Source organism: Spartinivicinus ruber, from assembly GCF_011009015.1.
Classification (GTDB): Bacteria; Pseudomonadota; Gammaproteobacteria; order Pseudomonadales; family Zooshikellaceae; genus Spartinivicinus; species Spartinivicinus ruber.
Genome location: NZ_CP048878.1, coordinates 5,560,969 through 5,618,639, shown reverse-complemented (window position 1 = coordinate 5,618,639; position 57,671 = coordinate 5,560,969). Strand labels below are relative to the sequence as shown.

At 39.5% G+C, this 57,671-nt stretch carries 34 protein-coding genes (1 of these 34 running past the window's edge); 18 read left to right on the top strand and 16 right to left on the bottom strand.

The genetic code is table 11. The annotated features are described in order from the left end of the window. The 3 genes from G4Y78_RS25305 to G4Y78_RS25295 form a co-directional block, all read left to right on the top strand. A protein-coding gene (locus G4Y78_RS25305) for an HD-GYP domain-containing protein (RefSeq protein WP_163835662.1) crosses the window boundary here: on the top strand, positions 1 to 414 show its end. The gene continues 717 nt to the left of window position 1, outside the view; the window shows 414 of its 1,131 coding nt (coding positions 718-1,131); the start codon falls outside the window, past its left edge; it ends in the stop codon at positions 412 to 414. A 27-nt stretch (positions 415 to 441) separates the two neighbouring features. Next, on the top strand, positions 442 to 2,970 hold the full coding sequence (gene amt / locus G4Y78_RS25300; RefSeq protein ID WP_163835660.1) for an ammonium transporter: 2,529 nt from the start codon (positions 442 to 444) through the stop codon (positions 2,968 to 2,970). A gap of 502 nt (positions 2,971 to 3,472) precedes the next feature. Beyond that, on the top strand, positions 3,473 to 5,485 hold the full coding sequence (locus tag G4Y78_RS25295; RefSeq protein ID WP_163835659.1) for a leukocidin family pore-forming toxin: 2,013 nt from the start codon (positions 3,473 to 3,475) through the stop codon (positions 5,483 to 5,485). Between the two features lie 101 nt (positions 5,486 to 5,586). On the opposite strand, the gene G4Y78_RS25290 is transcribed toward G4Y78_RS25295, so the two are convergent. Next, on the bottom strand, positions 5,587 to 5,922 hold the full coding sequence (locus G4Y78_RS25290) for a PBPRA1643 family SWIM/SEC-C metal-binding motif protein (protein ID WP_163835656.1): 336 nt from the start codon (positions 5,920 to 5,922) through the stop codon (positions 5,587 to 5,589). Between the two features lie 95 nt (positions 5,923 to 6,017). After that, positions 6,018 to 8,864, bottom strand: a complete 2,847-nt coding sequence (gene uvrA, locus G4Y78_RS25285) for an excinuclease ABC subunit UvrA (RefSeq protein ID WP_163835654.1) — start codon at positions 8,862 to 8,864, stop codon at positions 6,018 to 6,020. Between the two features lie 338 nt (positions 8,865 to 9,202). Here uvrA and G4Y78_RS25280 point away from each other — a divergent pair, with 338 nt between their 5' ends. The 3 genes from G4Y78_RS25280 (at position 9,203) to G4Y78_RS25270 (ending at position 12,158) form a co-directional block, all read left to right on the top strand. Then, on the top strand, positions 9,203 to 10,555 hold the full coding sequence (locus tag G4Y78_RS25280) for an MFS transporter (protein ID WP_222937778.1): 1,353 nt from the start codon (positions 9,203 to 9,205) through the stop codon (positions 10,553 to 10,555). A 21-nt stretch (positions 10,556 to 10,576) separates the two neighbouring features. Next, on the top strand, positions 10,577 to 11,194 hold the full coding sequence (gene ssb, locus G4Y78_RS25275) for a single-stranded DNA-binding protein (RefSeq protein ID WP_163835650.1): 618 nt from the start codon (positions 10,577 to 10,579) through the stop codon (positions 11,192 to 11,194). A 241-nt stretch (positions 11,195 to 11,435) separates the two neighbouring features. Beyond that, complete coding sequence (locus G4Y78_RS25270) at positions 11,436 to 12,158, top strand: sterol desaturase family protein (protein ID WP_163835649.1); 723 nt, start codon at positions 11,436 to 11,438, stop codon at positions 12,156 to 12,158. Positions 12,159 to 12,729: 571 nt separating this feature from the next. On the opposite strand, the gene G4Y78_RS25265 is transcribed toward G4Y78_RS25270, so the two are convergent. Continuing rightward, positions 12,730 to 14,466 carry a carbamoyltransferase C-terminal domain-containing protein gene (locus G4Y78_RS25265; RefSeq protein ID WP_163835647.1) on the bottom strand — a complete coding sequence of 579 codons (1,737 nt, stop codon included), beginning with the start codon at positions 14,464 to 14,466 and terminating at the stop codon, positions 12,730 to 12,732. Between the two features lie 301 nt (positions 14,467 to 14,767). Continuing rightward, on the bottom strand, positions 14,768 to 15,649 hold the full coding sequence (locus G4Y78_RS25260) for a LysR family transcriptional regulator (RefSeq protein WP_163835645.1): 882 nt from the start codon (positions 15,647 to 15,649) through the stop codon (positions 14,768 to 14,770). A 110-nt stretch (positions 15,650 to 15,759) separates the two neighbouring features. Here G4Y78_RS25260 and G4Y78_RS25255 point away from each other — a divergent pair, with 110 nt between their 5' ends. Continuing rightward, positions 15,760 to 17,118, top strand: a complete 1,359-nt coding sequence (locus G4Y78_RS25255; protein ID WP_163835644.1) for an MATE family efflux transporter — start codon at positions 15,760 to 15,762, stop codon at positions 17,116 to 17,118. A 153-nt stretch (positions 17,119 to 17,271) separates the two neighbouring features. On the opposite strand, the gene G4Y78_RS25250 is transcribed toward G4Y78_RS25255, so the two are convergent. After that, positions 17,272 to 20,691, bottom strand: coding sequence for an ATP-binding protein (locus tag G4Y78_RS25250; RefSeq protein WP_163835642.1), 3,420 nt, complete (start codon positions 20,689 to 20,691; stop codon positions 17,272 to 17,274). Positions 20,692 to 21,858: 1,167 nt separating this feature from the next. Here G4Y78_RS25250 and G4Y78_RS25245 point away from each other — a divergent pair. From G4Y78_RS25245 to G4Y78_RS25225, 5 genes are all read left to right on the top strand, one after another. Beyond that, positions 21,859 to 22,545 (top strand): response regulator transcription factor, encoded by a 687-nt coding sequence (locus G4Y78_RS25245; protein ID WP_163835641.1) that lies wholly within the window; start codon positions 21,859 to 21,861, stop codon positions 22,543 to 22,545. Beyond that, entirely contained in the window at positions 22,542 to 23,816 is a 1,275-nt protein-coding gene (locus G4Y78_RS25240; RefSeq protein ID WP_163835640.1) for a sensor histidine kinase, read from the top strand. Before G4Y78_RS25245 ends, G4Y78_RS25240 begins: the two co-directional genes overlap by 4 nt. A gap of 331 nt (positions 23,817 to 24,147) precedes the next feature. After that, the gene (locus G4Y78_RS25235; RefSeq protein ID WP_163835639.1) at positions 24,148 to 25,374 is read left to right on the top strand and encodes an efflux RND transporter periplasmic adaptor subunit; all 1,227 of its coding nucleotides are present in this window, start codon (positions 24,148 to 24,150) and stop codon (positions 25,372 to 25,374) included. A 22-nt stretch (positions 25,375 to 25,396) separates the two neighbouring features. Beyond that, on the top strand, positions 25,397 to 28,540 hold the full coding sequence (locus tag G4Y78_RS25230; RefSeq protein ID WP_163835638.1) for an efflux RND transporter permease subunit: 3,144 nt from the start codon (positions 25,397 to 25,399) through the stop codon (positions 28,538 to 28,540). Next, complete coding sequence (locus G4Y78_RS25225) at positions 28,537 to 29,955, top strand: efflux transporter outer membrane subunit (RefSeq protein WP_163835637.1); 1,419 nt, start codon at positions 28,537 to 28,539, stop codon at positions 29,953 to 29,955. The genes G4Y78_RS25230 and G4Y78_RS25225 overlap by 4 nt, the downstream gene beginning before the upstream one ends. Positions 29,956 to 30,070: 115 nt before the next feature. Here the strand turns inward: G4Y78_RS25225 and G4Y78_RS25220 are convergent, their stop codons facing one another. Beyond that, the gene (locus G4Y78_RS25220; protein ID WP_163835636.1) at positions 30,071 to 30,862 is read right to left on the bottom strand and encodes a substrate-binding periplasmic protein; all 792 of its coding nucleotides are present in this window, start codon (positions 30,860 to 30,862) and stop codon (positions 30,071 to 30,073) included. 265 nt (positions 30,863 to 31,127) lie between these two features. Between G4Y78_RS25220 and G4Y78_RS25215 the strand changes: the two genes are divergently transcribed. Together G4Y78_RS25215 and G4Y78_RS25210 are read left to right on the top strand one after the other, a co-directional pair. Continuing rightward, on the top strand, positions 31,128 to 32,228 hold the full coding sequence (locus G4Y78_RS25215; protein ID WP_163835635.1) for a TRAP transporter substrate-binding protein: 1,101 nt from the start codon (positions 31,128 to 31,130) through the stop codon (positions 32,226 to 32,228). Positions 32,229 to 33,190: 962 nt separating this feature from the next. Next, positions 33,191 to 39,760, top strand: coding sequence for an AvrE-family type 3 secretion system effector (locus G4Y78_RS25210; RefSeq protein ID WP_163835634.1), 6,570 nt, complete (start codon positions 33,191 to 33,193; stop codon positions 39,758 to 39,760). A gap of 69 nt (positions 39,761 to 39,829) precedes the next feature. On the opposite strand, the gene G4Y78_RS25205 is transcribed toward G4Y78_RS25210, so the two are convergent. The 4 genes from G4Y78_RS25205 to G4Y78_RS25190 form a co-directional block, all read right to left on the bottom strand. Next, entirely contained in the window at positions 39,830 to 40,216 is a 387-nt protein-coding gene (locus tag G4Y78_RS25205; RefSeq protein ID WP_163835633.1) for a DUF2493 domain-containing protein, read from the bottom strand. Positions 40,217 to 40,274: 58 nt separating this feature from the next. Further along, the gene (locus tag G4Y78_RS25200) at positions 40,275 to 43,145 is read right to left on the bottom strand and encodes an FAD-binding and (Fe-S)-binding domain-containing protein (protein ID WP_163835632.1); all 2,871 of its coding nucleotides are present in this window, start codon (positions 43,143 to 43,145) and stop codon (positions 40,275 to 40,277) included. Positions 43,146 to 43,175: 30 nt separating this feature from the next. Further along, positions 43,176 to 44,315: an FMN-dependent L-lactate dehydrogenase LldD gene (gene lldD / locus G4Y78_RS25195; protein WP_163835631.1), complete on the bottom strand. Its 1,140-nt coding sequence runs from the start codon at positions 44,313 to 44,315 to the stop codon at positions 43,176 to 43,178. A gap of 89 nt (positions 44,316 to 44,404) precedes the next feature. Next, positions 44,405 to 46,099: an L-lactate permease gene (locus tag G4Y78_RS25190; protein WP_163835630.1), complete on the bottom strand. Its 1,695-nt coding sequence runs from the start codon at positions 46,097 to 46,099 to the stop codon at positions 44,405 to 44,407. A gap of 157 nt (positions 46,100 to 46,256) precedes the next feature. Here G4Y78_RS25190 and G4Y78_RS25185 point away from each other — a divergent pair, with 157 nt between their 5' ends. Then, complete coding sequence (locus G4Y78_RS25185) at positions 46,257 to 47,156, top strand: LysR family transcriptional regulator (protein ID WP_163835629.1); 900 nt, start codon at positions 46,257 to 46,259, stop codon at positions 47,154 to 47,156. 406 nt (positions 47,157 to 47,562) lie between these two features. Here G4Y78_RS25185 and G4Y78_RS25180 read toward each other — a convergent pair whose 3' ends face one another. The 4 genes from G4Y78_RS25180 to G4Y78_RS25165 all read right to left on the bottom strand — a co-directional run bounded on the left by G4Y78_RS25180 (position 47,563) and on the right by G4Y78_RS25165 (position 51,987). After that, on the bottom strand, positions 47,563 to 48,321 hold the full coding sequence (locus G4Y78_RS25180; RefSeq protein WP_163835628.1) for a hypothetical protein: 759 nt from the start codon (positions 48,319 to 48,321) through the stop codon (positions 47,563 to 47,565). A gap of 287 nt (positions 48,322 to 48,608) precedes the next feature. After that, a complete protein-coding gene (locus G4Y78_RS25175) occupies positions 48,609 to 49,181 on the bottom strand; it encodes a DUF922 domain-containing Zn-dependent protease (RefSeq protein WP_163835627.1) in 573 nt (190 codons plus the stop codon). 40 nt (positions 49,182 to 49,221) lie between these two features. Beyond that, complete coding sequence (locus G4Y78_RS25170; protein ID WP_163835626.1) at positions 49,222 to 50,103, bottom strand: hypothetical protein; 882 nt, start codon at positions 50,101 to 50,103, stop codon at positions 49,222 to 49,224. Between the two features lie 645 nt (positions 50,104 to 50,748). Next, positions 50,749 to 51,987 carry an anthrax toxin-like adenylyl cyclase domain-containing protein gene (locus tag G4Y78_RS25165; RefSeq protein ID WP_163835625.1) on the bottom strand — a complete coding sequence of 413 codons (1,239 nt, stop codon included), beginning with the start codon at positions 51,985 to 51,987 and terminating at the stop codon, positions 50,749 to 50,751. 299 nt (positions 51,988 to 52,286) lie between these two features. On the opposite strand from G4Y78_RS25165, the gene G4Y78_RS25160 reads away from it, so the two are divergent. Both G4Y78_RS25160 and G4Y78_RS25155 read left to right on the top strand, forming a co-directional pair. Beyond that, positions 52,287 to 52,577: a putative quinol monooxygenase gene (locus G4Y78_RS25160; protein ID WP_163835624.1), complete on the top strand. Its 291-nt coding sequence runs from the start codon at positions 52,287 to 52,289 to the stop codon at positions 52,575 to 52,577. Positions 52,578 to 52,916: 339 nt separating this feature from the next. Then, a complete protein-coding gene (locus G4Y78_RS25155; RefSeq protein ID WP_163835623.1) occupies positions 52,917 to 53,300 on the top strand; it encodes a type 2 periplasmic-binding domain-containing protein in 384 nt (127 codons plus the stop codon). Here G4Y78_RS25155 and G4Y78_RS25150 read toward each other — a convergent pair. Together G4Y78_RS25150 and G4Y78_RS25145 are read right to left on the bottom strand one after the other, a co-directional pair. Next, positions 53,236 to 54,171 carry an IS1595 family transposase gene (locus G4Y78_RS25150; protein WP_163830705.1) on the bottom strand — a complete coding sequence of 312 codons (936 nt, stop codon included), beginning with the start codon at positions 54,169 to 54,171 and terminating at the stop codon, positions 53,236 to 53,238. The genes G4Y78_RS25155 and G4Y78_RS25150 overlap by 65 nt on opposite strands. Positions 54,172 to 54,592: 421 nt before the next feature. Then, a complete protein-coding gene (locus G4Y78_RS25145; protein ID WP_163835622.1) occupies positions 54,593 to 54,949 on the bottom strand; it encodes a hypothetical protein in 357 nt (118 codons plus the stop codon). 382 nt (positions 54,950 to 55,331) lie between these two features. Between G4Y78_RS25145 and katG the strand changes: the two genes are divergently transcribed. Continuing rightward, a complete protein-coding gene (gene katG, locus G4Y78_RS25140; RefSeq protein WP_163835621.1) occupies positions 55,332 to 57,515 on the top strand; it encodes a catalase/peroxidase HPI in 2,184 nt (727 codons plus the stop codon). Positions 57,516 to 57,671 lie beyond the last annotated feature (156 nt).

Sequence of the window (57,671 nt, the reverse complement as noted above, 5' to 3'; positions counted from 1 at the left end):
TCTATTTTAAATGCGCCAAGACCGTTGACTGTTGAAGAGTTTGAAACTATGAAAACTCATCCGCAAATAGGCTATCAAACCCTTGAAGATGCCAGCCACTTTGTACAGGAAGTAGGATTATTAAACATGGCTAAGGAAATTGCCCATTATCATCACGAACATTGGGATGGGAAGGGATATCCCGATGGGTTAACAGGCAACAATATCCCCTTACCAGCGAGAATTGTTGCTGTAGCTGATGTGTTTGATGCTTTAAGGGCTCAACGTCCTTATAAACCGGCCTGGCCATTTAATAAAGCATTAATTGAAATTAGTGATGAAAGTGGTTCTCATTTTGATCCTATAGTAGTAAGCGCTTTTATGGAGGTGGCAGCTGCTGTTGATGCAAGGCAAGTTTATGAAACTTTTGATTAAGCTTTATTTCATTCAATAATTATACTGATGCCCCAACTCACGGTTATTGATCAAGTCTGGGTTATTATTTGTGCTGCACTTATTTTTGTTATGCAGCTAGGTTTTACTGCACTTGAAGCAGGTATTACCCGATCAAAAAATACCATTAATGTTGCTATGAAGAATGCAACTGACCTAGTAATCTCAGTTGCTGCTTTTTGGTTGGTTGGATACAGCCTGATGTATGGAAATAGCTATTATGGATTGGTAGGGCTTGATACTTATTTATTATATGAGTATGGCAATTCCAGTGAAATTATATTTTTTTTCTTTCAAGCCATGTTTTGCGCTACTGCTGTCACCTTGATGTCTGGCGCCGTGGCTGAACGTCTTCGATATCGTGGTTTTATTATTATTGCCATGATTATTTCATTAATTATTTATCCCATTTTTGGTCATTGGGCATGGCATACCTATGATCAAAAACAAGGCTGGCTAGCAGCAATGGGATTTTATGATTATGCAGGCTCAACAGTTGTTCATAGCCTGGGTGGTTGGGTTGCATTAGCTGCGGTAATAGTGATTGGGCCAAGACAGCAGCGTTTTAACAAGAACGGTGAAGTGAATCAGTTTTCTTCGCATAATCTGGCCATTTCATTGTTAGGTACATTATTGTTGTGGTTTGGTTGGTTTGGTTTTAATGGTGGTAGCAACTTAGCTTTTAATGAGCAAGCAGTCATTTCCGTAGCCAATACATTGTTAGGTGGTACGGCAGGAGGCATTGCTGTTTTATCGTGCTTATTGAAAAGTAAGAATGCAAAGGTACACCCTACTTTATTACTAAATGGATGTTTGGCTGGCTTGGTTTCCGTTACTGCAGGTGCCAATGTTTTATCAAGCTGGGGAGCTTTTTTGATGGGGCTGGTTGGTGGCTATATAATGATGTGGTGTAGTCACTTACTCGTGCGCAAGCAGATTGATGATGCCGTAGATGCTATAGCTGTTCATTTGGGGGCTGGTTGCTGGGGAACCATAGGCTTGGTCTTAATCAGTCCTTTTCAGCCTGCATTGGCTCATTGGCAGTTTATGGAGCAATTTATTATTCAATGCACAGGTGTCATTGCCTGTGGAGTATGGGCATTTGGTGTCGCATACCTTGCTTTGCATGTTATTAGTCGGTTTACTCCATTGAGGGTGACACCTGCGGCTGAACGTATGGGGTTAAATATTTCTGAGCATGATGCACCTACTGAGTTATACGATTTTTTGGAGTTTTTACACCAGCAGACAGTGCATGAAGATTTATCATTAAGAGCTAATATTGACCCATTTTCAGAGGTTGGCATTATTGCAGAAAAATATAATCAAGTACTAGACAAGCTACAGCAAACTGTAGCACAAAGTAATACCATATTGCAGACAGTTGCTGATCCTATAATCGCATTTAAACCCTCTGATTTAACAGTTGTGTCTATTAATAAAGCAACTGAACGATTGTTTGGTTTTAGTATGAAAAAAATACTTAATAAGCCTGTTACTCATTTAGTTTCGTCAGAAAAATTAAATAATTTGCTGATGCAAAAGGCAATTGCTATGCATGAGGAAATTGAAGGTAAGCGTGCAGACGGCAAAAATCTATTATTGGAAGTTAGTCTGGCGAAAACTGCACTTAATAAAGGAAATTATTATACCCTTATTTTAAAAGATATTTCAGAGCGTAAGGAGCAAGAACTAAAGATATTGGAAGCAAAGCAGCAAGCAGAAAGTGCATTAGATAAATTACAGTGTATGCAAGATCATTTAGTGCAAACTGAAAAACTAGCAGCGTTAGGCCAATTGGTGGCAGGAATTGCCCATGAAGTTAATACACCATTAGGCATTGCAGTTACCATAGCAAGCCATATTAATGGAAAAATAAATCAAATTCTTAGTGATTATAATAGTGAAGAGCTAACAGAAGAAGCCTTTAATGATGAGTTGAATAAAATTCAAGAGTCAGTGAGACTGTTGTTAAAAAATGCCAATAGAGCTTCACACTTGATTCGTAGTTTTAAAACCGTTGCTGTTGATCAAACGAATGCTGAACGTAGAGCTTTTAAACTAAAGTCATATCTAGAAGATATACTTGATAGTTTAAGGCCTAGTTTTAAGAAAACTAATATAATTATAGAAATAAATTGTGATGATACTATTGAGTTAGATAGTTACCCTGGCCTATTTGCACAGATAATTACCAATTTAATAATGAACTCGTTAACTCATGGCTTTGATCCAGGACAACAGGGTAAAATAGTATTAGATATTAGTAAAAAAGGAGCAAGTCATATAGAATTATTATATAAAGATGATGGTAAAGGAATTAGTTTAGAGATAAGGTCACATATTTTTGAACCATTTTATACAACCCGAAGAGGGGAAGGTGGTAGTGGGTTAGGTATGCATATAGTGCATAATTTAGTTGTTGGCCCTTTAGGCGGTTTTATCAAAGTAATGGAATCAGATGAAACATCATCTAGCAATCAGGGGGCTTCCTTCTTAATAACCTTACCACTTTTCGCACCTATATCAAAAATCTAAATTTTTTTAGATAGTTTTTTTGTAAGACAATTGTCTGCAGGTTTGTTTTTTGTGTAGATTTTATTGAAAAAATGCTACATTTATTTTGTGGCTGCCATGTTTTTTAGGTATTAATGTAAAGTTTATAGTAATACAGTAATATTAAATAAATATTTTCTTAAAAATTAAGATGTTAAGTTGTACATCATGCTATTTGTAAAAGAACTTGATCTCTATTGAAATAATGTGTACTTATATGAATAGTTGATAAAGGTGAGGGGTTATTAATAAGGTATTTTTATGCAGTAATTTCGACTGACTTGTCGGTATCTAACCACCTATTCAAATAGTGTTAACAGGCTCTATCAATAGATTATCTTAATGTAGGGAAAATAAATAATAAAAATACAGCAACTAAAGATGTTGGTGTTGATAAATATTTTCTTTAAAAAAATAGTCAGTCATGGATCGTGTCAGCATTATATCGTCTTCTAAGGACTTAATATAATAAAAGGTGTAAACCATGAAAAATAACAAAGTTAGTCCGTCCAAAAAATGGTTAACGAGTCTAGCATTAGTAACAAGTTTGCCTGTGGCATTAATAGGCTATTCTAGTGATTTGCCAGGGTATTTAATTTTCAAAAAACAAGTGGGACTAATTTCTTATCCTAGCGAAATTGTTAGTCAATTAATGACTGATAAAAGTTGGTTGCAGAAGCCGGTTTATAAGGCAGGTGATTTGTCACACGTGAGCTTAGTTATTATTAATTTAGCAGAGTATAATAATGATGAAGCAATTAAATTGGCAAAACAGGCTTTTCGGCAAGGTAAGATGCTTATTTTAGACAGCACGCAAGCAACTAATTCTAAGCAAGTAAAAAAAATAACTGCAAAAATTATTGGGGTAGGCTTAGCTGATCCAATTATTGCAGTTAGGAAAAATAATAATTCAGCAGAATATAAGTCGCTATCGGTAAGTAATGCACTTAAAGGACAAGAGCGTCTAACGCGATTAATGAAAGAAACAGAGGCAGTAATTAAACAGTGGGATAGTACTGTACTTAATTCCTCTAGCTCTTCCCGTTCGTCAAGGGTTCATCGCTCAACTGCTTTTTCCTCTTCCTCATCGACACCTTATCGACCTGAGGTTTCAATTCCTTTGGAATTTAGACATATTGGCTTTAAGTGTCGTGTTGGTAAAGAGTTTGATGGCAATGGCTGGTCAAACAGTGCTAACTGGAGTGGTACAATTGAGGATGCTTGTAATGGCGAAGCTAGCGTCTCGTTATTTTATAATTTAGATTTTATTCGCTCGGTACCTTTTAACGGTGGTGGTGACCAGAATGCTGATAATGCGAAATATATTCGCATTACTCTTAACCCCGGTGGTGGCGAAAGTGGTGGCTCAGCCAGTGGTGGGGCAGGGTGGCATCTTGTTGATAAACCTTCCCACAAACATACCTGGTTTGAAAGTTGGACAAACCGTCTGACTTGGTTTGGTCCAGTAGCAATGGATTATACTGTGGAAATAACGACTAGTGATTCAGATGTTCATCTGTTTAATACAATTCCAAATAACAAACCTAAAGAGAGTGAGATTCGTGAAGTGTCGGGTTTTACTGTGGGGGTTGAAGCAGGGGGGAAGGCAGATGTAGGCGAAAAAGGCCCAACGGTTGGGGTGGATGCTAAAGGCAGCTTTAGTTACAACAGCCAACGCTGGGTTACCTATAAAGCCCATGAATATACTGTGGCGAATCAGTCCAGGGCCGGTACGCAGGATCGTGCTAAGTGGCTATGGGACCGCAAATTTGATGAAGACAGTAAAAATTGGCGTACCAATGACACTTGTGCACTGTGGTGTGATGATTGGTTTTTTAAAGACAGTGCTTTCAGTGCAGCTTCTTACGCCAATTATAAACCTGGCTTTAGTGCGACATTTCAGGCACCTGCTGAAAAATCAGGTGAATCAACTTTTACCATCAGCAATAAAGTTACTGTTGCTGCACTGGGTGGGCGAGTGCAGTATATGATTTGGTATCAAGGCTATACGCCATGGTCGTATAATGGTACTGCCTATACCTTTAATAAAAACTTCCGGGTTAATTGGGATGCGCCAGTATTTGAACCAGAAGTTAATGTGTCAATAGAAGCATTTCGCAAAGACAGCACCCAAGGTATTTGCTTAGATGTGGAAGGGAGTTCAACCGCAGAGGGCACAAGCGTGATTGGTTATAGCTGTCAATACAGCAATAATCAGCTGTGGGGACTTGATAATTACCAGCGTTATAGATCTCGGGTGGGTAAAGATCGCTGCTTAACTGCTGAAACTGATAATACTGTTACAGTGCGCAGTTGTACTGCAGCGGCTAATCAAAAATGGCGCTGGGAGGGTGATAAGTTAGTTAATGAATTAGGAAAATCCTTAGCTATCGTTAATGACCAGGCTGTTATGACTGATAATGCTGAGGACTACCAAGATTGGCGAAACTATGTAAGGAATATTGAAGCAGATAAGGTTTTAACAGTTCTGAATTAGAAAAATACTTTCTTGTAATAGGCATCACCCATGTTGATGCCTAGTTTTGTGTAATTTTTTGAGATTGCTTCAGCTGAGATATCCCTTAAGGGATTACTGGTCTAGGCCCCACAACACTTTTTATACTTTTTACTACTATTACAAGGACAAGGGTCATTACGGTTTGCTTTTTTGGTGCTAACTGCGCTGCTTTGCTTGTTTTGTAGGATTTCTAGATCACGGATATTTTCATCTTGTTCTGGATCTACCTTGATGACGCTGACCCAGCCGTTTTCTGCAAAGATATTAGCCAACTCTTGTTTGCGTTCTTCTGTTTGCACAGTGATTTGAGCAGGTGCTTTGTCTGTACCTAGGCGTACGGTTTTTTTTACTTTAAAATTAGAGTTATTGTGCTCAGATTTTTTCAAGGGAAGGTTTTTGTAGGGATATCTTGACATAGATTACCATCTTTCTGTTGATGTATTTGTACGTTAGTTGGTCTTTAAAAGTGTTATCTTATCTGTTCTGATGCTAGTAGGACAAACAAAGCCTACTAATTGAGTAGGCTTTTACTGTTGTTGTTTAGCATCGGTTTTAAAAATCGTCCTGTGTGAGACTTTTTAACCTTAGCGACCTCCTCTGGTGTGCCAGTCGCGATAATTTCGCCGCCACCATCGCCACCTTCAGGGCCTAAGTCAATAACCCAGTCTGCTGTTTTAATAACATCTAGATTATGTTCGATCACCACAATGGTATTGCCATGATCACGAAGGCGATGTAATACAGTTAATAACTGTTTTATATCGTGAAAATGCAGGCCGGTGGTGGGTTCGTCCAGAATATACAGGGTTTGTCCGGTATCTCGTTTCGACAGTTCTTTAGCCAGTTTAACCCTTTGGGCTTCACCACCAGAAAGGGTGGTGGCATTTTGTCCCAGGTGAATATAAGAAAGCCCTACATCCATTAAGGTTTGTAATTTACGATTGATTGCAGGAATTGCTTCAAAAAATACCAGAGCTTCTTCCACCGTCATTTCCAGCACTTCATGAATACTTTTACCTTTGTACTTAACCTCAAGCGTTTCCCGGTTATAACGCTTGCCTTTACAAACATCACAAGGTACGTAGACATCGGGCAGGAAGTGCATTTCTACTTTAATGACTCCATCACCTTGGCAGGCTTCACAGCGGCCGCCTTTTACGTTAAAGCTGAATCGACCAACTTTGTAACCGCGTGATCTTGCTTCTTGGGTACCTGCAAATAGCTCACGAATAGCTGTAAATATGCCGGTATAAGTTGCTGGGTTGGAGCGGGGGGTGCGACCAATCGGGCTTTGGTCAATATCGATACATTTATCAAAATGCTTTAAACCACTTACCCGTTTATAGGGCTCGGGGGTTAACGTGGTAGCTTTATTTAACTCAGTAGCGGCTATTGGGTAAACAGTACCATTAATTAAAGTCGATTTACCTGAACCAGAAACGCCAGTCACACAAGTAAATAAGCCAAAGGGAATTTCTAAATTAACATTTTTCAGGTTATTGCCGGTAGCACCAAATATTTTCAGCATTTTCTTGCTGTCAACGGGTGCACGCTGGCTGGGTACTTCGATTGACTCTTTGCCAGATAAATAACGTCCTGTTAATGAAAAATTATTTTTCATTACCTTTTCTGGCGTGCCCTCAGCAATAATTTGGCCACCGTGGATACCTGCTCCAGGGCCAATATCAATCACATGATCAGCGGTGCGAATGGCATCTTCATCGTGTTCGACAACAATCACGGTGTTGCCTAAATCTCGCAGGCGGGTCAGGGTGTTTAGCAGGCGATCATTATCCCGTTGGTGTAGTCCGATAGAAGGTTCATCCAAAATATACATAACCCCGACTAATCCAGCGCCAATTTGGCTGGCCAGGCGAATCCGCTGTGCCTCACCGCCGGATAAGGTTTCGGCACTTCTATCTAAAGTTAAATAATTAAGGCCAACATTCACTAAGAAATGCAGTCGTTCGCGAATTTCTTTTAATATTTTATCAGCAATTTCACCTTTGCGCCCAGGCAGTGCTAATTGTTCAAAATAGGCTAAAGCGTTACCTACGGGTAATTTAGAAATGTCTGGCAGGGTGTTTTCTTCAACATACACATTACGTGCGGATTCTTTCAGTCGGCTGCCATTACAGTCTGGGCAAGGTTGGGTATTTAGATATTTGGCTAATTCTTCCCGAACACTTTGCGAATCAGTATCGCGATAGCGGCGCTCCATGTTGGGTAAAATCCCTTCAAACCGGTGGGATTTTTTAATGGTCATACCGCGATCATTGACATAATTAAAGTTAATATGCTCGTCACCACTGCCATGTAAAATAACCTGGCGGTATTTTTTAGCCAGCTTATAAAAAGGCGTATCAATATCAAAACCATAGTGGCTAGCAAGAGAGGTGAGCATTTGAAAGTAATACACATTGCGTCTGTCCCAGCCGCGAATAGCACCTTCAGCCAGGGTTAGCTCATCACTGGTGATGACTTTTACTTCATCAAAAAACTGTCGTGCACCTAAGCCATCACAAGTGGGGCAGGCACCTGCAGGGTTGTTGAAGGAAAACAGCCGAGGTTCTAATTCATTAATGCTGTAACCACATTCAGGGCAGGCAAATCGTGCTGAAAAGATTAAGTCTTCCTGCTCGCCATCCATAAACGCCACTTCTGCTACGCCGTCGGTTAGTTGAATAGCGGTTTCGAATGATTCAGCCAGTCGTAACTGCAGATCCCCACGCACTTTAAATCGATCTACGACTACTTCAATGGTGTGCTTTTTGGTTTTAGCCAGTTTGGGTACGTCATCTAAGTCAGTAACAATGCCATCGACCCTGGCTCGCACGAACCCTTGGCTTTTCAGTTCATTAATAATATGCAGGTGCTCCCCTTTACGGTCTTTAACCACAGGCGCTAACAGCATTAACTTAGTACCTTCTGGTAGGGCTAATACTTGGTCCACCATTTGAGAAATGGTTTGGGCTTCTAATGGTTGTTGATGGGTTGGGCAACGAGGGGTGCCTGCTCTAGCAAATAGTAGCCGTAGGTAGTCGTATATTTCGGTGATTGTGCCGACGGTAGAGCGAGGGTTATGAGAGGTTGATTTTTGTTCAATAGAAATCGCTGGCGATAAACCCTCAATATGGTCGACATCAGGCTTATCCATCATGGACAAAAACTGTCGGGCATAAGTGGAGAGTGATTCCACATAGCGCCGCTGGCCTTCTGCATATAACGTATCAAAAGCTAATGAAGATTTGCCTGAGCCAGACAGACCAGTGATAACAATTAACTTGTCGCGAGGTATTTCCAAGTTAATGTTCTTTAAGTTGTGAGTGCGGGCGCCACGAACCAGTATCTTATCCACAACAGCATCCCTTACGGTGGGTGAATGAAAAAGAGTCGATTATATATGAACAACCAAATAGATGCAGGACCCTGAAAGCTCCTGTCATGTTTCGTAAAAAATGTAGTGACAGGGTATTCTTCCTCCGTTCTTAAAGGCCATCCATGGCCCGCAAGAACTAAAAAGGCATCCATTCCTTAGCTGCAGAACACCCTATCACTACATTCTTGTGTGTTTGGCGTTTGAAAAGAGGGCAGAAATTGCTGTGTTGCTTAGAGCTAACGCTTGAAGTAACAAACCTGATAAAATTTATTCTTTTTCAGTGAAGTGCGAATGAGGGTTCAATGAATTTGAGTGGCATGACACATCATGAGCGGAAAGCCTCTTTGTGTCTGGCATCTATTTTTGCCATGAGAATGCTTGGCTTATTTATGGTGCTGCCTGTATTGGCAATTTATGGCACTGAGCTAATTGGAGCAACGCCTGCATTAATTGGGTTAGCCATAGGCGCTTATGGATTTACCCAGGCTTGCTTGCAAATTCCATTTGGCATGTGGTCGGATCGGCTGGGAAGAAAGCCTGTCATCATTATCGGCTTACTACTGTTTATTGCGGGTAGTGTATTAGCTGCCATGGCTAATGATATTTATCAGGTGATATTGGGCCGCTGTTTGCAGGGGGCGGGTGCTATCGCCAGTACCATTATGGCTATGGCAGCGGATTTAACCCGAGAAGAACAGCGCACCAAAGCCATGGCAATGATTGGTATTAGTATTGGTTTAGCCTTTTGCTTGGCAATGGTGCTGGGTCCATTGGTAACGGATATTTACAGCTTAAGTGGTTTATTTTACTTAACAGCGGCATTGTCTGTTGTGGCTCTGGCGTTGGTTTGGATATTGCCTACGCCAATAGAGCAAAAACGACATCGAGAGGCCAATACCGTATTAGGCCAAATAGGCCAGGTTATTCGTAATGGTAGTTTGCTGCGGCTGGATATCGGTGTATTTGCTTTACATTTTGTGTTGATGGGGGCATTTGTCGTCGTACCGGTTATTTTAGAGGAGCAAGCTGGGCTATCTCGTCATCAACACTGGTGGGTTTACCTAATTACTCTGGTATTGTCTTTTATTGCTATGGTGCCGTTTATTATTGTGGCGGAAGCCAAGCGTAAGATGAAGGAAATAAAACTGGGGGCTATTGTTCTGCTTGCCGTGGCAGTGATATTGCTTTATTTCAATCAGCAGTCAGTTGTCGGGTTAATGGTGAGCTTATTTGTATTCTTTATGGCGTTTAACTGGTTGGAAGCATCACTGCCATCTTTGGTTAGCAAAATTGCTCCGGCAGGTAGTCGTGGTACCGCCATGGGGGTGTTTTCTACCTCACAGTTTTTAGGTGCTGCCATTGGGGCATCAACCAGTGGGTGGGTGTACCAAACCTGGGGTATGTTAGGATTAACTCTATTAGCAGTCAGCATTCTGGTATTATGGTGGGTTGCTTCAGTTACTATGCAGCAACCGCCTTATTTAAACAGTATTATGCTTGATTTGACCAAGGTGGATAAAGTTTCACCAATTGACTTGTCTAACACATTAGCAGCAGTAAAGGGGGTGGAAGATGTGGTGGTCATCCCTGAAGAACATGCAGCCTATTTAAAGGTTGATAAAAAGGCTTTGGATACTCAAGCCTTGCAAGCATACGGTTTTGGCGTATAACGACAGATTGAGGAGAGAAACATGCGTGGCGTAAATAAAGTAATTTTATTGGGTAACCTGGGAGCAGACCCAGAAGTCCGTTATATGCCTAACGGGAATGCTGTCACCAACATCAGCGTGGCAACTAGCGAGCAATGGAAAGACAAGCAAACTGGCCAGCCACAAACCCGCACTGAATGGCACCGGGTGGTTTTATTCGGCAAGTTAGCTGAAATCGCCGGGCAATATTTACGTAAAGGTTCCAAAGTATATTTGGAAGGTAAATTACAAACCCGTAAATGGCAGGGGCAAGATGGCCAAGACCGTTATACAACAGAAATCGTGGTAGACATCAACGGCCAAATGCAAATGCTGGACGCCCGCCAAGAAGGCAGTGCCCCAATGGGTAATGCCGGTGGTTACGGTGCGCCACAGCAACAACCCCAAGGGCAACCTGGCATGATGGGCCAGCAGCCACCACAAAACCAAGGCTATTCACAACCAGCTCAGCCGCAACAAGGTGGCATGCCAAACAACAACTTTGGTGGCCAACAAGCACCTGCTCAACAACCAGCGCCATCTCAGCCAGCTAATAACTCAGCACCAAGCGGAGCACCAGCTGGTGGTTTTGATGATTTTGATGATGATATACCGTTTTGAATGACATAAAAGTCTTAGTGTTAAGATAAGCGATTATGTAGAAGGAGCCGAAAGGCTCCTTTTTAGTTTGGAAAGGCAAATATGTGTCGTTTTTATTAGGTATTTGAAAAATGGGAGGTGGTGTCTCTCGAATTAAGTTGGTCGCATTATAACTTGTTAGCAAGAATAGAAACCTCAACATCAATACAATGGTATATGCGTGAATCTCAATGGCAATTTGGAGTAAAAGGAAAAATTAATAATGGCCTATATTAACCAGCTATTGCAGTTTTGGATTGAGACTGACTGGTATTTTGCCTTGTTGATGTCAATAGCGGTAAACATTGTTGTATTTGTTTCTACTGCTACTATTTTGGATTATGCAATTGCTGGGTTAATCAGTAAATATAAATTTGGAAGCTATATTGATGACTGTCCTTTGAAACTCAATCAAAAAAAGATTGAAATCCAAAACGGTATAGTTGCTTGTGTTATCTTTGGTGTTGGTAGTTTAATAACGCGGGAATTATTCAGCCAAGTTTGGCCTGTTAGTTTTATTAGTCTATTGATTCAGCTAGTAGCATTCATGATTTTTTATGAAAGCTACTCTTATTTTATTCATCGGCTATTACACACTAAGCCGTTTTTAAAAATACATGACGTTCATCATAAATCGGTACGGGTAACGCCTTGGAGTGCATATAGTGTACACCCCGTTGAGGCGATATTTATTGCAATGAGTGCCCCTATATTTATGAGTATATTTCCACTCAGTTTGGGAGTTGCTTTGGTGTTACATATTTTTGGTATGATGTTCACTATTCTTATCCACTCGAATTACAACCTAATCATAAATAATCCTCTGCTAGGAAAAGTCAGTGGTTATCCAAGGTATCATTCTGCACATCATCTATTGGGTAATGTTAATTTTGGATTTGTGAACGATTTTTGGGATTCGTGCTTAAATACAAGAATTGAAAAGTAAATATCGCAAACCAGACTCTTAGTTAAGATTGATTATGTAGCCATTAATATTACGGAAACTATGTTGCAGGTCTGCAGAGTTAATTAATAACTAAACTATTTTTTCTTTGTGTACTGATTTTTTAGTTGATCGCTAAGCGATGCGGTTATGTATAAATAGTTTTCGTTCAGGTCATGCTGTTTTAAGGCATAATCATATCTTTCTAGGATATCTAGACCATGCCCAACTTTAGCAGCATTAGCCTCAACTGACTTAAAAAATCAAATTGTACCTTTAAAACCATATGTAACGTTAGAAGGTATGTACATTGCTATTTCTAAAAAATTACCTTGTAGAAAGTGCTATCAATTACTTAGCCAAAAGATGAATGAGTTTAAAGCTATTAAACTAACCAAGCGACTACTAAAAAAGCATCAATAAATCTGGGAGAGTAGCTTGAAGAGTAATTAATCATCAGGCATCAGCTCTAGATAGTGCGGTAAACACTATAAAAAATGACTGTTTAAAGGAAGTTATTTTAAAAAAGTTTTATGCAAGAGCTGATGAATTACAAAGCATTAAACTTTACTTTTTAAATTGAAGTATGGTCTAAAAAGTGGGGCCCAAAAATTATCCCATCTTCACAGACTAGAAAATCAACTCGATTGTCATTTAGCGCTTTCAGTGCTTCAGTTGGTGTATTTATTATAGGTTCTTCATGGGCATTAAAACTAGTGTTGACCAAACATGGCAAACCGCTAATAGTTTTAAATTCGCTAAGTATGTCAAAATATAGTGGATTAGTAGTTCGTTTAATTATCTGCGGGCGAGCTGTTCCATCAACATGTACGACAGCAGGGATTTTGTCATGATACTCCTTTTTAACATTAGTTGTAATGGTCATGTAAAGACAAGCTTCGGCATTTTTTTCATTAACTTCGAAAACCTTGCTAGCATCTTCTTCCAATACAAAAGGCATAAACTCAGTTCGTTCAAGACGTTTATTAATTGAGTCGTTGATATCACGGTCAACAGGACTGGCAAGAATAGTGCGTGCGCCTAAAGCTCTTGGTCCCATTTCCATTCTCTGTGAGTAAATAGCACCAACTCGACCCTCCTGAAGTAACTTTGCAGCTTTTTGGGCGGGATTACTGGATTCTACAGTAAGATTGAAAGCTTGTGCTTCTGTAATTAAATCTGTTCCTGTATAAGGAAAGCCAAGATACACATTTCCCATGCGGTTGCGCTCAAGTTGGTCAAAACCGTAGTGTAAAGCGATTGCATTAATGGCATTGCCAACTGGTAATCCTTCATCCCTCATTGCAGGAAAAATAAATACTTCATTTATCCCTTCAAGCTCAGCTACTCGCTGGTTTAATCGTACATTAGCAAAAACTCCACCACTCATACCAATGTATTTAGCTGATGTTTTATCAATTAACACCTTTATCCATTCAATAATTAATTCTTCTGTAGCATATTGGATGGAAGCTGCCATATCTTCTCGTGAAAGATCCTTTAATAAGGAAGTGAGATGTTGCTTTAGCTCAGAAACATTGGCTAACTGAGAGGTTATGCTACCATCATTATTGACTGAAAAATATTTTTTTATTGCTTCCCCTGCAACAGGTTGGCCAAAAGCAGCAAGACCCGTTATTTTACCTTCATGTCGCACGGGAGTGAATCCACATAATTCTGTCACCTGAGCATAGGCGACACCAATAGATGCAGCATGATTTTGTGAGTTTAATAAGGTTTCATCACCACCATACAGAATGTGTAACTCATTACCATCATAGTAATAAGCTGAGTAGGTAGCACCATCGCCACCGCCATCACAAGATATATACAATGCATCTTGTTTCCAGTCAGTAAAATTATATGCACCTAAAGTATGAGAGTAATGATGGTTAGTAAAAGTAATTTTGCACTGCTTTGATAGTCCATAAAATTCTTTGATTTTATCAAAGCTAACCAAACTAGATTCTTCTTTTTCCTTAAAAAAAATAATTTCTTTTATTAGGTTTCTATCTCGCTTTACTCCCCGCAGTTTACGAGATAGATCCCGTAAAGGCTTAGATGTCTTCTTAAAACATTGCAGTGGCAACTGAGTACGTGACAAAGCTAAGATATAGATATCAGCATGGCTAATACCTGCTATTCTTAGTACCTCTTCTATTGACTTCAGATTAGAAAACCCGCCATCATGTTTTTTTCTTGTTATTCGTTCTTCCTTACAAAATGCAACTAACTGCTTGCCTTTAAATAAGCAAGCGCCTGCATCATGACCTGTATGAATGCCTAAAGTATATAATGCTCTTTGCTTCATTACTTCAACCTTAATACTGTCAATAGGTACAGAAATAAGATTAGGATAACTAATAAAAATATGGGTAATAGTTTAATTTTTTAAACCTTAAACTACTTCATGCTCTCATTGTTAACTCGGTATCACTTTCGCCATAACCGGGTAAAAAATTACCTCTATTACAGTGCCCAGCGTTAACCGACCTAAACTTATACAGTTAGGCTTTAGAAATCCTATTTTTTATGATGAAGTCTATTATGTTACTAATGCTTATTCGGCTATTTTTATACGGGCTAAACTTAAATAGTAATAGCCATTAGGTTCATGACTCACAGAATATAGCGTTAATTTCTGAAAGCATCCAGTCCATGGTTTGACTACATCCTCTGTCTCGCCGTTTGACTATCCCCATTGCCACAGAAAAAGAGCCGGGAATATTTTTAGTGGAAAGTTTTACTGATTCGTTGCTATACCATTCTATGTTGGCAACGTGCTCTGGTACCAAGGCCCAGCCAATGCTTTTGATGACCAGGGAGGTAATGTGGTAGTAACTGTCTATATACCAATATTCAGAAGAGATAGTTTTAGTTTGTCGCTTTCCCATTCGACCACGAATAACCAATTGCCTATATTGGATCAGCTCCGAAACGGTTGGTGCAGCAATTTTAGCTAACGGGTGGTTAGCAGATACAATAAGAGAGTGTTTTATTTGGCCTATTTGCATAAATTCAAGTGAGTCTGGCAATAGGTTTAAGTGAAATAAAATACCTATATCGGCCTTTTTAGTTTCTACCCATTCTGCAATGTCATCTTGAGAACCATTAAGTACAGTAAGTTTTAATAATGGAAATTGTTTAGCCGCGTTCTGAAAAAAATGCTCGAAAGGTTCGATGGGGATTGCTTCGTCCATTGCTAGGGTAAGTGATGCTTCATTTCCTCCAAGTACTGTCATTGCTCGGGCCTGTAATCGTTGGCATTGCACTAACACCGCTTGGGCTTCTTGATACATTTCTTTACCTGATGGGGTTAGCACGGGTAGTCGAGCCTGGCGGTCAAATAACTCAAAGCCAAGGTCTGCTTCTAAGTTGGCTATAGCAGTGCTGATGCGGGATTGTGCTTTACCCAGTTTGCGAGCAGCCGCAGAAAATGACCCCATTTCTACTGATGCGATGAAAGCCTCTAACTGATCTAAGGTCCAATGCATGGGTGAGCTCCATTTTAAGATGTATCCGGAAAGCGGATAGATAATAACTTTAACTTATCTCCGAAGAAAGCATAATGACAAGTGTTTTCAGCAAAGATATCTAATAAGACATGAGTAGTTATTATTCAAATACCAATATTCGCCAAACTTTTTTGCGTTATACCATACCATCTGTAGTAGCCATGCTAGTAAGTGGCTTATATCAAATTGTAGATGGCTTTTTTATTGGTCATTTTATTGGTTATGAAGGGCTAGCTGGAATTAATCTCGTATGGCCTGTTATTTGTCTTATTTCTGCAGTAGGTGTCATGATAGGGCTAGGCTGTGGCAGCCTAATTTCAATTAACAGAGGAGAAGGTAACTTAGTTACAGCTAAGCAAACGTTATTCACTGGAATTGCTTTGTTGTTTATTCTTGGTTTGCTGACGGTCATCGTAGCTTATTATATTAGCCCGATAATTCTGAAGATTCAGGGAACATCTGAACAAACACTACTATATGGTATGCAGTATGCTGAGATATGTACTTTAAGTGCTGTATTTTCTATTTGCGCAGCAGCCATGCCATTATTGATTCGAAACCTTGAAAGCCCCAAGATTGCAACTGGCTTGTTGATAATAGGGGCTGCTATTAATATCATTTTAGATTATCTTTTTATTGTGCAGTGGCAATGGGGATTGCAAGGAGCTGCTATTGCAACAGTGATTGCGCAGCTGGTAGTCATGGTTGCTTGTTTGTTCTACTTTTTTTCTTCACTTTCATCGCTGAGACTAACTTTAGAATCAATCACATTCAGTTTGAACAAAGCTGTTAAAGTAATAAAGCTAGGTTTGTCTACACTAGTAATGTATTTGTATATTAGTTTTGTTGTGGCATTACATAACTGGTTGTTTATGAAGTATGGCTCACCAGTGGATGTAGGGGCTTTTGCGATAGTGGGTTATTTAATGTCACTTTACTATTTGCTGGCTGAAGGAATAGCTGAAGGGATACAGCCACCAATCAGCTATTATTTTGGGGCTAATCAAGTTAATAATATTGAGAACTTACTGAAGTTAGCGCTTAAGATTGTAACAATTAGTGGAATTATTTGGCTGTTGGTGCTTAATATTTTTCCTATCACTATTATTGGTGTGTTTAATGATGTTGATATAGAGTTAATAAATAAAACCCAAAATGGTTTAAGGCTTCATTTAATATTACTGTTTCTTGATGGTTTTTTTGTTATTGCCGCGGTTTATTTTTTGGCAATAAATCAAGGTGCAAAGTCGTTAATGGTATCAGTTGGCAATATGCTAGTTCAGATACCATTCTTAATTTTATTACCTCAGTGGTTTGGTATTAATGGAATATGGTTAGCACTGCCACTATCGAATATGGTGTTGTTTTTAATAGCAGCACCCATGTTATGGAAAGATGTAAAAGGACGTAGTAAACAAGGTCAAACTTATGCTTTAGCTAAAAGTTAGTGTTTATTGACAAAGTAAGAAATGAGTACAAATAATTACTCTATAGGCCAACCAATACGAACCTTTCCTGTAGGGTGGTTTGTTTAAGGACAAAGTTTAAAATAATCAATAATGGTATTCCTGCGTTGAAACACCACTATTGATTGATAACTATTAATCAATGGTAATAGATAATTTATTTTTTTCTCGTTCGATTGCCCATGGTGAGCGTTTATCTCCAATTGATTCAAACCAATACATCTCATTGACGTTGGATGGAATCAAACCAGAGGTTAAAACTAAATGCTTGAAGCCACGCTCATATAAAGTTTTTGCCCACTCACAGCCAGTGATATTTTCCCCTATAAATTCATTATCAATGTAAATAGGGGTATTTTTAGCGATTTGGTCCACATACTTTTCAAATTCTTTTGGGCTTTTTAATGACAGAAGTTTTGCGGGGTGCGTTTCTGCATCTAACTCCCAGCAAGTTCGAATGCCTTTATTATCTTCAACATGTACTGCATCATAATTAACAGAAGCTAATGTAGTAGATTCAATAGATATCCAATTAACCAAGGATTTTGGTATGACTTTAATACCTAACAGCTTGCAGCGCTCTAATATTTCAGTGTTTTTATAATGGCTGGTCACTAAAATGCTATTTTTTGCTATTTGTAAAATATTAATAATGTCTAATCCGGTTTTTTCCCTACCAATTAATTCATAGTCGGATAGAAAAAGGAACGGTCGAATTGGGTTAATTTTTTTTCTAAAAAATTCCATAACTTGTACTTCATCACGGAAATAGTTGACCTCAATCCGAGACTCCTCTAAATGTAATGCCTCTAGTCTACTTTGCCATACGCCATGCATACCGATATCATCATCTAGAATCATGACTTGTGTATTAGCAGGTAGTACTAATAAGGGTAAGAACCACTGTGGCATTGCTTGTATTGGCAAAGCAATAGTCACTTGCGTGCCAACACTGGGCTCAGAGGCTAAAGCAAAATGGCCATCCCAAGACTCAACTGTCGTTTTTGCGTGAGACAATCCTAAGCCTGTATTACCCTGTTTACCCACACTCACGCCACGCTTGAGTACCTGGTTAATTAACCCATTAGGAATGCCTTGACCGTTGTCGGTGATAGTAATAGCAGCCTTTTTGTTTAGCTCCCTTAGTCTTAATTGAATATTGATACTGGGCTGGTCTCCCTTCGCTTCCACGGCATTGTTAATTAAGTTCGATAGCACTCGACGTAAAGTATTGGCATGGACATTCACAAATAAGCCATAGGCATTATTATCTATATGTAGTTGTAAGGATACTCCTGGTTGTCGGCGATATTGAATGCGTTTTTCTGAGATAACTTCTTCTAATAAAGTAGATAGCAATTGTGTAGAGATTTTTTGTTTGGCAGGATCTTTATTTACATTTTGTTCTCGTTCCACCACTAATAGGCCATTGGCAATATCATTGATACTTTCGATGGCGCAACGAAAAATAATACGATTCCTTTCAGGAATAGCATCAATAGATTGTTCGGCAATCAGTTCAAGAGCAGTTAACGGTGAACGTATGTCATGGGCAACTTGAGCAGCCATTTGATTGATTCCTTCCAAATTAGCCATACGCTTTTCATTTTCAATAAAGGTATTAAACTTACTAGCCATGGTGGCAAACTCGTCAATAAAGTAACGCTCCTCTCCATTTGTATTTTTAATCTTGTCAGATGATTTATCCATCGCTACATCCAGCACCATTTTAGCTTCGCTACAAATACGTTTTACAATACGGTAGGTGATATTGAACACTAATAGTACAAAAGCAATATATATGGCAGCGACAATCATCAGGTGCTGTAAGGTTTTTTGATGAATGATAGAATCATTAAAATAGATCGTAATTGCACCTAGTTGCTCTTGTTTCAGTAAAGGATTTTGATAAATAACCTTGGATACAAAGTAGGTGGACTGACTAGGGTCGCAAAGCGTTTGTTTAACAATATCTATATTAATATCCACACAATCAACGTTTATTTTTTCATTAAGAGAGTAAAGCAACTGGTTAGCTTGTGTGGTGTTATTTACTTGGGCAAACTGTCCAGCATAATGCACAGCTAATGCTTGGTTCTGTTGACGTTGTGCTTCAGTGGCATGTTTGACGAAATACCAGGTTTCGCTTAGAAAAACTACAAAGCTGGCAATAAAGAACATGATGCCAATTACCATGCCTAGACACTTTTTTAAGCTTGCTCGCTCAAATTTACTAACATTCTCACCTTTTTTATAATTGACAAACGCAAGGTAGGCGCCAATAACCCCCAACACTGACATCATGACAAAAATACCCATATGGGGAATACCTGCAATTAAAATCAAGCCAGTAATCATTGCATAGGTAAGCCGAGCTAATAGCGAACCTCCGCTAAACCAGCTGGCTTTGAACTCATCAGGTACAAACCGGTGACTATCAGAAGTGATTTCCGCACGTAAGGCAAAACAAATAGGGTCTGCAATCAGGATTACTGAAAACATGCAAGCCAATTTAGTAGTTATTGACATATCACTATAAAAAGAGACTGCTACGACAGTAGAAAGGATACTTAATCCAAGAGTGCCTAACCATCGGATAGCGCGTAGGTTAGGTTGTTTAGAAAGCCAAGGGATAAAAAGTCGAGAGATTCCCATTCCTAAGAAGCTGCTGATGACAGCGGCTCCCATTCCACCACCCCACACAAAGATGGTGGGCAAGTCGGCTTCTTTAAATAAATAATAAGATTCACCTATTAAGAACATGTAAGTGATTTGTAAAAAAAGGTGTGCAAATGCATAAGTGCATAAAACTGGTAAAGTAGCTTGGGCAGATAGAAACAACTTTGTTAGAGTGATATCCCCTGTTACATTACCTTCTTTCGTAGATATGGACTTAAAATCCAGATCTTTAGCCATTTTTAAATAGGCTGCTACTTGAATAATTAAGATGTAAAGCACTAAACCTAGTGGTATTAATGCTGCAAATTCTTTTGAAATATTTACAAACTGATCTGTTTGTAATGCTAACCCAAGCCCTAACGCAAATAATGGGAGTCCCAACCGAATCCATATGCCATATTTATAACTTGCAAGAAATAGGGGAGGAGAATTGCTAATTTTAGTATTGTTTTGTTCTAGCTTTTCTTGGTACCATCGTTGGTAGGCTGCTTGATAGGAGCCACTAGTAAAGGCTCCATTAAGTGCACTAAAAAGTTGCCTTAATACTAAAAAGCACAGCATCAGAATATAATGACCGTAGATTGCACAAAAAACAGTCAGACTAAAAAATACAGTAGCTGTAAAATCACAAAGTAAGCCTAGCTTAACTGAAAACTTCCATCCAAAACGGTCACCTAAATATCCTGTAGGAATTTCTAAAACTGCTGATAAGAAAAACAGAAGAAAAGTAGATAAAACAATCCCTTCTCGTCCAAACCCTTCTGTAGTAGCAATGATACAGTAGACAAGTAAACCAGTAGCCATGTTGCCACCACTTAATAATCCATCTGTATGGCCAAATTGCTTTAACAGTTTTATTGTATAAATGCTGGACATATTAGTTCCTTCTGAATGACTACTAAGCATATACTCAGTATCTAAAATCTATTAAGCAGTGCTAAAATTAAATGCCTATAAGTATCTGGTTATTGTATTTTTCTAGGTTTGTAAACATAAGCAAACATGAAAAAGGCTTCTTTATTTAATCAAGTTGTTAAAGCATATTCTCTTGTTATAGTGAGATTGTGTGCTAAAAAATAACATGTCATACTTCACTTGATTTAACTCATTAAGCATTTGCAAATGGAGGAGAGTAATATGGGAAATATTTTCCTATTACACGGTGATGAGCGCTAGTAAGGTTTTATCGACAGCTCTATATAGTCAAGCAAATAATATATAGAAATATGATCAGCAAACCTAATGACTGTTATTCATTGTAATTTAGTAGTACTAATTTAGTTAGGGAGGTAAGTTTAAGTTGTTCTCCCTGGCTAGCATCTACTCACCATCGACGATTAATTCAAAAAATATTATTTATTTTGAATTAATCAAGTTCCATTTCATTAAACGTTTGAGATTAATATTACTCTTTTATGAATAAACCGAAACATTAGCAAGCTAATGATGAATAATCAAGTATTCAATTAATACTCAATAGCTTATGTTTGTAGGTGTTTACTTGTGATCTTTGGTTGTAGAATTAGGCTGTTCTTAACTTCTATGGTTTATTTAAACAAGCGAACTCTCCCCTAAATAAAGTCTTACGTTTGCAGTCGCATAGCTGAATGTTCTCATTATGCATATGAATAGTTTGTCCTACAATTGTCAGCTTTTCTGTTCAGCTTACTTAGGGCCTGTTATCACTATTTGAGTCACCGCTGGATGGAAAAATAATCATAACCCGAAGGGATATCACTATAAAAGCACGACTCGTTGTTGCTCATTGTTCATTTAGAACAACTAAATTTTTCTCATTGCGCCTCGATTATTGCACAACAGTGATATTCCCCTGGTAATCCTACTGAATATATACAGTGCTGATTGACTTAACCCATTCTTAACCCTTCTCTCTATAAACTCATCGAAGTAATAACAGTATTTTGGCGTTACTCTGTCCTACATCAAAACAAAGAGGGCAGTTGCCTGGGTCGGGCTTGTGATATGCTTTTGGTAGTGGTCCATAAATTGGTATGCTGATTCAGAAGGGCAAAGAAAGTAAGTATGTTAAGCGTATTGTTGGTCGAAGATGATCGGGATTTAGCCGATACCCTGATTCAGTATTTGGAACTGGAAGATATCCGTTGTGATTATGCCAGCAATGGTGTAGCGGGGCTTGAGTTAATGACTCAACACCATTACGACACATTATTATTAGACTTGAATTTACCCCGTATGGATGGCTTGACTGTTTGTCAGCGGTTGCGGGCTAGTGGAGATGACACGCCTATTTTGATGTTGACTGCTCGTGATCAAATCAGTGACAAATTGCTAGGGTTTGATGCGGGTACGGATGATTATCTGGTCAAACCCTTTGAAATGCAGGAATTAGTGGTGCGTGTACGTGCTTTAGCCAAGCGGCGAAGTGGGCAAGTGAGGGTGTTGAGCTGTGGTGATTTAAAGATGGATCTCACCACTAAAACACTGACCCGCCAAGGCCAGTCCATCAAATTATCACCAACAGGTTGGACTTTGCTGGAAACGTTATTGCGGGCATCACCTTCGGTAGTTTCACGCCAGCAATTGGAGCAAGCATTATGGGGAGACGAATTACCCGACAGTAATAGCCTTAAGGTTCACCTATTTAATTTACGTAAAGCCATCGATATGCCTTTTGATTCACCCTTACTCCATACAATTGCCCGACAAGGCTTTGCCATCAAGGTAAGCGAAGGTCAGGATACGGAATGAAACGCGGCTTCAGTTTAAAATGGTTGGTCGTATTGGCTTTTCTGCTGCAAGGGTTAATTCTGGTTTTAGGTTATTCATTTCTAACCGCCCGCTATTTAATAGAGGGAATGGATAATATTGTCACTGATAATATGGAGCAAGTTGCGCTATATTTTTTTAAGGAAGCACCTCAAACAAACGCGAGTCAACGTAAAAAATTTAATAATTATTATTATAGCAACTATTGGTCGGAACAACCTGATGAAATACGGCAGCTATTTACTCAATCAGAAATAGAGCCCAATCAGTTATATAAATCCCATCAAGATGATGGTGAAAAACCTACACGGGTAATATTTTTATTGCATCTTATAAAAGAAAGTAAAAAAATATACATTTCTTACAGTATTTCTCGCCATACCACTTCAGCTCTGACGCTTCAGAATATTACCAGCGACTTTCAAATGCTGATTGTTATTAGTGTTTTAAGTGCACTTTCCCTTGCGCTGGTCATTCTGTTACTAAGTTGGCGGGTTAGTCGACCGATTACTCGTCTTGGGCAGTGGGCTCGCATGTTAACTGTTAATAATATTAATAAACCGACGCCAGATTTTAGTTACCCAGAGCTGAATACATTTGCTGATTTAATTCGCACAACTATGCAATCGGTACAAGAAAGTGCTGATCGTGAACAACGGTTTTTACGGCATACCAGCCACGAGCTGCGCACACCTATCACCACAATTCGCAGTAATGTGGAATTGCTGAAAAAGATCGATGCTCAACAAAATCAAACTTGTTATAAAGCACCTATTGATCGTATTGATCGCGCTAGTCTTACCATGAAGCACCTGACGGAAACGTTATTATGGCTACATCATGGGCGGGCAGAAAATCTACCGACGATGAAATGTCAGCTGGATGAAATTATTCAACACTTAGTAGAGGAAATGCGCTATTTGCTGGCATCCAAGCAAGTTACTGTTGATATCCAAACACAGCCTCATACTGTTTGTTTACCTGAAGCGGCTGCCAGAATTGTATTGGGTAACCTTATTCGAAATGCTTTTCAGCATACCTGGGAAGGAAAAGTTGATATTCTGCAGCAGCATGGCACGGTACAGATAAATAATCAGCAAGATGCTAACTCAGATAAAGAAGACCTAGGTTTTGGTTTGGGTTTGCAATTAACTGAACGATTGTGTCAGCGGTTAGGCTGGAGTTATCGCAATGAACAACAAAATAATGGCCACTATGTAACACTTAATTTCCCAGCTTCTAATATAAAATAATAGTAAGTGGTGTACATGATTTGTTGTGTAATGATTTATAAGTTTTTTAGGCTGTAGCCCAAGCCTTGCAGAAATCTTTACAGTTTTTACATTTGGGACTATTGCAAATGCAATTATGTTATGAAATAGTCTTGCGCGAAGTTGTTAGGGAATCTCAGATATTAACCCTCCTTTAACCCACCATTTTGTACAGTGCTACTGCAAGCCTGAAAAAAACTATTTAGGTCTGCAATGGTAGTCATGCTTGAGCTGATTAGCGCTGCGTTTAGTTTGTGCTGATTAGAAGTCGATTTGGCAATGTTTTTATTTTTAACCAAAGAAGATTATGTTCATGTCTCTTAGTCTTATTTCATGCTCCGGCATTCGCCGCCAATTGTTTCTCTTATCTCTATTGCTGCTTGGATTAAGCGGTTGTTCAAAACAGGATTCATCTTCAGCTGCTGGGCCAGCCTCAATGCCTACCACTGAAGTGAGCGTAGTCACCTTGGCTGCTCAGTCCTATGCTGTCACAGTCGAGCTGCCTGGCAGAACTAAGGCTTATCAAACGTCCGATGTTCGCCCACAAGTGGGTGGCATTTTGCAAAAGCGTTTATTCAAAGAAGGGCAGGATGTTGAAGCCGGGCAAGTGCTTTATCAAATTAACCCTGCTACCTATCAAGCAACCTATGACAATGCAAAAGCGAAGCTGGCTCAGGCAAAAGCTGCGGTGCAATCAGCCCAGCCGAAGGCGGAGCGTTATCAACGTTTGGCCAAAATAGGTGGGGTGAGCAAGCAAGATAAAGATGAGGCAGTTGCCACCTTAAGAGAGGCTCAAGCAGCTGTGGTAGCTTATGAAGCTGAGCTAAAAACAGCAGAAATTAATCTGGATTATGCCCAAATCAAGGCACCTATTTCTGGTCGCATTGGTAAGTCAACTGCAACGCCTGGTGCATTGGTTACTGCAGACCAGACAAGTGCCTTGACCACTATTAACAAATTAGACCCCATTAATGTGGACCTGAGTTTTTCCAGTGTTGAGGGGCTGAAACTACGGCGTCAGCTGGAGTCCGGCCAGCTAAAAAAAGAAGAAAAGGTTCAGGTGAAGCTAACCCTAGAGGATGGTACTGCCTATAGCGAAACCGGCACCTTGGAATTTGTGGGCAACTCAGTTGAGGAAACCACTGGAACCATGGAGCTAAGAGCCGTTTTTGCTAACCCGAAATACCAGTTGTTACCTGGAATGTACGTCGATGCCACTTTGTATGTGGGGGTTGATGAGCAAGCGTTGTTGGTGCCGATGCAGGCGGTTACTCGTAACTCTAAAGGAGAAGCAACCGTTTGGGTGGTTTCTGCTGATGATAAAGTAGAGCAGCGCGTGGTGGAAACCAGTAAAGCAGTTAAAGACAGGTGGCTAGTTAGCTCCGGCCTGAAATCAGGTGAGCGGGTGATTGTGGAAGGCGTGCACAAGGTTAGAACAGGGCAGGTGGTTAAAGCAGAAGAGTTTCAGCAGGACTTAAATGTTGCTGAAAGCAAGGCAATAACCGCAGATACAGCCAATGACAATCAGCTAACGCTGTAGCCCAAAGCCAGGAGGAGTAGTCATGGCCCGTTTTTTTATAGACCGACCGATATTTGCCTGGGTAATTGCGATTGCCATCATGCTGGGTGGCCTGATGTCCATTTTCAGTTTGCCGCTGCAACAATACCCAGACATCGCACCACCGGCGGTTTCTGTTAGCGCCACCTATACCGGTGCTTCTGCAGAAACGGTACAAAACTCGGTTACCCAAATTCTTGAGCAGCAAATGACAGGACTGGATAACCTGCTTTATATGTCATCCAGCAGTAGCTCATCAGGCAGTGCAAGCATTACCCTAACCTTTGCTTCTGGTACAGACCCAGATACGGCGCAAGTGCAGGTGCAAAACAAAGTATCTCAGGCTGAGTCGCTGTTACCGGATGCAGTGAAAAACTCAGGGGTGACAGTATCCAAATCTGGCGGCGGCAGCATGTTTATGGTGCTGGCGTTTACCTCTGATGATGGCAGTATGACGGATACCGACATTGCTGACTATATGGTATCCAGCCTGCAAGACTCAATCAGTCGGGTTAATGGTGTAGGTAACGTTAGAGTGTTTGGCTCGGAGTACGCCATGCGGATCTGGCTTGACCCAGAAAAAATGCGTAAATATACACTGATGCCTTCTGATGTCACTACCGCTATTTCACAACAAAACACTGATGTGAGTTCAGGCGCATTAGGTGACTTACCAGCGGTTAATGGTCAGCAGCTTAATGCCACAGTCACCTCACGAAGTAAGCTGCAAACAGTTGAGCAGTTTGAATCAATCGTACTTAAATCTGATACCAGTGGCGCCACGGTTTATTTGAGTGATGTCGCCAACATAGAGCTAGGCTCTGAAAGCTACTCATCTTCTGCCAAGTTTAATGGTAAAGCAGCTTCTGGTATGGGCTTGGAGCTAGCGACGGGTGCTAATGCGCTGGATGTTGCTGAAGCCGTTAAAGCCAAGCTCAAAACCCTTGAGCCTTATTTCCCCGATGGTTTGAGTTATACCGTTGCCTATGACACCACACCCTTTGTGAAAATCTCTATTGAAGAGGTAGTGCAAACGTTAATGGAAGCGATCGGACTGGTTGTGCTGATCATGTTTCTGTTTCTGCAAAACTGGCGTGCGACCTTGATTCCAGCCATTGCGGTGCCAGTGGTATTGCTGGGTACTTTTGGCGTACTAGCGTTGCTGGGCTATTCCATCAACACCTTAACCATGTTCAGTATGGTACTCGCCATCGGCCTGTTGGTAGACGACGCGATTGTGGTGGTGGAAAACGTCGAGCGGGTAATGTCTGAAGAGGGCTTGTCCCCACGAGAGGCTACTCGCAAATCTATGGGGCAGATTACCGGGGCGTTAATCGGTATTGCTATGGTGTTAACCGCAGTCTTTATCCCGATGGCATTCTTTGAAGGCTCCACAGGTGCTATTTATCGTCAGTTCTCAGTCACCATTGCTGCTTCTATGTTGCTTTCTGTGGTAGTTGCATTGACCTTAAGCCCAGCGCTGTGTGCCACTTTCCTGAAGCCTATTGAGAAAGGTGGCCATACCTCAACCAAAGGCCCACTAGGTCGCTTCTTTGCCTGGTTTAACCGCTGTTTTGACCGTAGTGCCAACCGTTATCGTAATGGAGTAAAGCATGTTGTTCGCTATCGGAAGTCAAGCATGCTGGTCTATTTAGGCATTATTGGCATCATGGGCTTATTGTTTGTGCGCCTGCCTACCTCATTTTTGCCAGAAGAAGACCAGGGCATGTTGATGGTGATGTATAACGCCCCAGTCGGCGCCACTCAGCAGCGGACTCTGAAAAGTATGGACAAAGTGGCCGAATTTGTAATGCAGCAGCCAGAGGTTGAAGGCATCTTCAATGTGGCAGGCTTCAGCTTTGCCGGTAGTAGCCAAAACGCGGGTATGGCTTTTATTAAGCTCAAGGATTGGAGTGAGCGAGAAGCATCTGCTCAGGAAATTGCGGGCCGAATTACCGGGGCAATGATGGCAACCATTAAAGATGCTCAGGTATTTGCACTGACTCCACCTGCTATTTCGGGTTTAGGTTCCAGCTCTGGTTTTACTTTGCAGTTGCAGGACCTGGGTGGTAATGGCCATGAAGCGTTGGTTGCGGCAAAAAATCAGCTACTGCAGTTGGCAGGCAATAATGCAAAACTCACCGCTGTTCGCTACAACGGGCTTAATGACTCGCCGGTGTATCAATTGGATATCAATGATCAAAAAGCGGGTGCGCTGGGGCTTTCGTCTTCAGATATCAATAACACCTTATCAACGGTGCTGGGTAGTAACTATGTTAATGACTTCATTAACAAGAGCCGGGTGAAAAAGGTGTATGTGCAGGGGGAGGCTGCTTCGCGAATGCTGCCTCAAGATATCAGCCGCTGGTATGTGCGAAATAGTGACGGGAAAATGGTGCCATTTTCAGTCTTCTCTAATGGCCATTGGGATTACAAGCCACAAGTGCTGAACCGCTTTAATGGCACCGAATCCATGGAAATTACCGGCAGTGCAATAACAGGGGTAAGCTCTGGTGATGCAATGAATGAAATTGCCAGCTTGGTTAGCCAGCTGCCTGATGGTATCAGTTATTCCTGGTCGGATATGTCTTATCAGGAGCAAGCGGCAGGGTCACAAGCCATTTTGCTTTATGCCGTATCACTGGTGTTTGTCTTCTTGTGTTTGGCTGCGCTTTATGAAAGCTGGTCAATTCCGGTCTCAGTCATACTGGCTGTGCCTGTCGGTATTGTAGGTGCTCTGGCTGCCACTTGGCTGCGTGATTTATCCAATGATATATATTTCCAGGTTGGTTTGTTAGCCACCATGGGGCTGGCAGCGAAAAACGGTATTTTGATTGTTGAGTTTGCTAAAGACCTGGAAGAAAAAGGTGAGTCTTTAATATCAGCGGTATTACAAGCAGCGCATCAGCGGTTGCGTCCAATCATTATGACGTCTTTAGCCTTTTTGTTAGGTGTATTACCAATGGTGTTAAGTTCTGGTGCGGGTTCTGGTGGTCGTCATGCGCTGGGCACTGGGGTACTTGGTGGAACCCTGTTTTCGACGCTGTTTGGTATTTTCTTTGTTCCACTATTCTACGTCATTATCCGTACATTGTTTGCAGGAAAGTCCAAGGAAAAAGCGTTGTATACCCAAGAGGCTGAAGTATGAAACCACTGCAAAAAATCTGCGTTTTAATACCTGCGTTAACCATGGCTGGGTGTGTCAGCTTAACGCCAGATTATCAACGGCCTGATTCACCTGTAACTGCAGAGTGGCGTGATACAAAAGCAGCTCAGCAAAACTCATCAGCCATTGCTACCAATAAAACTGTGGCTGCAATCAAGTGGCAAGATTATTTCCAAGAGCCCAAATTACGCCAGGTAATTAATCTGGCGTTAACTAACAATCGTGATCTACGGATTGCCTTGCTAAATATTGAGCAAGCACGGGCTAAATACGGAATTCAAGAAGCTGAACTATGGCCGTCAATTTCGGTGAGCAGTAGCAAAACCGCATCACGCACCCCAGTGAATGGTAGTGATAGCTCAACCATCAGTCACCAATATGAGGCTGGAATTGGTTTTAGCAGTTATGAATTAGATTTATTCGGCCGAATTAGCAGTTTGAAAGACGAGGCGCTTGAAAGTTATTTTTCAACAGTGGAAACCCAGCGCAGCACCCGTTTAAGCTTAATTGCTGAAGTGGCAAATAATTGGTTAACGCTGGCGACCAACCTGCAATTACAAGCCCTCGCTCAGCAAACGCTAAATAGCCAGCTAGAAACCCTGAAACTAACCCAAAAAATGTACAACCAGGGAATAGCCTCAAAACTAAACTTGGCTCAGGTACAGTCCAGTGTGGAAACTGCCCGCGTTGATGTTGCTACATACAAAGCGCAAGTGGCTCAGGATCGTAATGCACTGGAGTTAGTGGTAGGCACCCAACTGAAGGATAATCTTTTACCGTCAATAAAACTGGAAAAAACAATTGCACTAGCGCCAATCCCTGCCAACTTAAAATCAAGTGTGTTATTTCAGCGCCCTGATGTATTGGCAGCGGAGCATAGCTTAAAAGGAGCTAACGCCAATATTGGTGCAGCGCGTGCGGCTTTTTTCCCTACTATTTCTCTTACGGCATCTGCCGGGCGTAGCAGCAATCAATTAAATCACTTATTTAGCAGCAGTAATCGCAGTTGGTCATTTACGCCGAGTATAAGTATACCCATTTTAAATGTAGGGAGTTTAAGTGCTTCACTAAAAGAATCTAAAGTAAAACGTGATATTGCGGTGGCTGAATATGAAAAAACGATTCAAACTGCATTTAAAGAGGTCGCTGATGTTTTAGCCGTGCGAGGATCATTAGATGAACGACTAAAAGCACAAAAAGCCCTGGTTAAAGCCAATTCGCAGAGTTATATCTTATCCAATGCTCGCTACCGTAATGGCTTAGATAGTTATCTTGATGCTTTAGATTCACAGCGGCAGCTGTATAGTGCTCAACAGGCATTAATTCAACTGCAATTAACTGAGTACAGTAATCGGGTTACTTTATTTAAAGTACTTGGGGGTGGTACTAAAACATAAATAGATTTTTTCTGTGGTTTGATGAAATATTCTGGCTAGGCTTACAAAGGGTATAAAAATCGTTTTATTTGATTATATGAAGCCTAAATCTAGGAAAGAGTAATTGAACTCTTTCCTAGAGAAGGTGAAATGCTTGACTATATTTCTCAATAATCGATTTAAATGCACCGGATGCTTCACCTTTCTTTAAAGCCTTGTTAAATTCAGCTAAGAAGTCATGAGCTGCTAGTTTTTTTGAAATGCCAAGATAATTAGGATCCCGGACTATAGGTTTGGAAATAATTGTAAGCTTGTCTCTATTTTTTGCTAATGATGGATATGACGAGGCTTCATTATATATTGTCATCAAATATCCTATTTTACCTGGGCCAGCAACTGCCATATCTGCATGTCCAGAAAGAACTAATAATAAGCTGTGGGGCATAGAGTTGCTCCAAACAGGCTTGAGAAAACCGGTTTTTATAAGATTATCAAATTCATTTCCTTTACTAGATCCTCTTTCAAGTGCTATCGATTTTCCTTTAAGATCTTTAATCAAATTAAAACTGAAAATGTTATCTTTCCTAACTGCTAGAACAACATCATCAAAATACATTACATCAGAATAATCAAAAATCTTTTCTCGTTTTGCATTCCATGATAATCCAATGATTCCACCATCACCTTCTAATGCATGATGGTAAGCACGTTTCCATGGGTATAAGCGTATATCAAAGTTATAGTGAATCTCTTTGCCTATCCAGCGCATCATATCTACTAAAATCCCTTTAGGCTCACCATTTTCAATGTAGTATTTGGGTGGTTTAGAGTCATAACCAAAGATAATCATATCTTTGCAAAAGGTTGTTGTGCTTGTGAGGGTTATGAGTATAATCAATAATAAAGCAATAAAATTATGGATGTTCATATTTGTACTCTAACCTCTGAAGCCCAAAGGATTATTAAGTGGTACTTCAAAGTTAAGCTTTGAAACACTCACTAGTTTATTCTCATTAAATTATAGTTCCAATTCTCTATTTATAGATGAAAATTACTGTGGATACTCATTAGATTAATTATCATTAAAAAATACAAATAATTACTAGAGGTCTTTAATCTTATCAGGCAGATAGAATAAGCTATTATATAGTAATAACCTGTAAGGGGCATAACTATGTTTAAGGCTAGTATGTATGAATAGGCGCACTGCCATTAAATATCTGCTCTCTATTGGTGCCAGTTTACCCCCTGCACTGGCAGCTCTCAGCAGTACAGATCAGCAATTTTCGAAAGAAGAGCAAAAAAAGGGTAAGCTTGCTAAATATATATTTAATTTTGCGTCTCCTTACATTACCGATCATTATTTAACAACGCCTCATGCTCACCATGAGATAAAACAACTCATTGAGCAGTATACTCATAACCAGATTTATGTCGCCATTCATGATGGTGGCAGTTTCGGTATCGGTAGCGCTCTATCAAGCAGCGTGATTTATGGGCAAGTACAAGGCGCTCTGTTATCCATATCTAACCTCACGCCTAGAGCACCTGCTATGGACGTTATCAATATTCCATTTTGGTGTGCCAGTGCAGAAAGGTATCAACGTTTGGTGAACTCTAGTGTTTGGCGGCAGCATGTATTAACCCAGGCGGCTCATGTGACGGTACTCTTTCATTATGTAGTGGGTTCTAGGACAGCATCCTCTACTCGCATTTATGGTAAAGCCATTAAGTCGCCCGAGGATTTTAATGGTGTGCGATTCCGGGTGCCTGCATCGGAATCCCTGTTGCATTTCTATCAAATGGCAGGAGCAAAACCTACATCCATACTATGGGGGCTAGCTGCAAAAACAGCCCGACTTAATCGTTACGATGCACTGGATCCTTCATTCATAGGCCTTTATTCTGGCCCGGATGAATTAAATAGGGAAATCGGTGTGATTACAGAAATAGAGTCAGTACACGACGGTTGGGTGGCCATCGCCAATAATCATTTTATGCAATCATTGGACAGAAGCACTCGACTTGCCTTTCTTGATGCTATTGAAGAAATCAGGCATAAACAGTTTTTCTTATATCAGCGCTCCAATAACCTCTGCCGACAAAATTTTTCCCAAATTGGCGTCGATATTTATCAGCTATCAGCGCAGGAGAAAGATACACTTAAATTTGCCTTTGGTCATCAGAGAAAAGAATGGAATAGCATTAAAGAAAAATTACTTGGTCCTAAATGGTTTAGCATTTTTCAGAAATTAATCGAAGCAACCTATGCTGATACTGAAAAAGTGGTTTAATCAAGATAAAATATTCTGGTTTTGCTGATATTTTGGCTGCTAGTCTTACCGTCGATAAAACCATTAACAAAGCCTACGACAAAAAACATTCCTGACACAGTAGCAGACTCTGGTATAATAAGGCTTGCTTGTGCTGTATAAAATGGTATTAATGACAAACAGGAAAAATGGTTATTAGTAAACGCTTTCATTTGATCATAAGCTTATTTCTTAGCAGCAAAAAATGTTGAAAAATATTAGGGGGTATGTATAAAACCTGAAAAAGGTAACTGAGCTAAAAACAAATAGAAAATAATACCTTTGTCTACCAGACAGTGTTCCTAATACTAGTCATAAAAAAAGAGTCAATTAGCTGAGAAGAAGCCTAAAAAAGTTTGATTGATACAATACTATTGCTGTTTGTCATTGTATTGCTTATTCAAACAAGAGGATTAAGCTTATTAGGTGATTAAATCATCTCTAACATACTTGGCAACGATGGCGCTTTCAATAGGTGCTCCCTGTTGCAATTGACAGTACAGTCAACTGACACTATCTGGTCAGCATCTTTAGCGTAAAAATTGATCTTGGTTGTCACTGACTAGGTCTAATAAGTTGTTCGCTTTTTATGCTCTATCAAGGCATTGTCTATCAAAAAGTACCTCATTAAACACCAATTGATGTGTTATATTTTTCTTCTAGGTATCTATATAGAAGCATGGAAAAATATACTAGTGGTTGATACGGCTAATTTGATATATCCAGTAATATTGGCTATATTGTGGTGAAATATATTTGTCATATATCTGCATTAGACTTTGTGCTTTGTTGTTTTTGCACAATAGAACTTCTTATGAAGTGAATAATATCCAGTTTTTTTCATGAGTTGCTATACCCATCCTGAGTTAAACTAATGGGTAACCCGAAGCTTATATCCTGGCTTGTTGTTAAAAACTTAATTAAAAAAGTGAGTTGTAGTCTGTATGTCTTGGACAGTTGAATCTCTATCTCTAGCACAATTAACGCAATTAGAACTTGACTTTACCGAACCGACACAACTCAATTCAGCTGTAAAGTTGGATGGAAACGATACGACAGTATATGGTGTTATTGATCAGCAAGGAAAATTGTCTATCATTCAAAAAACAGCAGAGAATACTGAAAACATCCAATTATTTAATAACTTGGTCAATGAGACAGGGCTAACTTTTTCTGCCATTCATGCTACACATCAGCCTGAAATATTAGCTATTGATCAGCAGGGCTATCTGCATAGCTTTAGTTGGGAAGCAAATCAATTTCACTGGCAACGTAGTTTTTCTAAGCTGAATTTGCTAGTGAAACGATTGTCAAGTACTCAACTTGCGCAGTTAATTGCTAACAATTGGGGAGATACAGACTTACCTAATATGGCTAATATTTTGCAGTTAACCAGTCAAACAAAAGGGGCTGGTAAAAACTTTAGTCAGTTATGGCAGCGTTTGAAGGACCATGAATTTAATATTACCTTGCCAGGTAAACTGCCAGATGCCTCTGTCACTAATAAAATTGTTGCTGGTGAAGTACCCTGGCCTGTAGCAGCTTCAAAGCAATTAGCAACCAGTTTATCAGCTTATATTCGAGCACATTTATTACAGTTAAATCGACAAAAGCCAATCAGTAAACATAGTATACCAAGACCATTTAAAAATGGTGCTTATTTTATTCAACATCATATTAGAGGCAGAAAAGGGTTAACACCGATATATAAAGCGATTAATCAGTTGCAAGCTGACTTAAATACATTGATGACTGTTACTTCACCAAAAGATACTAATCTACTGATTGGCCAGTTAACAAGTGGATGGCAACCAGAAAACTATAGACTGAATACTGAACAGATTGAGCAAGTTAATTTACTTTTGGCTGAAGTTAATCAAACTACTAGCCGGAATTTAACCAGATTAGCTAAAAAAATAGGACTACTGTCATCTCAAGGAGAATATAACCCCCATTTTTCTGCTAAAAAATATCAAGGTTTGGTTGCTAAGTTAAATATTGCTACAACAAGTCGTAATTTAGTTGAACAGTGGCATCGATATTGGCAACAAACTCATCCTACCAATAATAGCACTGATGTACAGAATACCCAGCAGCTTTTAACACATTTTAATAATACCCAAGTTTTTTTGCGGCAACCGGTTACCAAGCTGCCTTATCAGCGTCGAGATATTAGCGACAGCACCGGGTTACTTAATGCCGAAATTAACCTAGCTACGGTGACCCACGGAAAATTACTACAGCTACTTAAACAGTTACGTAATAGGCAATTAACCCAAACAGAATTTAGCCATCAATTGACTAAACTATCATCGGAATTGCAAGCTCATCCGGTTCGTCAAGCGGTTGCTCAAGGTTTTGCTAGTATTGATCGGTTAGAGGCAGTGTATGATGCAATTAAGTTTTTTAGCAAAGCTTTGCATAATGATCATCACCCTATTACTGTTGTTGCCAATAAAGCATTTGGCAAAGATGAGAACAAGCTAGCGAATTTACCTGAGTTATTAACCCTATTACAACAACTGTCTCCAGGAGAGTCGTTAGGATTAGAGCGAAACTATAGTATTGGTTTCGGTACACGAGTATCGGTATCTGGAATACCAGATGGTTTAGACCCTATTCCAGCAATCGGTAGTGGTATGGATCGTCGTTATCAAATGCGTGTTGATAAAACAGAGCAAGGTTATAAATTTGTTTTTGGTCGAGACAGCACTGTGCCATTATTTCTTGGCTATAGCCGAGGCTTGGACCATGATCTCGCTGAGCTTAATCATGGTTGGGGTTTGGAATTACGGCTACCTTCATTGCATGGTGTTATTTTATTTCGTGCTCAACGTAGTAATGAATGTGCTATAGAGATTAACCAAGATCAGTTGACAACATTTTTCCAGCAATTTACCCAAAAACAGGTTAACCCCTTATCTTTGTTAAAACTGGGTGAGCAAGTGGAAATTAAGCGTGGTCGTAAGGCTGCAGTGGATGTTGAGGCAGGTGTAGGAGCGGGTATTCGCCTCGCAAATGATCAAATTTTGCCAGATCACAATAATGCATTAAGTCAGCTGTTCCGGGTGCGGGCGCGGACTAAGTTTATGGTAAACCTTTTGTCTGCCAGTAAAGAGTGGTCGAGTAAATATAATTCAAAAGGGGAACAAAAATATTCACACTCAGCTAATAAACCACAAGTCATCAATAGTGCATCAGCGGAAGTAGGTGCTGGAGTGGTTGGACGATTGGGTTCCAACCCTGAGCCTGTGGGGGCAGGAGGAATAGGTAAAGCAGGAGTTGAAATAGAAGCAGCGGTTGAAAATAAAGTCAGTAAACAGTATGAATGGACTATAAAACCAGCAGAACAGGTTACGGAAGTTGAGTTGCGTGAGCTTACCCTGCGTTTGCTTTCGGTAAAGGATAAATGGCTTGATTCAGTTTATTTACGACAATTACAAATAATTTTGGATGAGGGGGAGCCATCAAGTAAAACTTGGCTACAGTTATTAAATGATACCGTGTCAACACCTTTTAATCGAGCACTCTCTCCCAGTGAGCAAGCAATAAAATCTGATATTGTAGAGCTAACACATCGTCAACAATTATTTGAACAAGGGTTAAGTCAAATTGCTAAAGTTGGCTTTAGTAAAAACTATAGTAATTTAAATCGTCTTGATCAACCAAGCTTTTGGCGGCAGTTAATGCCTAACCATAGAAGCCATGTTTATCAACTGCAACAATTAGTTGAAAGAGATTCAGAATTAAAGCAATTATTCTCTGCAATTAAGCGTTCTGAGGCAACTGAACTAAAGGTTACATTTGAGCTAACGGATCGAGCAAGAGCACAGGTGCAACAGTTGACACTTGATGAACTAACAAAAACATCAATAGCCGTATCTCAAGGACGATATTATAATCAACTAGAGGCCCTGCTAAGTGAGCAGTCCAACTACCGTATTAAAGCGATTGAAGTGGCTGCGGCTACACGAACAGGTACTGGCTTTGGTATTTTTGTTGGAATTCGGTATAAAAGTACGGCATTTTTGGGGTTAAAGCGACAACTGGGGAAATTAACATTTAATTATAATAGTGGGCAGCTAGAGGGCTACAAATTAGAAGGTGATATAAAATCATTTAGTGATATTTTAATAAAAAATAAAGCACAGTCATTACAAAGTAAATGGTCGCAACTGAAAAATAGTAAAATTATTGATGACCTTTCAACTACGTCTATATTGCCGATGGATGTTGATCCAAATTTAACTAATTATTTAGGTCAACAGCGACTACCAAAGCTAACACGATTTGCTTACCACACTAGTCGTTTTAATATGGGGTTACAATTAGCTCAGCTACCAGGTTCTATTTACCAGGTGATGTCAGCAACACAAGCAGGAGAAACTCTAACGGCAGTGAAAGGCGGTGTAGCCATTGGGGTTGATCATTTAGATTTAACTTTTGATATCATTGCAAACAGTCATCGAATACAACAGCTTTCTTCTCGATTAGCAGTTACTGCGAGTCGATTAGGAGCTGGCACCAGTTTTATTGGTGCCGGTTTTTCGGCATGGCATGCTGTCGAGTCATTTCAACAAGCCAGTCGCTTAGAAGGAGATGAAAAAATAGATGCGATTGTTGCAGGCTCAATTGCAGTAGCTAGTACCCTAGTAGCAATTGCAACAGGTATTGCTTCACTTGTACTTGCTTCTGCGGGACCCATCGGTGTAGCCATCGGTTTAGCACTAGCTGTTGCACAAGGTATTTATACAGCAGTTAGAACAACTCAGCAGTTACGTCAAGCAGGTATTAGTGAAGCTGATTTATGGAGGGCAGGGGCAGCAGTATTTTTTGGTTTTCCAGTCCCGGTAGATATCCAGAATCAAGCAATTAAAAACCAGGTGAATAAAGCTTATCAACAACAAATGGACCAGCAATTAGCACAGTTTGCTCAATTTGGTATTGATAAACTCGTTTATAGTGAGGGACATGTACAAACAACATATGGCAGATTAGCAATTAAACAGGTTGTTGGTCGTCATGATTATTATGGATTAACAACAAGTCAGCAACAATATTATTGGAGTAATGTGCCTGATAAATTAACTGGGCGAGTGTTTGGCCATCAGCCTAAGCCGGCACTAGTGAAACAGCTACCAACAATAACTAATGAGGGTACCACACTGTTCATGCTAGGGAGTGGCTATGATGCTGCACAGGGTGATCAGTTTAGGCGAAATATTTTTCGTATCACAGGTTGGGGGCGTAAACATTTATTTGGAGGTCAACAAGCTGATATTTTTGAGCTTAATGGTTGGCGGCACGGGGTTGGAAATAAAAATAATGGTAGATCACAGTTTTTTGGTGGTGATGGAGAAGACACTTTATCAATACGTAATTATTATCTGTTTAACGTTGATTCTCGTAGCTCAACAGGATTTTCTATTAATTTAGCTGATGGTGTTGGTTATGCGCCAGGCACTAATTATTTTGAGTTAAAGGGTATTGAACATGTTTTAGGCTCTTCTAAAACAGATACATTAACTGGTGATAATCATCACAATACGCTAACAGGTTTTGCTGGCGATGATAAAATAGTTGGTCAACAGGGAAATGACAGGCTTGCAGGGGGAGCTGGTTCTGATCAGTTAACTGGTGGTCGAGGCAGCGATAGCTATATTATTCAGCTTGCAGATTTTGTTGAGGCAGAAAGTGATGAGGATACAATTAATAATTTCGATGACTTTTATCAGAAAAATTGGCAAGAGTATTATCAGAGTTATTACCAGCATGGTTTAACGTTAAAAGAGTCAGGAATTAGTTATTTAGAAGACGATGATTTAGCTATTCTTGAAAGCCAGGCAACTCATCATGCAGACTATCAGGTGAAATATGCCAATCAACAAAATAACGCTGCTCTTTCTGGTCCTGCAGAAGACATCCTCGTCACGGATATTCATCACTTAGTGATGATGCGTGATAATGATGATTTATTAATTCAGGTTGAACGAGGCTGGTTGAGCTGGCAATTATTTTGGCAACGAGCAGCTATTTTGCTAAAGGAACATCAAAAGAGCGATTCACTAGTATCGGCAATGGAACAGTTGATAATACAGTTCTTTACCAGACACAGCTTGGGTGTGAGTGTAACTGAGCTCGTTAACCAGATCGGTGAAGAGAAAGGGCCTGCTTTTATCAGTTCAGGTTTAGGCCAGACAATTTGGGCTGAATGTCAAAATAGAGAAACTTCTGTACCTACAATAGCTAGGGTTAATCAATACTTTAAGGGTAGGGCATGGCAGCATCTGACCATTATGGATTTACAAGGCCATCAGTATTTATTAGCAATTAATGAAAAGCAGAGAAAAGTTAATTTAAATACTGTAATAATCGCTGCAACTAAAGATAATAGTGGTTATAAAGTGTTGTTGAATAAACAACAGATTGTCAGTCAGGCTAATAATAGTAAACCAACTACTTTACTTTCTAATAATGTATTAAATGTGGTTGGTAGTGCAGGTAATGATTGGCTACAAGGTAATGCAAAAAGTAACTGGTTAATTGGAGGAAAGGGCTTTGACCAGTTGATTGGAGGTGATGGGGATGACTTATTAAATGCTGGTGATGATGGGGGCAGAATGCAAGGGGGAAATGGGGCTGATATTTATCAGGTAGCTGGTAATCAAGGTCGAATAATCATTAATAATGAAGCAACTGATCGGTCTTTAGATACATTAATGTTAGTAAATGGTTTTAACAATTTGCTCGTTGAAGCAAAAGAAAATTACTTATTGCTGCATTATCAACATACCCAAATCAAAATTCGTCACTGGTTTAAAAATAAAACTTATCAGCATTTAGCTGTACAAATAACGAATCAATCTCAACAAGCGGCTGGGACTAGCTATGGAATATTAACTGCTGAGGGCAACCTGGCACTAAACTATTTACGTTTAACCAGTGAAGGTGTGAGTTATCAAGTAGACTTAACTCAATATCAGTATCAATGGCAGCAAGCAAATGCTACCTCCACTTTATCTAGTATGGGGGCAGTAAATCTCTATCAGCATTTTAATCATACTTTAGTGGTTCAACTTGGTGATAATAATGACCACATTAAGTTGCAAGGTGAGCTTGTATATCTTACGGGGGGTAATGGTGTGGATACAATTACAGTGACTAACCAGTTAGAAACATTAGTGTTGGATAATTATGCAACAGATTTGCAAATGGACAGGTTACTTTGGCAAAATCTTGACCTATCTAAATTAGCTTTAGCGCGATCTGAAGACGACTTAGTATTATTTGATCGTTTAACTAATGACCAGTCAATTATTGTTAAAGACTGGCAGCAAAGTAAAGATAAACAGCATTTACTTATTGAAGACCAACAGGGGCAAGTACAAAATATCGCTGAGCTAATTCAAGCAATGGGTGGTTTTTCTGAACTGAATACAGTGAGTACAACAGTTGATTCCAACTTCAGAGTAGGTGTGGATAACAAAGATTTTGATATTCATGCTGTAACCTAATTACTGCACATTAGTTATAACTAACTGTGTTGAAAGTTAAACAGTTTAAGAGGTGGGTTTTCGAGAAGCTTAGGTATGCTTTTTACGATATATTAATTTATTTCTTCTTTGCAAATTACGTGCTGTGCCAGAGTTTTCTTTGCCAGGCCTAATCCAACCAATATCGTGGGTTGAATCTAATGTCATTTGTTTGTCTCTGGAGTTATCAGATGTGAAGCTACCTTTTAATGGAAAGCCAACATTGTTTCGTGGGCTATCAAACATATGATATACAACCACTTGAGCCGATTTTGAACACAGGTATTCCTGTGCTAGCAGATCTGCACCTTTAGCATCACCCACAACAAAGTGCGCATTTTCTGACAAAGCAGCATCAATTTTATTTCGATAATGGTCAATAAACTCACTTTTAGTCAGATCTAAATGACCACTGATAAAATATATTTTATTTTCCATAAGTTCTTTGGGGCTAGCCTTAATAAGTACTTAAGACTTAGCATGCGTTATCACAGAGCTAGGCTTCAACCTCGATTTTTGAAAAATTTTTCAACCCCCCCTTAGATACCTCATCCACCAGATAAAGTATAGATTGATAGGGTATTCCACTATGGTGTGATAGTCCTATTTCACAGGTTCTACTATTACTGAAGCCTCGGGTGCAGTTAGTTGGAATTTGTTCTTTTAGCGGTTTGACGGCTGATTCGTTTAGCTCTGGTGTGGTAAAGCCTTTATCGCCTGCCCAGCCGCAGCATTGAATATGTTCTGGAATTATTACTTTTTTAGCACAGGCTTTTGCAAGTTTTAGCATGTCTGCTTCCAGCCCCATTCGGCGTGAGCTACAGGTTATATGTAGCATTACTGTTTCATCAATGGGGTCAATTACCAGGTATTCTAGCAGGTATTTGCTAACAAAGCCTGTTGGTTCTAATACTTCAAGTGGTTTATTAAATTGTTCGATGCTTTGTTTTGCACAGGGGCTGGTATCCATTAGCACTGGATGTTTCCCTTGTTCAGTGGCTTGCCATAAGGTATCTTCTAATTGTTGAGTTTTTTGCTTGGCAAATTCATTCATACCTTTACTGTAGTATGGCATTCCGCAACATTGCTCACCTAGCTTTTCAGGGATAATAACTTGGTATTCCGCTTTATTTAAAAGTGATAAGGTCACTTCAGTTAAAGGGCGTTGATCTATTGCATCTGTTTGTTGTCCCATCACTCTGCTGGCACAGGATGGCATGTACACAACTTTTTTCTGATTCGAATTATATGGTTTTAATTGGGTGCTTACTTTGTGTTTGTTGGGCTGTGGATATTCTGCAAGCCAAATTGGCGTTGTGCCTTTAGTTAATGAGCGTAGTCCATTGACGAGTTTTCCAACAGTGTTATTACCGAGTGTTTTACTAGCCAATTGGTTGGCTGCAAATCCTGTTCTGGCAACTTTGGTTGTGGTATCGAAGTGTTTGGCAGTCCACTTAGCAATTAACGTGTATTTTTTATTTTTTTCTGTTCGAAGCAGCTTAATTAGGTTACCGGTATTTATTCCAACAGGGCACCGCTCTGCACATAGGCCCGTAGCTGCACAAGTATCAATACCTTGGTAGTTAAATACTTTTTGCAGTTCTGAGTCTTTTACACTTTTAGCCGCACGCTCTCTTCGCTGCAGTTCTCGGTACAAAACAATACGTTGACGTGGCGATAAAGTAAGGTTTCGGGAAGGACATACTGGCTCGCAAAAGCCACACTCAATACAGCAGTCTACTAACTCATTAGCCGCTGGCATTGGCTTGAGATTTTCAATATGAGAGTTTGGATTGTCGTTAATAATCACGCCGGGGTTGAGTAGGCCTTCGGGGTCAAACAGCTTTTTAATTTGCTGCATTAGTTTGTAAGCGTCTGTTCCCCACTCCAATTCTACATAGGGTGCCATATTTCGGCCGGTACCATGTTCAGCTTTTAATGAGCCCTGATATTTAACGGCTACCAGTTCAGCCACCTCATCCATAAACTGGCCATAACGCTCAATCTCTTTCTGACTTTCAAAGCTTTGGGTAAATACAAAGTGTAAATTACCCTCTAAAGCATGACCAAAAATAATAGCTTCGTGGTATTGATATCTATCGAATAGCGTCTGTAAGTCACGAACACCATTAGCTAAATTTTCTATCGGGAAAGCGACATCTTCAATAATAACTGTGGTACCAACCTGGCGAACTGCGCCAACTGCAGGGAACATACCTTTGCGAATTTTCCAAAGAGTGGATACTGTCAACGGATCACTGGTAAATGGTGTTGAATCAATAATGGTGTGTTGTTCTAACGAGTTGATTATTGATTTACATTGCAAATCTAGCTGGTACTGATTACTAGCGTGGGTTTCTATTAATATTGCAGTGGCCTCTAAATCAAGGTGCTGAATAAACTCAGGCATACCCGGTTTATCAGCCACTGAACGAAGCGCTTGGCCATCCATCATTTCTAAGGCTGCGACAGACATTTTTGATAAAACAGTTACCGCTTGACAGGCGTGTTCAATTGTAGCGAAAACTAATAAAGCTGAGGCCTTGTTAGGATATTCTACTATTGTGTTATAAGTAATTTCAGCAATAAATCCGAGCGTACCTTCAGAGCCTATCATTAAATGCTCAATCACTTTAATTGGATCATGATAATCCACCAATGCATTTAAGGCGTAGCCTGTGGTGTTTTTTAAGCGGTATTTATGTTGAATTTGCTTTGTTAATGCTTTGTTATCCTGTGTCTGTTTGCATAGCTTGTTTATCTCTTCAATAAATTGAAGATGGGATTTTTTAAATGAGGCTATACTTTCTGTACTGCTGGTATCTAACAGTACTCCGTCACTGAATACTATTTTCATGCTGGCTACTGTTTGGTAGGAGTTTTGTGCTGTTCCACAACACATGCCGCTGGCGTTATTGGCTGCAATGCCACCGATTTTACAAGTATTAATGGATGCGGGATCAGGCCCTATTTTTCTTTGAAAAGGCGCCAGATATTTATTCGCATCAGCACCAATCACTCCAGGTTGTAAAATTATTTTATTGCCATTTTCAATAATTTTATGGTCTCGCCAATCATCGGTTAGGGTAATGAGAACCGAGTCTGAAATGGCTTGCCCTGATAGACTAGTACCAGCTGCTCTAAAGGTGTAGTGAATACCCAATTTGCGACAGCTTTTGATTGCAAAAATAACCTCTTCCAGATTTTTAAGTTGCAAAATAATCTTTGGAATTAAACGGTAAAAACTGGCATCGGTTCCATAAGCAAGACAGGTGGCCTCTTGGTTGATAATGCGCTTGCTTTCTATTTGAGTTGCAAGGATCATTTCCAGTTGCTGGTAAGTGGCTGTTGAAATTGCATTTACCATCTTATGACTCCTTATTTACAGGATGCAGTTCTAGGGCTGTGAAACTAGGGAACTCTGTGATAACTCCGAAATATTCTTCGCGCCAGTCAAGGTCATAGCGACACGTATTTCGTTTTCATAAAGATCTAAGAGGTTTTCTACCCCTGCACTACCTTGTGCTGCAAGCGCATAAACAAAGGAGCGCCCAATTAGGGTACAATCTGCACCTAAAGCAATCATACGGACTACATCAAGGCCAGTGCGAATACCAGAGTCCACCAGAATTTTAAGATCGCCTTTCACTACATTTGCAATTTCGGGTAATGCTTTAGCGGTAGATAGAACACCATCCAACTGTCTTCCACCATGATTTGACACTACAATGCCATCAGCACCAAAACGCACGGCATCTTTAGCATCTTCAGTATCCAGAATGCCTTTTAGTACCATGGGGCCTTCCCACATATCACGAATCCACTCTAAGTCTTTCCATGAAATAGATGGGTCGAAATTGGCACTTAACCAGCCAATGTAATCCTCAAGGTTGGTGGGTGTACCACGATAGGTAGAAATATTTCCCAAATCATGAGGCTTACCAAACAGCCCAACATCTAGTGCCCAGCTAGGGTGACACATTGCTTGTAAAATACGACGGATTGCGGCATTAGGACCACTCATACCGGAGTGCATGTCTCGATAACGTGCGCCTGGTACAGGCATATCTACGGTGAACACTAGTGTAGTTACCCCTGCAGCTTTGGCTCTCTCGAGAACATTTTTCATAAACCCACGGTCTTTCAAAACATACAATTGAAACCACATGGGCCTGTGAATTGTTGGTGCTACTTCTTCAATAGGGCAAACAGATACGGTTGATAAAGTAAATGGAATGCCTTTTTTCTCCGCTGCTTTGGCTGCCTGAACTTCACCCCGGCGGGCATACATGCCAGTTAAGCCTACTGGGGCAAGCGCAATAGGCATTGCTAACGTTTCCCCAAACAACTCTGTATTAATGCTTAAGTCAGCCATATTTCTAAGTACACGTTGACGAAGTGATATTTCACCCAAGTCATCGATATTACGTTTTAAGGTTCGCTCATCATATGAACCACCATCAATGTAGTGAAAAAGAAATGGAGGTAATTTTGCTTTGGCTGCTGCGCGGTAGTCTGTAGAAGCAGAAATGATCATATACGCTATATTAAAAGATTGATTTGTTTACGTTTGACTGACGACACTTATCTTACATACAGTCGACTTTACAGTGTTGATTTAAATTACTATTGGGTCATTAATGCATCAGTTAACTGAAAACCATAAATCAAAATAAGACCAATAATACCAGTTAATACTAAATAGTAGGCTGTTGGGATAGCTGTTTTTCGTAAGGTTGCACCTTCTCGTCCCAGTAGTCCTACCGTTGCAGAGGCCGCCACTACATTGTGGATAGCAATCATATTACCCGCTGCTGCACCAACGGCTTGAAGTGCGATAATGACTGTACTAGAAATTGTCAGTGCTTGTGCTGCTTCAAATTGGAATTGACTAAACATCATATTAGAAACTGTGTTAGAGCCAGCAATGAAAGCACCTAGAGCACCAACACTAGCACTTATAGCGGGAAATGCTGAACCCACCAGGTCAGCTACATAATTTGCTGCTGTTACTGGCATACTTGCTAAGTCCGCGCCATTGACACCTGAATTAATAAATACTCGCACCATGGGTATAGTGAATATCAGAACAAAACCTGCACCAACTAGTGTTTTACATGACTCGGAAAAAGCCTTAGCTAAAGGCTTTGCATTTCCAGCTTGAAGAATGGCAGCTAATAAAGCGACAAATACCAGAATACCTCCAGGCAAATAAAGAGGCTGAAATGCTGTATTGATGCCTACTTCACCAAGAATATTACTAAATGAAAGACTCAAACTTTGCAGGAAGCCTTTAAGCTCTGGACTGACTCGGCTGATAACCAGGGTGACTGCTAACAATACATAAGGTGTCCAGGCTTTGGTCAAGCTCATTGGTTTAGTTGTGTTTTCCCTTAAATCTATTTTTAAAGAGCCTAACCATTCTGCAGGCCATTTGTCTTCTGTTTCAAAATCCCATTGGTTCTTAGGTACTAAGAAGCCTTTTTTAGCAGCTGTTACTACAATAGCTAAACCTATCAGGCCACCAATTAAGGATGGGAACTCAGCGCCGAGGAATACGCCAGTTAGCGCATAGGGAATGGTAAAAGCTACGCCTGCGAATAACGCGAATGGTAAAATACTTAGTCCTTCAGCCCAGCTTTTATTTTTACCAAAAAAGCGAGTCAGCATCATCGCCATTAACACGGGTATTAAGGTACCAACTGCTGCATGAATCAATGCGACACTTGACGTAATTTGTTGTAGATATACTTCCCAGTTTGAGCCGTTAGCAATAAGTGTTTCGCTAATATTGTGGGTGTCTAGGCCTTTGTTTACACCAACAATAATTGGGGTTCCCACTGCACCAAAAGAAACTGGAGTCGATTGAATCATCATACCCATTAATACTGCAGCCAGAGCAGGGAAGCCAATAGCTACCAGTAAAGGGGCTGCAATAGCAGCAGGGGTGCCAAACCCTGAAGCTCCTTCAATAAAAGAACCAAAACACCAGGCAATAATGATGGCTTGTACCCGACGGTCTGGAGAAATATCAGTAAAACCGTTTCGAATGGTAGTAATTGCACCTGTATGTTTTAAAGTATTCAATAAAAAAATGGCGCCAAATACGATCCACAGTACTGATACAGTAATCCCCAGGCCTTGAAAAATAGAAGCTAACACCCTAGAGCCAGACATATCCCAAAACATAGAAGCAATCAAAACAGTTAGTCCAAACGCTATAGGCATAGCCTTTTTAGCTGGCCAGTTAAGGCCAATCAACAATATGGCTGCCACTACAATTGGCGAAAAAGCCACTAGGGCTAGTAGTGCTTCACTCATTGGTACCCCCTAATATACTGTATTTCTCCGATAAGCTTTCATCGGGAAATATTTTTTGTTGTAATGATTTTGTTAATTTTTTATGAATTTACCCCTTTATTTTTTGCTGATATAGGGAAATAATGAAAATTATTAATTCCAAAAATGACATAATAAAGTGCGAGCAGACGATCTGATTTTGTTTTCTCAGGTAATCGAACTGGGAAGTTTTAGTAAGGCCGCAGAAGAAAATAACCTTACCAATTCGGTAGTTAGTAAGAGAATTGCCCGATTGGAAGAAGAAATTGGCGTTCAATTACTGTATCGAACAACCCGAAAACTAGCGCTTACCGAAGCAGGTAAGGTATTGTTACGCAGTGCTAAAAGTGTGAAGCAAGCCACTCAGGAGGCAATGGATGCGGTTTCAGGTTTTGGAGAAAGCGTCAGTGGCCACATTAAAATGTCGGTACCTACCATCTCTGGCGAATTGATATTGGCTGATGCTGTGGCTGAATTTTGCAATATGCACCCTGGGCTGGCAGTTGATATGTCATTAGATAACCGTTTTGTTGACTTAGTAGCAGGAGGTTATGACTTGGTTATTCGTACAGGGTATTTGGAAGATTCCAGTTTAATTGCTCGTCATATTCTAAACTCTCAATGGGTAGTATGTGCATCTCCTTCTTATGTTGCCAAACACAGTAAACCTATCGAACCAGTAGATCTTACCAAACACAACTGTCTTCAATATGCTTATCAGACAACTGGTGCCAGTGATTGGGAGTTCAAAGGTGATAAAGGCAATTATATTGTTAAAGTGGCTGGATCTTTTTCTACCGATAATGCAGCTGCACTGCGCAAAGCAGCTCTAGGAGGACATGGTATAGCCTATGTCCCTCGTTGTTTGGTTTACCACGATATTCGCAATGGTCAGCTTGTGGATATATTCCCGGAATTGGTAGGTAAAAAGCTGGGTATTTATGCTGTTTATCCTTTCTCCAGACAGCCTCCCACCAAGGTAAAACTACTGATTGAGCACATTCGGGAAAGGTATTTAACTATTTCGCATTATTTCTAGAGCAAAGTTGGGTGTGGATGAAAGGAATGAATAATCTACTTAAAAAACCATTAGCTTGTGGTGGTCAAAACATTAGTATTTTTGACGGATTCAACTAGGGTCTGTTAACCCTATTTGAATCACAACTGCTGGCGACTATTTTTTCACCCAGCAAAGCATAAGGAATGCCGTGTAGTCACTTTACATAAATGACTTGTAACACCTCTGGGTGGAAAAATAATCACGGCCCGAAGGGGGGTGACGGTAAAAGCACGACTCGTTGTTTATTTAGAGCAATTAAACTTCTCTTTTCACGCCTCAATTAGTGCTTTTACAATAACAACCGTGACATTTAAATAGGGTTAACAGGCCCTTAGATTACAGGGTTTCAGTTATTAGTTGAGCCTACATATCTTCATGTGAGAATTTACTCAGCTAAATAAAGAGGCCAGGACTCGTTTGCTGGTGACTGACAGTCCATTGGGTAAGCGCCTACCAAAACTTTCCCATATTTAAGTGATGAATGATAAGTAAACCCTTCAGCATTTGCTGCTTCAGCTAATTTTATCATATCAGCTTCACTGACATTTCTTTGTAAAGGCCCCCACTGAACATCACATCGATTAAAACCAAAACTCATTTGTTTATAAGTTCGTATTTCGGATAAATACAATGGCCATGATTCATTAGCTGGTGATTCACAACCGGCTGGGTATGTGCCTACCAATACCTTACCGTAACGTAGCATTGGGTGATAGGTGAAACCTTCGGCATTAGTTTCTAATGCTAAAGCAATCATATCTTCTTCAGTAACACCTGATTGTAGTGGCCCCCAGTCTGTGTCGCAGCGATTAAAGCCAAAATCCATTTTTTTGTATGCCCTGGTACGTGATAAATATAGTGGCCATGACTCATTAGCTGGTGACTTACATCCAGAAGGGTAGGGACCAACCATTAGTTTTCCATATTTTAAAGAAGGATGATAAGTGAAACCAAAAGCATTAACTTCTTTTGCTAAAGTAATCATATCTTCTTCAGTAACACCTGTTTGAAGTGTTCCCCAGCTAATGTCGCAGCCGTTAAATCCATAATCCATTTTGTCGTACATAGTATAAGTGGATGCTGCGTTGACTGTGCTAGCTAATAGAGAGAATGCTAAACATAATTTAATTTTGTTAGTTTTCATTTACATTCCTTGGAAAGTTATTGCTTTTATTTTTTTCTAAAGTAAGTTCTACTAATCGGCTTATGATAATAAGCATCAGTAGTTGTTAGAATATTTCATTTAAATGTAAATGAAAAGGCTTGAATTCAGTACGGTAGTATTTCCTTTTTGATGCTGAAAATAATTTATACTTATTGCAAAGGATATGGGAGTGGATAGTAAAAATGGTATTGAATTAATGGTGAAATAGTAATCTAAATTTAGAGTTGTTGTGTTTAAAGTGTTTTACAATTAATAGCTAACCAATTTTAGTTTGATATAAAATTATTAATGTCAACACCCTGAGTTTTGCCATGTTGGGTGTGTTTATCGTAGTATAGATCACGTTGCGTATATTTTTTAATTATTTTTTGGGCTTTACTATTGGCCGTAGATGCTAAGTTTTTACAGCCTTTGGAGCTACTGAGCTTTATTAATTCTTTTTCAATATCTCTGGCTGCAAATAAACCAGAATCTTTATGGCCGTACTCATGGTTGATCAATGCTTTATAGTAATTGTTGAAAACACTAAGAATTTTAGAGTTAACTTTAAAATTATCTGGAATTTTTGGCATAGTGTAAGTGACATCTAATCTGGTTGAAACAGATGTGAGTTTGCAGTAATTACCTTTATTTTGCCAGCTATAACTCCATTTAACATGCCAGTCTGTATATCCTCTATAGCGAGCACCATTCTTTAGAATAGGAGTTTTATTGTACATTTCTTTATCGATATCATTGAAAGACTTAGGGTAAATATCATAAAATTTATAATTAACTGAAATTTTTGGTTCTGTATGAGCTGTTGAAAACATAAATAATATTAATAAATATTTTTTCAAAATTGGTTTCATGGGAAAATAGAAGTTTTCGTTACTTAAGTTACTCGTGAAGGTCGAATTCTATGTAAGATAGATGGTAACTATCACTCCATATAATTCGTTTTTTTCTAGGGTTGTAATAAGCTATTCCGTAAGCTGAGGATATTTCAATACTATTTTCATCGTATTGGGGAACAAGGGATTTAACTGTTACATGAATACCTCCCACGCCATGGATACCGCCTTCATAGTTTATATTATACAATTTAAGTATCTTTAATATTTTTTTTAGTATTTTTTTAGTTTCTTTTTTTACTTTATAAGGTGTTGGCTTTTTTTCGCTATTGAATAAAAAATCAAAGCTTAACCTGTCTTTTGCCATTTCAATAATATTTAATTTGCCATAATGTTGTGATATTTGTTTTTGGATAATAGTATGCAAATCAGTGGGAAATCGAGGAGAGTAGCTGTAGCGTATAAAGTTGTATCGATAAGGTTTTGGCGGCTTAATCTCTTGTGCTGATGTTGTTGAGTCATTAGACTCTGCCTCTACACCAATTGTTATTTTGTTATTATAAGGGTTAATCTGGCTTTCAATTAATATGGTAATAGCTGTGTTGATAACAGTTTTTACATGATTGAGAACAATAGAATCTTCAATTAGTCCTGGGTTTTGATATTTTATTTTAAACTTAAGGTTGTTTTTAGTTTGTTGGATAATGCTAATATCACCATCAATGTCATTGGCTTTAGATTTAATCTTTTCAAGTAAATTACCAGGATAAAACAAGTATTCGCCGGTGTTTATATCGATTTCATCAGAGTTATTGTGGTCAATAATTTGAAGAAATAGCAGCAAGGTGACAATAATCGTAATGATTGGAATGATGATTGCCATTATAGGTAATCTAGGTAGCTGTTTTTTATCTTCAATCTGCTGCATGTGATACTACACTGCCTGTATGCACTAATGGGTTTAGTAGTAATTACCCTTTACAAAGATAATCATGAACTGGCCTGTAATAAAAACGACAGTATAGCTTCGTTTTTATTACAGGCCAGTTCCAACAAAGCAAAGCGTTCTATTATTTAGAGTAGGCTGTTATTTGATCAGTTTCAATTTGGCAACGTTAGTTGTCTATCCTGAGGGATATCTTACCTGTCCAGTTCTTATAAGAATTAGCTATCAATTGATATGCAGTAGCTTTTAGCACTTATATATACTTTTCGCGAATGATTTTTATATGCCTAGGGCGCAAGGGATTTTGTTACCACCGTTCTTGAGCTCCATGGGTAGTATGCATCTGGTATGGAAACCACCAATTAGAGCAATGCAGGAGCAATTGCTGAGCAGCATTATTATTTTCCAAAATTGAAAACATGCTATTTTGTGTCTTGTTTTTTTGGTAGAACTAATTAACTTAACATCTATTGACGTACTTTGATGAAATATTTGAGCAGTGGATGTAGCCACTGATCAATTATACTGGCATTTAATTACAAAAATAGTACTGTTTATTGAGTTTACAATTTAATATTTAAGTAATCACCGTAAAGTTTGATAATGATATAGCTATTTTAGATGAAGCTAGCCCCTATTAAAAAGCATAAAAGCTGGGTTTCTCTCAATATAGAAACCACGTGCCTCCAGTAACTGATAGGCCGCTTTTAATTCATCATCACTGCTCACTAGATAAGGGTGTGGATGTTTAGGGATAAATACAACAATAGGGTAGTCCTGGCCGGGGCTGAAAGGATTGCCTGATTCGTCATTATGATGGAATAAATTGCCACCTAGGTAGCCAGCTAATTTTACAGCTTTATTGAGATGTTTGATAATATGCTTACCATACGTATGGATATTACCCATATGCTGGTCTTCTTTGCATGATGTACCATGATGTCGCAGATGAGTGACATAACCACGACCTACTTCTCCCCTAAGTAGTCGTGGTGCAGTATTCAATGGTCTGGGGTTATTACTTTGGTTGATGGTCGGCCAAATCCCAAACAGGTCATAGTCTGCAGTAACAGCTGCTTTGGCTCCAATAGGCTCTGTTATTCCTGTTACAGGAGGGTTGGTTAACCCCATTACTGGAGTAGGTTTGCCTGGAATTTCAAGAGAATTAAATTCTGGCAGATGAAAAAGTGCCCAGGTATTATCATCTGTTTTTTGTAATTGAAAATATTCATGGTCGTTTTCACCATATAGGCCTTTAATAATTTGGGTTGAGCCATTATGGGAAATAATTTCGACTAGTTCTTCTTCTGCTAAATACTTAATCCTTTCGCTGGATAGTTCTAGTTGAATTTGTTTTGCGCCTTCATCTATGGCATCAGTTATTTGTAATTGTTGTTTTTCAAGATCTTTGGCACCTTGGTGTCTGACTTTGCTTAATTTGGGGTTGGTTACAATAAAGCCTGCAGTGGGACCACCAGCACTGGACTTGGCTTTGATGTGAAAATTCTTTGAAGCATAACCTTCAAGCAAGAGCCCTATGGAGTGCTTATTTGGAGATCGAATAGCTAAAACAGTATTATATTGATTTACAATAGTTTGAATTGAGTGATCAAACACTAATTTGGTCTTTTTTTGAAAAAGTATGGGTAATGATAGTTTACGGCTGTGAGTGCCTGTACCTTGTGATTTCAGCCTATGAGCATTCTGATTATTAGTTTTATCTACAAATAACTGTTTGGTACCATCGTTTTGTACTAATGTCAGCTCACGTCCTTTAAATGTATTTTCTGATGATGTGTGTTGTATTTGTTGGGTGCTTACGACTTTAGAACTAGTGTCTGATAATTTATGAGTTATTTGAGTCATGAAAGTTATAGCTAGAATGCGATTGATCCTAACTTATGGCACTTTTTATGACAAAAATATCTTATTTAGCTGTTATTTTATAAAAGAACTGTTTTTACGGCTGTATTCCAAACCAATATATCATTCTATATTTTGAATATGAATGTAAACTAAATTGCAAAATGGCTATGGAGTATGTTATTTGTATATGTAGCACTCATATTTATATGACGTCTATTTTTTGTACCCTATAGTTCTTTTATTTATATATGCCTTCAAATCAAGGGTATAGCCTTTGTATATAAAAAGGGAAAAATCCAGTGAATAAACTGATCATTATTGCCAAAATAGAAGCTTTTCCAGAACATGCAGCGTTTGTTAAACAAGAGTTATTGAAACTAGTTGAGCCCTCTCGGCAAGACCCAGGCTCAGTACAGTATCAGTTACATCAAGACAATAGTAATCCTGCATTATTTTTCTTCTATGAAATTTGGGAAAACGAAGTGCTATTTCAGGAACATATGAAAACAGCTCACTTAAATAATTATATCGCAGTAACAGAAGGTAGAATAAAAGACTTTTCAATGAATGAGTTGACTGTAATTAGTTAAATTATAGATAGGTGGTTAAAAGCCAGCTACCAATTTATGTGGGTAGCTGGCTTTTTTATGTCTGGAAATGTTAATAGGCTTCTTATCGAGTTTTAAGTGTATCCTTTTTGGAATGGCTGCTATTTGAGAGTGACGTGCTTTGAGACTATGTTAATTACTATCTAAACTCAATGGCTATCGATTAGGCTTACATTTATGTTACTAAAAAAATATTTAGTAATTTATGCCTTTACAGTTAATATTTTTGCAAGTGAAGTGAAAACTGTGCTCGTTGGTGTTGACTAGTGGGCACCATTTGTTGGTCGAGAGTTGCCTGAGTATGGAGTCATTAGTAAAACTGTGGCTGAAGCTTTTTCCTCAAAAGGAGTTAAGGTGGACTTTCAATGGATACCTTGGAAGCGAGTACTTTTCATGACTAAAAATGGTGATCTTGATGTGACTCCTGGTTGGTCAAGAAATAAAGAGAGGGAGGAAGATTTTTTATTCTCAGAACAGCCAGTACTTATAGAGTCTGCTCACTTATTTTACAAAACAGGTAGGACAATAACTTGGAATGAAATTGCTGATCTTAAGAAATATAGGTTTGTGGGACTTTTAGGGTATAACTATCAGTACCTTGAAAATGAAGGCATAAAAATTTACCTAATTATCATCATACCTAAGCTATATTTAGTAGCTTACCTGGTAGTGGAGGTGTTCTCAGTGCTACAAATGCTAGCCTAGGAATAAATTCTACTAAGCTAAATCTTCGATTAAATCGATACTGAAATTCAGCAAGATAACGTTGTGCATATTTAGCGCGAATAGCATGATAAGTACTACGTAAAGCACTTTTTAAGTTTCCAAGGATGGTGTTAACCCAATAAAATTCAGGTTCCTCTACTGATGCACGACCACCACCGCATACAATTTTATCATGAAGACAACCTGCTTCTATGACACCATTAAAACAGGCCAGTCCATCGGAGATTACGGTACTGCCCTTGGCCAAATTCTGCCTACTCCAAGCCGTTATCTCTTCTTTATTAAACCCTTTTAAAATGCTCAGTTTAATTCGTGTCGGTTGACCTTGTTTTGTTGTTTCTACGGCTGCTACAAAAGGTATTTTCCCATCTGCTCCCCTACCTCTTTTGCAACCTGTACGCTCGCCACCAAGATAGGCATCATCAATTTCAATAAAACCCGACAATTGCTTGGTGCCTTCTCTTTCTTGCATCACTTTCATGAGCTTATGTTTCATTCTCCAGGCAGCTTGATAGGAAATACCTAAATGGCGATGTAATTCTATGGCTGATATACCTTTTTTGTCTTGGGAGATCAAATACATCCCTTGGAACCAAGTCTTTAATGGTAATTTGGTTGATTCAAAGATAGTACCTGCAGTTACAGATGTTTGCTGGTGACATTTATAGCACTGCTGAAGCTTTCTAGTAGTGAGTTGACAGCATTTGTCGTATCCACAATTGGGGCACTGAAAACCTTCTGGCCATCGCAATTTGTATAAGGTATTAAAGCATTGTTCTTCTGTACCATATTGTTTGAGAAACTCGTTTAAACTCAGGCCTTTTTGAAATTGAACTTTGTTGATAGCCATTATTTATACCTTCTCAATTAAGTTTCCATGCTGTTCAAATATACAGCAGTTAATGGCTTAGGTATAGTGATAATTAGGAAAATTTATAGAGTAAAAACAGAAAAACAAGCTTTAAATATGATTATTAATAATAGAGCTGATATTCTGGAAGCCAACTTGAAAGTTGGGGTTGATGCTATAAGAACTGTACTAGATCAAAGTATACAGAGTGAAATTGAGGTATAAAATAAACCAAGTAAAGTATTTTATTATTATGTTCTATTTCCTAAGACACTAAAAGGCCAGGAAGTTAAACGAATATTTGATGGGGTTTTAGAGAAGTCAAAAAATAAATATTTTTGAGGTATGCTCAATATTATAACCAAGCCAACGAAGTGTCTCGTTGTGGTTGGGTGGTAATTTTTTGTGATTTTGATGGTGGTTAATTTTCTGAGAAACCATAAAATGTTAAAAATTGCTTTAAACTATGAAAAGCTTCCAATGACTCTTCACCTATGGTTTTTAACCAAACATGAGTACTGCCATCCTGATCTCCGTCTACCATATAATAGATATCCCTTACCTCAAAAATACCTGTAACATTTTCTATTTTATGAAATAATTTTGCATATCTTTCACTAGTATCATCATCGATTTTTGGAGAAATATGTATGAGCATTCCTATATGCGGAATGTATGGGATTTTTATCATTCTTGTCATGGAGGTATAACACTCACCTACAGGATCTAATACTTCATCTGGTGCAGTTATGTCGATTTGTATCTTTATATTAAACATAATTAGTTGCGCTTAAAAAATTAGTATTAATATATCAATGTAGACTAGATTAACACGTTATTTCACTAAAGTTGGTACATGTTCTCTACCAAGGGAGAATCTTACTATTAATTAGGAAGTTTTTATCGATTTATAATGCCAGCAAATTTACCATACTTGATCTGAGAAAAGTGTACGATGACAAAAGTTACACTTGATTTTAAAAGTGCAATTTCCTCTATTTCCTCATTTGAAAAAGCTCGCGGAAACATACATGCCAAGTTCTGGAAAAGATCGATTGATATCTTATATCGGGTCCAAAGTTAATCCCAATTTGTAAGTATGGTTATTGTCATCAACACTCAAGTAATAGGTAGTAACATGACAAAGTGGGGAGCGAATTATGAACAACACTGGCAAGTGTCCTTTCAATCACGTTGCGGGAGGTGGTACTTCTAATCGGGATTGGTGGCCAAATCAACTACGTTTGGAAATTTTGCGCCAACATTCCTCTTTATCTGATCCTATGGATAAGGACTTTGACTACGCTAAAGAATTCAAAAGCTTAGATCTGCAAGCGGTCAAAAAGGATCTCTACGCCTTAATGACCGATTCACAAGATTGGTGGCCTGCTGACTATGGTCACTACGGTCCTTTATTCATTCGTATGGCATGGCATAGTGCGGGCACCTATCGTACTGGTGATGGTCGTGGTGGAGCAGGCACAGGAAACCAGCGTTTTGCCCCAATTAACAGTTGGCCTGACAATGGCAACTTAGATAAAGCCCGGATGTTGCTATGGCCGATCAAACAAAAATACGGCAGGAAAATTTCCTGGGCTGACCTGATGATCTTAGCAGGTAACTGTGCGCTTGAGTCTATGGGCTTCAAAACCTTTGGTTTTGCAGGCGGACGTGATGATGTATGGGAACCTGAGCAAGATATCTACTGGGGTACTGAATCAGAGTGGTTAGACGACAAACGTTACTCTGGTAAACGTGATCTGGAGAACCCGTTAGCTGCAGTGCAAATGGGTCTGATCTACGTCAACCCTGAAGGGCCAAATGGAAATCCAGACCCTGTGGCATCTGGTGTAGATGTTCGTGAGACCTTTGGCCGTATGGCAATGAATGATGAAGAAACAGTAGCCCTAGTTGCTGGTGGGCATACCTTTGGTAAATGCCATGGTGCAGGTGATCCTGCGCTAGTTGGCCCAGAACCAGAAGGTGCCAGTATTGAAGAGCAAGGTCTAGGCTGGAAAAATAGCCATGGCACAGGGAAGGGCGGCGATACCACTACTAGTGGTATTGAAGGTGCGTGGACAGCCAACCCAACCAAGTGGGACTTTGACTACTTCAACATACTCTTTGGTTATGACTGGGAGCTAACTAAAAGTCCAGCTGGTGCTCAGCAATGGATACCCAAAGGTGGTGCAGCAGCAGATCTTGTACCAGATGCACATGATCCTAGTAAACGGCATGCGCCAATCATGACCACTGCTGATTTGTCTCTAAAAATGGATCCCATTTATGAGCCTATTGCCAGGCGCTTTCAGAAAGACCCAGAAGCTTTTGCTGATGCTTTTGCTAGAGCTTGGTATAAGTTGACTCACCGTGATATGGGGCCTCGTGCACGCTATTTGGGGGCAGAAGTGCCAGATGAAGAGCTTATCTGGCAAGACCCCATTCCTGCAGTGGACCATGATTTGGTTGACGACAAAGATATCGCTGCCCTAAAAGGTAAAATATTAGATTCGGGCCTCAAAGTTTCTGAACTGGTTTTTACGGCGTGGGCTTCTGCATCTACATTTCGTGGCTCAGACATGCGTGGTGGTGCTAATGGCGCAAGAATTCGTTTAGCACCTCAAAAGGAATGGGAAGCAAATGAGCCCGCCCAGTTATCTAAAGTGATTAATACACTTGAAGATATTCAAAGTGGATTCAACAGTGCTCAATCTGGCAATAAGAAAGTCTCACTGGCTGACTTGATTGTATTGGGTGGTTGCGCTGCAGTAGAGAAAGCTGCTAAGGATGCAGGTCAAAATATCACTGTTCCATTTACCCCAGGTCGAATGGATGCATCTCAGCAACAAACTGATGTGGAATCCTTCGCTGTTCTGGAGCCCATTGCAGATGGCTTTCGTAACTTCCAAAAAGGCAGCTTCAGTGTTTCAGCCGAAGAACTGTTAGTAGACAAAGCCCAGTTATTAACCTTATCTGCTCCAGAAATGACAGTGTTGTTAGGTGGTATGCGCGTTTTGAATACAAATGTAGGACAAACCAAGCATGGCGTTTTCACTGATCGGCCAGAAACATTAACCAATGACTTCTTTGTGAACCTGCTTGATATGGGAACCACTTGGAAATCTATATCAAAAGACGACACTTTGTTTGAAGGGCGTAACCGCAAGACAGGTGACGTAAAATGGACTGGTACTCGTGTCGATTTAATCTTTGGCTCAAACTCTCAATTGCGTGCACTAGCAGAGGTTTATGCCACAGCAGACTCACAAGAAAAATTTGTTAAAGACTTCATAGCTGCCTGGACCAAAGTTATGAACCTGGATCGTTTTGAAGTAGAGGACTAAATGAAGTGGGCGGTAGTTGATGTGGTGTAACGCTAATACAGCTACCAGTTAGCTAATCATTAAAAGGCGATGCTTTTTGGAGTTGAAGCATCGCCTTTTTTGGTTAAGGCTATTAGAAATTGAGATGTATAATTTAGAGGACTAAGGGGCCACCCT

Bases quoted from the DNA above. Each gene is read 5' to 3' on its own strand.
- amt (WP_163835660.1), top strand. From the start codon at position 442: ATGCCCCAACTCACGGTTATTGATCAAGTCTGGGTTATTATTTGTGCT.
- G4Y78_RS25295 (WP_163835659.1), top strand. From the start codon at position 3,473: ATGAAAAATAACAAAGTTAGTCCGTCCAAAAAATGGTTAACGAGTCTA.
- G4Y78_RS25290 (WP_163835656.1), bottom strand. From the start codon at position 5,922: ATGTCAAGATATCCCTACAAAAACCTTCCCTTGAAAAAATCTGAGCAC.
- G4Y78_RS25280 (WP_222937778.1), top strand. From the start codon at position 9,203: ATGACACATCATGAGCGGAAAGCCTCTTTGTGTCTGGCATCTATTTTT.
- ssb (WP_163835650.1), top strand. From the start codon at position 10,577: ATGCGTGGCGTAAATAAAGTAATTTTATTGGGTAACCTGGGAGCAGAC.
- G4Y78_RS25270 (WP_163835649.1), top strand. From the start codon at position 11,436: ATGGCCTATATTAACCAGCTATTGCAGTTTTGGATTGAGACTGACTGG.
- G4Y78_RS25265 (WP_163835647.1), bottom strand. From the start codon at position 14,466: ATGAAGCAAAGAGCATTATATACTTTAGGCATTCATACAGGTCATGAT.
- G4Y78_RS25260 (WP_163835645.1), bottom strand. From the start codon at position 15,649: ATGCATTGGACCTTAGATCAGTTAGAGGCTTTCATCGCATCAGTAGAA.
- G4Y78_RS25255 (WP_163835644.1), top strand. From the start codon at position 15,760: ATGAGTAGTTATTATTCAAATACCAATATTCGCCAAACTTTTTTGCGT.
- G4Y78_RS25250 (WP_163835642.1), bottom strand. From the start codon at position 20,691: ATGTCCAGCATTTATACAATAAAACTGTTAAAGCAATTTGGCCATACA.
- G4Y78_RS25245 (WP_163835641.1), top strand. From the start codon at position 21,859: ATGTTAAGCGTATTGTTGGTCGAAGATGATCGGGATTTAGCCGATACC.
- G4Y78_RS25240 (WP_163835640.1), top strand. From the start codon at position 22,542: ATGAAACGCGGCTTCAGTTTAAAATGGTTGGTCGTATTGGCTTTTCTG.
- G4Y78_RS25235 (WP_163835639.1), top strand. From the start codon at position 24,148: ATGTCTCTTAGTCTTATTTCATGCTCCGGCATTCGCCGCCAATTGTTT.
- G4Y78_RS25230 (WP_163835638.1), top strand. From the start codon at position 25,397: ATGGCCCGTTTTTTTATAGACCGACCGATATTTGCCTGGGTAATTGCG.
- G4Y78_RS25225 (WP_163835637.1), top strand. From the start codon at position 28,537: ATGAAACCACTGCAAAAAATCTGCGTTTTAATACCTGCGTTAACCATG.
- G4Y78_RS25220 (WP_163835636.1), bottom strand. From the start codon at position 30,862: ATGAACATCCATAATTTTATTGCTTTATTATTGATTATACTCATAACC.
- G4Y78_RS25215 (WP_163835635.1), top strand. From the start codon at position 31,128: ATGAATAGGCGCACTGCCATTAAATATCTGCTCTCTATTGGTGCCAGT.
- G4Y78_RS25210 (WP_163835634.1), top strand. From the start codon at position 33,191: ATGTCTTGGACAGTTGAATCTCTATCTCTAGCACAATTAACGCAATTA.
- G4Y78_RS25205 (WP_163835633.1), bottom strand. From the start codon at position 40,216: ATGGAAAATAAAATATATTTTATCAGTGGTCATTTAGATCTGACTAAA.
- G4Y78_RS25200 (WP_163835632.1), bottom strand. From the start codon at position 43,145: ATGGTAAATGCAATTTCAACAGCCACTTACCAGCAACTGGAAATGATC.
- lldD (WP_163835631.1), bottom strand. From the start codon at position 44,315: ATGATCATTTCTGCTTCTACAGACTACCGCGCAGCAGCCAAAGCAAAA.
- G4Y78_RS25190 (WP_163835630.1), bottom strand. From the start codon at position 46,099: ATGAGTGAAGCACTACTAGCCCTAGTGGCTTTTTCGCCAATTGTAGTG.
- G4Y78_RS25180 (WP_163835628.1), bottom strand. From the start codon at position 48,321: ATGAAAACTAACAAAATTAAATTATGTTTAGCATTCTCTCTATTAGCT.
- G4Y78_RS25170 (WP_163835626.1), bottom strand. From the start codon at position 50,103: ATGCAGCAGATTGAAGATAAAAAACAGCTACCTAGATTACCTATAATG.
- G4Y78_RS25165 (WP_163835625.1), bottom strand. From the start codon at position 51,987: ATGACTCAAATAACTCATAAATTATCAGACACTAGTTCTAAAGTCGTA.
- G4Y78_RS25150 (WP_163830705.1), bottom strand. From the start codon at position 54,171: ATGGCTATCAACAAAGTTCAATTTCAAAAAGGCCTGAGTTTAAACGAG.
- G4Y78_RS25145 (WP_163835622.1), bottom strand. From the start codon at position 54,949: ATGTTTAATATAAAGATACAAATCGACATAACTGCACCAGATGAAGTA.
- katG (WP_163835621.1), top strand. From the start codon at position 55,332: ATGAACAACACTGGCAAGTGTCCTTTCAATCACGTTGCGGGAGGTGGT.